We start from the raw sequence: 57,671 nt of genomic DNA, 5'->3' as shown, positions 1-57,671 counted from the left end.
GATTCCTGCTCGCTTCCAAAGGGAGCATCGACTATCCCCTGTTTCTCGCCACCCTGGTGGGTGTCTCGTTGGTGGTCGCGTCGGGCTGTGTGTTTAACAACTACATCGACCGCGACATCGACAAGAAAATGGAGAGAACGAAGAATCGGGTGCTGGTAAAAGGCCTGATCGCGCCGAGTGTCACCCTGGTTTATGCGACCGCTTTGGGTATTGTGGGCTTTGCGTTGCTGTATATCGCGGCCAACCCGCTGGCCATGTGGCTGGCGGTGATGGGCTTCGTGGTTTATGTCGGCGTTTACAGCCTGTACATGAAACGCCACTCGGTCTACGGCACGCTGATCGGCAGCCTGTCGGGCGCCGCGCCGCCGGTTATCGGCTATTGCGCGGTGACCAACGAGTTCGACGCCGGCGCGTTGATCCTGCTGGCTATCTTTAGCCTGTGGCAGATGCCGCATTCTTATGCGATCGCTATCTTCCGCTTTAAAGATTACCAGGCGGCCAACATTCCGGTCCTGCCGGTGGTGAAAGGCATTTCCGTCGCCAAGAACCACATCACGGTCTACATCCTGGCGTTTATGATCGCCACGCTGATGCTGACCCTGGTAGGTTATGCCGGCTACAAGTACCTGATCGTCGCTGCGGCGGTGAGCGTATGGTGGCTCGGCATGGCGCTGCGCGGTTACAAGACCGAAAACGACAGCGTCTGGGCGCGTAAACTGTTCGTGTTCTCCATCGTCGCCATCACCTCGCTGAGCGTGATGATGTCGATCGACTTCAGCGCCACGGCGGCGCCTGAAGCGCTGGTGACCTACGTTTGGTAAGCCAAATCATCTGTGAATGGGCCGCTTTTGCGGCCCATTTTATTTGTCACGCCGAAAAGCGGCCGAACTGTAATATCTGTTAAACAACATTCGATTTACCCCCCCTGCCCTGCACACTAAAATGACGCAGCTTTACAGAAGTCATGCCATCAGGCGCTGTTTCAACGTCTGATGGCATGGTTTTTACCGAGGTTTGATGTGAACGATAATTCAATGACCCCGCAGGAGCGCCGCGCCACCTGGGGATTGGGCACCGTATTCTCCCTGCGCATGCTCGGCATGTTTATGGTACTGCCGGTGCTGACCACCTACGGCATGGCGCTCAACGGCGCCAGCGAAGCGCTGATCGGCATCGCCATCGGCATCTACGGCCTGGCGCAGGCGGTGTTTCAAATCCCGTTCGGCCTGGTGTCCGATCGCATCGGCCGCAAGCCGCTGATCGTCGGCGGCCTGCTGATCTTTGCCCTCGGCAGCGTGATCGCCGCCGCGACCGATTCGATCTGGGGCGTGATCCTCGGCCGCGCGCTGCAAGGCTCCGGCGCGATCGCCGCCGCGGTCATGGCGCTGCTCTCCGATCTGACCCGCGAGCAGAACCGCACCAAGGCGATGGCGTTTATCGGCGTCAGCTTCGGCATCACCTTTGCCATCGCCATGGTATTGGGCCCTATCATCACCCACGCCTTCGGCCTGCATGCGCTGTTCTGGATGATCGCCGTACTGGCGCTGGCCGGCATTGTCATCACCCTGGCGGTAGTGCCTTCCGCCGACACTCACCTGCTGAACCGCGAGTCCAGCATCGTGCGCGGCAGCTTCCGCAAAGTGCTGAGCAACTCGCGCCTGCTGAAGCTCAACTTCGGCATCATGTGCCTGCATATCCTGCTGATGTCGAGCTTCGTGGCGCTGCCGCTGGCGATGGAAAAAGCCGGGCTGGCGGCCAGCGAGCACTGGATCGTCTACCTGGTCACCATGCTGGTGTCGTTCGCCGCCGTGGTGCCTTTCATCATCTATGCCGAAAAATATCGCCGCATGAAGCAGGTCTTTATGGGCTGCGTGGCGGTGCTGTTCTGCGCCGAAGTGCTGCTGTGGCTCTCCGGCGCACATCTGTGGGGCATTATCGCCGGCGTGCAGCTGTTCTTCATGGCCTTCAACGTGATGGAAGCCATTCTGCCTTCGCTGATCAGCAAAGAATCGCCTGCCGGCTACAAGGGCACCGCGATGGGGGTCTACTCCACCAGCCAGTTTATCGGCGTGGCGATCGGCGGCAGCCTCGGCGGCTGGCTTTACGGTTTGCAGGGGGCGGGCTTGGTGTTTATCGCCGGCGCCGTGCTGGCCGCAGTCTGGTTCCTGGTCAGCAGCACCATGAAAGAGCCGCCGTATGTCAGCAGCCTGCGCATTACACTGTCGGAACTGGCGGTGAAGGATTCGGCGCTGGAAAGCCGCCTGAAGGCGCAGCCCGGCGTGGCCGAGGCGATCGTGGTGCCGGAAGAGCGCAGCGCCTACGTCAAGGTGGATACCAAGCAGACCAATCGCGGTCAGCTGGAAGCGCTGGTCAATTCGCTGTAAATAAACGGGGCCGGCAATGCCGGCCCCGTAGAGATTAATCGCGGAAGTTCTTGAACTGGAACGGCTGCCCCAGATCGCCGCCGCGCACCAGCGCCATCACGCTCTGCAAATCGTCGCGTGACTTGCCGGTCACCCGCACTTCTTCGCCCTGGATCTGCGCCTGCACTTTCAGCTTGCTGTCTTTGATCAGCTTGACGATTTTCTTCGCCACAGAGGTTTCAATCCCCTGCTTCAGCTTGGCTTCCACGCTGTAGGTTTTACCGCTGTGGGTAAACTCTTCCGGGATCTCCAGCGCGGCGCCGTCGATGCTGCGCTTGCTCAGCTTTTCGCGCAGAATATCGAGCAGCTGCTGCACCTGGAAATCAGACTCGGTGGCAACCTTGATGCTTTGGTCTTTCTCGTTTAGCTCAAAGCTGGCCGGCACGTTGCGAAAATCCCAGCGGGTGCCGAGATCGCGGGTGGCGTTCTCAACGGCGTTACGCACTTCCTGCATATCAATTTCGGAAACGATGTCGAAAGATGGCATACTTCTTCCTCCTGAATGAGTGCCTAATAGCTTAGGCGATTTTGATGCCGAGCATGATAACCGCTTTGCCGCCTCAGACAAAATCTGCTGAACGCACGCAGGGATAGCGCTTCGGGCTGCCATAAAGCCTATAGTTAATTCACGGTAATTGAGCGGTATTCCCGTGTTTCCAAGGAGACTGAATGAAAATAACCATTCTTGGTTGCGGCGCGCTCGGACAACTGTGGCTCTCCCGGCTGTATCAGCAGGGCCACGATGTACAGGGATGGCTAAGAGTGCCGCAGCCTTTTTGCGCGGTGAACGTGATAGAGCCGGAAGGCGTCTCGTTTAATCGCAACTTGCCCACTAACGATCCGCAGCACCTTGCGCAAAGCGAGCTGCTGCTGGTGACGCTGAAAGCCTGGCAGGTGTCCAGCGCGGTCAGCGCGCTGCTGCCGAAGCTGAACCCCCAGTGCGCCATTTTGCTGCTGCACAACGGCATGGGCACCCAAGAGGAGCTGCCGCCGAACGGCCAGCCGATCCTGCAGGGCACCACCACCCACGCCGCGCGCCACGAAGGCAGCACCATTATCCACGTCGCCACCGGCATCACCCACATCGGCCCGACCTCGCCGGCCGCCCAGCACCTCAGCCACCTGGCGGAAGTGCTGCATCAGGCGCTGCCCGACGTTGCCTGGCACAACAACATCGCCTCGGCCAACTGGCGCAAGCTGGCGGTCAACTGCGTGATCAACCCGCTGACGGCGCTGTACGGCTGCCGTAACGGCGATCTGCAGCGTTACCCGGAACAGATCGAAACGCTGTGCCGTGAAGTCGCCAGCGTGATGGCGATGGAGGGCTACCACACCTCCTGCGAAGGCCTGATGCAATACGTGATGGACGTGATCCACAGCACCGCCGACAACGTTTCGTCGATGCTGCAGGACATCCGCAACCAGCGGCACACCGAGATCGACTACATCACCGGCTATCTGCTGCGCCGCGCGCGCAGCCACGGCCTCACGCTGCCGGAGAATGCGCGGCTGTTTGAACTGATTAAACGAAAGGAAAATGAATATGAGCGTATCGGCGCTGGTCTGCCTGGCACCTGGTAGCGAAGAAACCGAAGCCGTCACTGCCATCGATCTGCTGGTGCGGGCGGGCGTAAAAGTCACTACCGCCAGCGTTGCCGGCGACGGCGAGCTGACTATCGTCTGTTCGCGCGGCGTCAAACTGCTGGCCGACGCGCCGCTGGTGGCGATCGTCGATGAGCCGTTCGACGCCATCGTGCTGCCCGGCGGCCTGAAAGGCGCAGAATGCTTCCGCGACAGCCCGCTGCTGGTAGAAAAGGTGCGGCAGATGCATCTGCAGGGCAACATCGTCGCCGCCATCTGCGCGGCACCGGCGCTGGTGCTGCAGCACCACGATCTGTTCCCGGTCGGCAACATGACCGGCTTCCCTGGCCTGAAAGACCAGATCCCGGCGGATAAATGGATGGAGCGCCGCGTGGTGTACGACGCCCGCGTCAACCTGCTCACCAGCCAGGGGCCGGGCACCGCGATGGAGTTCGCGCTGAAGCTGATAGACCTGCTGCTCGGCAAGGCCAAAGCGGCGGAGATCGCCGCGCAGCTGGTGCTGATCCCGGGGATGTACGATTTTCGCGACTGAGCGGCTTGCCGATAAAAAAAGGGCTGAACACCGGTTCAGCCCTTGTCGTTTATGCCGCTCCGTGCGTTACGGGCGATAAACCTTCACGTTGCTGAAGCCTTGCTCCAGCAGGTACAGCGCCTGCAGGCGGCTCATCACGCCGCGCTCGCAATACAGCAGATAGGTTTTGCTCTGATCCAGATCGCCGAACTGGGTGCTCAGCTTGTAGAACGGTAGCGCTTTCACTTCAACCTGTTCCAGCTGCAGCGGCTTCTCTTCCTGCTCGTCGTTGGAGCGGATATCCAGGATCACCTCGTCGGCGCCGAAGGCCGCGACGGTTTCCACCTCGGTCACCTGCTCCTGTGCCTGCTCGGCGATAGAGCGAATATCGACGTTCTTCGCTTCGCTCACCACCCGGTCGAGAATGCTGAAATCGAAGTGGCTCTCTTCCTCTTCGATCTTGGCCTTGATCGCTTTCACCGTCGGGCTCTTCGAAATCACACCGCAGTATTCCGGCATGGTTTTGGCGAAGTCTTCGGTGCCGATTTCGCGCGCCAGTTTGATGATGTGCTCTTTATCGTGCGAGATCAGCGGACGCAGGATCAGGGTATCGGACGCATTGTCGATCAAACGCAGGTTGGTCAGCGTCTGGCTGGAGACCTGCCCCAGCGCCTCGCCGGTCACCAGCGCCTGCACGCCGTAGCGTTCGGCCACTTGCGAAGCGGCTCGCACCATCATGCGCTTGAGCACCACGCCCATCTGGCCGTCGTCGACCTTCTCCAGGATCTCACCCACCACCGGCTCGAAGTCGATGGCGACGAAGCGCACCTTATGCGAGCTGGCGAAGCGATTCCACAGGTAGTGCGCCACCTGCTTCACGCCGATCTCGTGCGCGGCGCCGCCCAGGTTGAAGAAGCAGAAGTGCACGCGGCAGCCGCGGCGCATCAGCATGTAGCTGGACACGCCCGAGTCGAAACCGCCGGAAATCAGCGACATTACGTCTTCCTGAGTGCCGACCGGGTAACCGCCGATGCCTTCGAGGCGGCGTTTGACCAGCATCAGCTTGTCGTCTTCGATCTCCAGGTTTACCGTGACCTGCGGGCGGGTCAGGTTAACGCGCGCGCTTTCGATGTGTTGGTTCAGGCCGCCGCCGACGTAGCGCTCCACGTCCTGCGAGTTGAACGCCTGCTTGCCGCGGCGCTTGACGCGCACGCAGAAGGTTTTGCCTTCCAGCTGGGCGCGGTAGGCTTCCAGCGTCTGCTCAAAGATGTGGTGGATATCGGTATAAGCGCGATCTTCCACTTCCAGAATATGGTGGATACCGGGAATACGCGTCAGGGCGTCGGCAATGATCGGCCGCTGGTTTTCATCTTTGGCGCGAACTTCGATATGATCCCAGTGACGGACGACCGCCAGCGTTTCATCATACTGCTTCAGGACGTTGCGAATATTGGTCGAGAGAATCTTGATAAAGCGCAAGCGCACAGATTGGCTCTTGATGGTGATTTCCGGGAACAATTTAATGATAAACTTCATGGCGGTCTTTGTTGTCAGATAAGAATTACGGCGCGGAGTATATCACCATATCGCCGTGCTCTGCGCACAAAACCACACATGAGCGCCATGATTTGCTAATCAAGATCCGCTAGGATAGGCTCTGGCGCCACGGTTCACATGATGACGTAAAAAGAAAATTATGCCGAAAAAACCAGCACAATCAGCCAGTACAGAGCAAACTGCCAGCTTTGAAAGCGCCCTCGGCGAGCTGGAAAGCATCGTGACGCGTCTGGAATCAGGCGAACTGCCGCTGGAAGACGCGCTGAACGAGTTCGAACGCGGCGTACAGCTGGCGCGTCAGGGCCAGCAGAAACTGCAACAGGCGGAACAGCGTGTGCAGATACTTCTTAACGACAGCGCTGACGATGCGGCGCTGGCGCCTTTCACACCGGATGCCGAGTAACCGACATGTCTGAGATCGCCCCATCGGCCGCTTTTGCCGATCAACTGCAGATTTTCCGCCAGCGCGCCGATCGCGCGCTGCTGGACTTCATCGCCCCGCTGCCGTTCAACGACGGCAACATGGTGGCGGCGATGCGTCACGGCGCCTTACTGGGCGGCAAGCGCCTGCGCCCGTTCCTGGTGTACACCACCGGCCAGATGTTCGGCGTGTCGCTGGCTAACCTGGACGCGCCGGCGGCGGCGGTGGAATGCATTCACGCCTACTCGCTGATCCACGACGATCTGCCGGCGATGGACGACGACGATCTGCGCCGCGGCCAGCCGACCTGCCACATTAAATTCGGCGAAGCCAACGCGATACTGGCCGGCGATGCGCTGCAAACGCTGGCGTTTTCGATCCTGGCCGATGCCGAAATGCCTGACGTGGCCCTGCGCGATCGGCTGGCGATGGTCTCTGAACTGGCGACCGCCAGCGGCGTAGCCGGCATGTGCGGCGGCCAATCGCTGGATCTGGAAGCCGAAGGCAAGCGCGTTGATCTGCAGGCGCTGGAGCAGATCCACCGCCATAAAACCGGCGCGCTGATCCGCGCGGCGGTGCGCCTGGGCGCGCTGAGCGCCGGCGAAGCCGGGCGCGCGGCGCTGCCGCAGCTGGATCGTTACGCCGCTGCGGTTGGCCTGGCGTTCCAGGTACAGGATGACATTTTGGACGTTGTCGGCGAGACTGAAAAAATCGGCAAGCGCCAGGGAGCGGACCAACAACACGGAAAGAGTACCTACCCGGCGTTACTCGGGCTTGACAGCGCGAAAGCAAAAGCGTGGGATCTCTATCAGGAAGCATTAGCTGCATTGGACACTTTGGCAGCGCAATCTTATAACACAGCGCCATTGCGAGCGTTAGCCAGCTTCATTATTGAACGCGACAATTAACGTATGACGTTAACTCCTCTGATATGAGTATCGAATGAGTCTTGATATAGCCAAATACCCAACCCTGGCGCTAGCGGAAAACCCCGAGGAACTCCGCTCACTGCCCAAAGAGAGCTTGCCGAAGCTGTGCGATGAGCTGCGGCAATACCTGCTGAACAGCGTCAGTCGCTCCAGCGGCCACTTTGCCTCCGGGCTGGGTACCGTCGAACTGACGGTGGCGTTGCATTTCGTCTACAACACGCCGTTCGATCACCTGGTGTGGGACGTCGGCCACCAGGCCTACCCGCACAAAATTCTGACCGGCCGCCGCGACCGTATCGCCACCATTCGGCAAAAAAACGGCCTGCATCCGTTCCCGTGGCGCGCCGAAAGCGAATACGACGTGCTGTCGGTCGGCCACTCGTCGACCTCGATCAGCGCCGGCCTAGGCATGGCGGTGGCGGCGGAGCGTGAAGGCAAAGGCCGCCGCACGGTGTGCGTGATCGGCGACGGCGCCATCACCGCCGGCATGGCGTTCGAAGCGATGAACCACGCCGGCGACATCAACCCGGACATGCTGGTAGTGCTGAACGACAATGAGATGTCGATCTCGGAAAACGTCGGCGCGCTGAACAATCACCTGGCGCAGCTGCTGTCCGGCAAGCTTTACTCCACCCTGCGCGAAGGCGGCAAGAAAGTGCTGGCCGGCGTGCCGCCGATCAAGGAGCTGGTGAAACGCACCGAAGAGCACCTGAAAGGCATGGTGGTGCCGGGCACGCTGTTCGAAGAGCTGGGTTTCAACTACATCGGCCCGGTAGACGGGCACGACGTGCAGGGGCTGGTTGCCACGTTGAAAAACATGCGCGATCTGAAAGGCCCGCAGCTGTTGCACATCATGACCAAGAAAGGCCGCGGTTACGCACCGGCGGAGAAGGATCCGATCAGCTTCCACGCCGTACCGAAGTTCGATCCTGCCAGCGGTACGCTGCCGAAAAGCGCCGGCGGTCTGCCGACCTATTCGAAAATCTTCGGCGACTGGCTGTGTGAAACCGCCGCCAAAGACAGCTCGCTGATGGCAATCACGCCGGCCATGCGCGAAGGTTCCGGCATGGTGCAGTTCTCCCGCGACTACCCGCAGCAATATTTCGACGTGGCGATCGCCGAGCAGCACGCGGTCACCTTCGCCGCCGGGCTGGCGATCGGCGGCTACAAGCCGGTGGTGGCGATCTATTCCACCTTCCTGCAGCGCGCCTACGACCAGCTGATCCATGACGTGGCAATCCAGAACCTGCCGGTGATGTTCGCCATCGATCGCGGCGGCATCGTCGGCGCCGACGGCCAGACTCACCAGGGGGCGTTCGATCTGTCGTTCATGCGCTGCATCCCGACCATGGTGATCATGACGCCGAGCGACGAGAACGAATGCCGCCAGATGCTGTATACCGGCTATCACTACAATGCCGGCCCGAGCGCCGTGCGCTATCCGCGCGGCACCGGCACCGGCGCGGCGCTGGAGCCGCTCAGCCTGCTGCCGATCGGCAAAGGCGTGGTACGCCGCCAGGGGGAGAAGATCGCCATTCTCAACTTCGGCACCCTGCTGCCGGAGGCCGCGCAAGCGGCGGAAGCGCTCAACGCCACGCTGGTCGACATGCGCTTCGTCAAACCGCTGGACGAGCAGCTGGTGCTCGAACTGGCCGCCAGCCATGAAACGCTGGTCACGCTGGAAGAGAACGCGATCATGGGCGGCGCCGGCAGCGGCGTTAACGAACTGCTAATGGCCAAACGCCGTCCGGTGCCGGTGCTGAACCTCGGCCTGCCGGACAGCTTCGTCTCGCAGGGCACCCAGGAAGAACTGCGCGCCGATCTGGGGTTGGATGCCGCCGGCATTCAGCGGCAAATCGAAACCTGGCTGGCACAGTAATCGCCACTCGCGCCTGACAAAACGCCTCCGCCTTCGGGGGCGTTTTCATTTCCGCCCTCCGGGATCCGCGCTACAGTTACTGTCTGAGCTGTGAATGGGAGGCAAGCATGAAGTACCTGAAACTGGGCAACACCGATCTGAACGTCTCGCGCATCTGCCTGGGTTGCATGACCTACGGCGAACCAAACCGCGGCAATCACGCCTGGACGCTGCCGGAAGAGAGCAGCCGTCCGCTGCTGAAACAGGCGCTGGAAGCCGGCATCAACTTTTTCGACACCGCCAACAGCTATTCCGACGGCAGCAGCGAGGAAATCCTCGGCCGGGCGCTGCGCGACTATGCGCGCCGCGAAGACGTGGTGATCGCCACCAAGGTGTATTTCCCGCTGAGCAACCTGAAGCGCGGTTTATCGCGCGTCAACATCATGCAGTCCATCGACGACAGCCTGCGGCGCCTGGGCACCGACTATGTCGATTTGCTGCAAATCCATCGCTGGGATTACGAAACGCCGCTGGAAGAGACGCTGGAAGCGCTGCACGACGTGGTGAAAGCCGGTAAGGCGCGTTACATCGGCGCCTCCTCGATGTACGCCTGGCAGTTCGCCAAGGCGCTGTATACCGCCGATCTGCACGGCTGGACGCGCTTCGTCAGCATGCAGGATCAATACAACCTGATTCAGCGCGAAGAAGAGCGCGAAATGCATCCGCTGTGCGCCGCCGAAGGCATCGCCGTGCTGCCGTGGAGCCCGCTGGCGCGCGGCCGCCTGACCCGCCCCTGGGGCGAAACCACCGCGCGGCTGGTTTCCGACCAGTTCGGCAAGAGCCTGTACGAAGACACTGAAGGCATCGACGCCATTATCGCCGAGCGGGTCGCCAGCCTCGCCGAGGAACGCGGCGTTTCACGCGCGCAGATCGCACTGGCCTGGCTGCTGAACAAACCGGCGGTCAGCGCGCCGATCGTCGGCGCTTCGCGCAGCGAACAGCTGGACGACGCCATCGCCGCGGTCGATTTGAGTTTGTCGCCGCAAGAGGTGGCGGAACTGGAGACGGCTTACGTGCCGCATCGGGTGACGGGATTTGAATAAAGAGAAGCGGGCGCGAAACAGCGCGCCCGTCTGTCAGAACAGCCCGATCGGCCAGTGGTGCCCAATCAGGTAGATGATGCCGGCGGACAGCACGCCGGCGATGATATCGTCGACCATGATGCCCATGCCGCCATGCACGTTGCGGTCGAACCAGCGGATCGGCCACGGTTTCCACATATCCAGAATGCGGAAGATGACGAAACCGGCGACAACCCAGCGCCAGTCGTTGACCGGCAGCGCCATCAGCGTGATCCACATGCCGACGAACTCGTCCCAGACGATGCTGCCGTGATCGTGCACCTTCATGTCTTTTGCCGTGCGGTGGCAAATATAGACGCCGATGCAGATGCTGAACATCACCGCCAGCGAGTAAAGCTGCCACGGTAGCTGGATCAGCAGCAGCCAGAACGGGATCGCCGCCAGCGATCCCATGGTGCCCGGCATCACCGGCGACAAACCGCTGCCAAACCCGGTGGCCAGCAGGTGCCACGGATTGCTCATCCGCAGCCGACGCTTGGCCTCATCCATGGGTGCCCGGCTCCGCGTTGAAATGATCGAACCCAATCCAATCCAGCTCTACCGCTTCGTCGTTGCGATAATAGCGGATGCCTTCAGACAGCGGGCCAATTTGGCCGATGCAGGTGTAGTCGGCCCCGAGGTGGCTCAGCGCCACTTCCAGCGCGCCGCGGTTGATCTCCGGCACGGTGAAGCACAGCTCATAATCTTCGCCGCCCGCCAGCGCCCAGCGCAGCGCCTGCTCGGCATCGGCGTGGCTGCTCAGCGCCTGCGACATCGGCAGCTCGTCCAGCACGATGCGCGCGCCACAGTCGCTGGCCTTCAGGATATGCTTCAGATCGGAAATCAGGCCGTCGGAGATGTCGATCGCCGAGCTGGCCAGATCCCGCAGCGCCTGCCCCTGCAGCACCCGCGGCTGCGGCCGCAGATGGCGGGCGACCAGATAATCGCGCGCCGCCGCATCCTTCACCGCCAGGCGATCCTGCAGGATCGCCAGACCGGCGGCGCTGTCGCCCAGCGTGCCGGTCACATAGATCCAGTCGCCGATGCGCGCACCGCTGCGGGTCAGCGCCCGGCCGGCCGGGATCAACCCCTGAATGGTCAACGTCATGCTCAGCGGCCCGCGCGTGGTATCGCCGCCGATCAGTTGCATGCCATAATAGTTGAGCTGATCGAACAGGCTGTCGCTGAAGGCCTTCAGCCAGGGCTCGTCCACCTCCGGCAGGGTCAGCGCCAGCGAAAGCCAGGCCGGATCGGCGCCCATCGCCGCCAGATCGCTCAGATTGACCGCCAGCGCCTTATAGCCGAGATCGGCCGGATCGATGTCCGGCAGGAAGTGAATGCCCGCGACCAACGTATCGGTACTGACGGCCACCAGCTGTTTTTCCGGCACTGCCAGCAGTGCGCAGTCATCTCCAATGCCCAACTGTACATCCCGGCGCACGCGCTTAAACCGGTCAAAATAGCGGGCAATGAGGTCAAATTCGCCGCATGCCATATCGATATTCCACTAGAAGAAATTAAGGCCGGGAATGCCGGCCTTAAAGTTTTACTTTTTCTTGCGAAGGGTTGGCGCCACTTTATCCAGCACCCCGTTCACAAACTTGTGGCTGTCTTCCGCGCCGAAGGTTTTCGCCAGTTCGATCGCTTCGTTGATTGCCACCTTGTAAGGGACATCCTCGCGCATTTTCAGTTCAAACAGCGCGACGCGCAGCACCGCGCGCTCCACCTGGCCCAGCTCTTCGAGCTGACGCGACAGGTAAGGCGCCATCAGTTCGTCCAGCATACCTGCATTCACTGCCGCGCCGGACAGCAACTCGCGAAAATAGGCGACGTCAACATCTTTGACATCCTGCTCCGTCAGGAACTGGTGTTCAACATCGGCAAGGTCGTTTTTAGACAACTGCCAAGAGTAAAGCGCTTGAACAGCGCACTCACGAGCGCGGCGACGAGCAGCAGGTTTCACGGAATTCCCCTTAACTAAATTCAGGCTTTAATAGCTTTGATAACATTAATCATTTCAAGTGCGGTCAGCGCGGCTTCAGCGCCCTTGTTGCCCGCTTTGGTGCCGGCGCGTTCGATCGCCTGCTCGATGCTTTCGGTGGTCAGCACGCCAAAAGCAACCGGGATTTCGGCATTCATCGCAACGTTGCCGATGCCGGAGCTGGCTTCGCCCGCCACATATTCGAAGTGCGCGGTGCCCCCACGGATAACGGTGCCCAGCGCGATAACCGCGTCGTATTTGCCGGTTTTGGCCAATACGCTCGCCGTCAGCGGCAGCTCGTAAGCGCCCGGGACCCAGACAACGGTGATGTTGTCGTCAGCAACCTGACCAATGCGTTTCAGCGCGTCGATGGCGCCTTCCAGCAGGCTGTCGTTGATGAAATTGTTAAAACGTGCAATTGCGATCGCCACACGGGCATTTGGAGTAGCAACAACACCTTCGATAACTTTCATGGGCTTTCCTTAAAAATGGGTTCAATACCCCGCAGGGGGGCGGATTCTATCATATTCTTTCATCGCCTGCGCGGCGCTTTTGTAAAACCGGCGCGCGGGCGCGAGATTCAGTGTTTCGCCCGCAGGCGCAAACGCAGATCGGGGCCGACCTGACGCACGTCGCTAAAGACGAATTCCGGCGCGTCAGCCAATCGCTCCAGGCCCGGCAGGTGGCACAGGCCACGGCCATTATCGCCCAACAGTTTCGGCGCGATGTACAAAATGAGCTCATCCACCAGGCCGGCCTGCAGCAGCGCGCCGGCCAGCGATGCGCCCGCCTCCACCCAGATTGAATTCACCTGGCGCTTGGCCAACAGCATCATCATCACCACCAGATCGACGCCGCCGCCGTGCGCCGGGCAGATAAACTGCTCAACGTCTTGCGGCCAGGTCTGTTCATCCGCCTGCAGGCGCGCCAGCCAGGTGGCGCCCGGCTGCTGCACCACGCGGTGCTGCGGGGTAATGCGGTTTTGGCTGTCGAGCAGGATGCGCAGCGGCTGGCGTAGATTGTCGCGCGGATAGAGGCGCTGCGTCTCGGCGTCCAATTCATCCCAACGCACCGTCAGCGACGGATCGTCCGCCAGCACGGTGGCGCTGGTGCTGAGAATGGCGGCGCTCTGCGCGCGCAGGCGCTGCACGTCCTGACGCGCTTCGGGTGAGGTGATCCACTGGCTCTCGCCGGAGGCCATCGCCGTGCGGCCGTCCAGCGACGCGCCCAGCTTCAGCTGCACGTAAGGGAAGCCGGTGCGCATGCGCTTGAGGAAGCCCAGATTGACCGCTTCGGCCTCGGCCAGCATCAGGCCGTGCCGCACCTCGAGGCCGGCCTGCTGCAGCTTGTACAGCCCGCGCCCCGCCACCTGCGGGTTAGGATCTTGCATCGCCGCGACCACCCGCGTCACGCCGGCGGCCACCAGCGCATCGGCACAGGGCGGCGTGCGGCCGTGATGGCTGCACGGCTCGAGCGTGACATAGGCGGTAGCGCCGCGCGCCTTGTCGCCCGCCATGCGCAGCGCGTGCACTTCCGCGTGCGGCTCGCCGGCGCGCAGATGATAGCCTTCACCGACAATTTCGCCGTCGCGCACGATAACGCAGCCGACGTTCGGATTGGGTGCGGTGGTAAAACGCCCCAGCCGCGCCAGTTCGAAGGCGCGCGCCATGTAAAATTCGTCGTGATGCATGAAAGATCCTTTAGTCTTGCAGGCGGGCAATCTCTTCGCCGAACTCGCGCACGTCTTCGAAGCTGCGGTACACCGACGCGAAGCGAATATAGGCGACCTTATCCAGCTTTTTCAGCGCGTCCATCACCAGATTGCCCACCAGTTTGGTCGGCACTTCGCGTTCGCCGGTGGCGCGCAGTTGGGATTTGATATGGTTAAGGGCGTTTTCCACGTCGTCCGAGCTGACCGGGCGCTTTTCCAGCGCTTTCAGCATGCCGCGGCGCAGTTTGTCTTCGTTGAACGGCTCGCGCACCTCATCGCTTTTAATCACTCGCGGCATCACCAGCTCGGCCACCTCAAAGGTGGTGAAGCGTTCATTGCACACCAGACACTGGCGGCGACGGCGCACTTGCGAACCGTCCCCCACCAGGCGGGAATCAATGACTTTGGTATCAACGGCGGCGCAGAAAGGGCAATGCATAACACGTCCTGATAAACGTTTTTTATAGATAAATGCAGTTTACCCCGAAGTGCAGCCACAACAAAGGGCGGCGGCCATTTGTTGCGACACGCGGCCAGGAAGCGGCGCCGATATGACTTTCCCCTCCGGGCGGACTAAGCTGATAACAGGAGATTCAGCATAGGAAATCGCCGTCATGACAACCTGTTACCCCAAAATCGCCCTGCTCGCCGCCGCCGTGTTGCTGGCGGGCTGCGCGCACAACGCCGCCGTGCCTCAGCTGCGCCATCAGGTCGCCGCGCTGAACCAGAAAGTGAGCGTGCTGACCGATCAAACCACCGCGCTGGAGCGGCAGAATCAGCTCAATCAGCACTCCGACAACGGCGTCTACCTGCTGCCGGCAGCCCGGAGCGCCGCCTGTTTGCAGAGCAGCCTCGGCGAACTGAGCGTTTCGCTGAGCCACATCAAGAGCGAAGCCAACGGCACGCAGGCGCAGCTGCATGTGCGCATCCTCTCGCAGGCCACGCTGCCGCCGTTCAACGCGGTGGTGGAATGGGGCCCACTGGATGAAGCCACCGGCCGGCCGTTGACCGCCGAGGCGCTGTCGCAACCGATCGCCAGCGCCGATTCACTGCTGCCAAAACCCGGCCAGGACTTCGAACTGCGCTTCAGCGGCCTGACGCCGGAACAGCTGGGCTATATCCGCCTGCACAGTCTGGTTTCGACCGCCCAACCGGCGGTGGTGCAGCCGCACTGAAACCCTAAGCAAAAAAAAGGAGCGCCATCGGCGCTCCTTCTCATTTCGCTGAATACTGCTGCGGTTAAGGCAGAATCGAAGGCTGATCTGCGCCCTCTTTTTCCACTTTTTGCTGCAGCATGTGTTCGCGTTTCATCCCCAGCTTCAACGCCAGCGCGGACGCGACGTAGATGGAGGAAACGGTACCGATCGACACGCCGATCAGCATCGCCAGCGAGAAGCCTTGCAGCATCGCGCCACCGAAGATGTACAGCATCAGCACCACCATCAGGGTGGTCCCGGAAGTCATCAGCGTACGGCTCAGCGTCTGGGTCAACGACACGTTCATGATTTCGTAAGGCGTGCCGCGGCGGATCTTGCGGAAGTTCTCACGAATACGGTCGGAAACCACGATGCTGTCGTTCAGCGAGTAACCGATAACCGACATCAGGGACGCGACGATGGTCAGGTCAATCTCGATGTGGAACAGCGACAGCACGCCCAGCGTGATGATCACGTCGTGCGCCAGCGCGATAACCGCCCCCAGCGCCAGGCGCCATTCGAAGCGGAAACCGACGTAGATCAGGATACAGATCAACGCCACCAGCAGCGCCATGCCGCCGGTTTGCGCCAGCTCGCTGCCCACGCTCGGGCCGACGAACTCAATGCGCTTCACGGTGGCGTTTTTGTCCACCGAGTCGTTGATCACGCCGATCACCTTGTTGCCCAGTTCCTGGCCTGCGGTGCCGGTCGCCGGTGGCATACGCACCATCACGTCGCGGCTGCTGCCGAAGTTCTGGATGATCGGATCCTGGAACCCGGCCTTCTCCAGCGTATCGCGCATCAGGTCGAGATTGGCCGGTTTCTCCAGGTTGATTTCAATCACCGTACCGCCGGTGAAATCCAGACCCCAGTTAAACCCGCGCACCGACATGGTGGCGATCGACGCGACCAACAGCACCAACGAGATGCCGAAGGCCACGTAGTCCCAGCGCATAAAGTCGTAGACTTTACGGCCGTAGTTGAGTTGCTCAACAGTATAATCCTGTGCCACAACGCACTCCTCAGATAGACAGCTTGTTAATGCGTTTGCCGCCGTAAAGCAGGTTGACGATGGCACGGGTACCGACAATCGCGGTGAACATGGACGTCGCCACACCGATAGCGGTGGTGATCGCAAAGCCTTTGATCGAACCGGTGCCCACTGCGTACAGGATGACCGCGGTGATCAGCGTGGTGATGTTGGCGTCGACGATACTGGAGAACGCGCCTTTATAGCCCTCATGGATCGCCTGCTGAACGGACCTGCCGTTCTTCAGCTCTTCCTTGATACGTTCGTTAATCAGTACGTTGGCGTCAACCGCCACCGCCAGCGTCAACACGATCCCGGCAATGCCCGGCATGGTCAGCGTCGCCCCCGGCAACAGGGACATCACGCCGACGATCAGCACCAGGTTGGCGACCAGCGCCGTGGTGGCGATCACGCCGAACTTACGGTACCAGACCACCATGAAGACGATGGACGCCACCAGGCCCCACAGACAGGCTTCCAGACCTTGGGTGATGTTCTGCTGACCCAGGGTTGGACCGATGGTGCGCTCTTCGACGATCTGAATCGGCGCGATCAGCGCGCCCGCACGCAGCAGCAGCGAAAGCTGACGCGCTTCGTTCGGGTTGCCAATACCGGTGATGCGGAAGCTGTTGCCCAGACGCGACTGAATGTTCGCCACGTTGATCACTTCTTCCTGTTTCACCAGCACCGCACGGCCGTTGGCGTCTTTCTTGCCGCTGTCCTTATACTCCACGAACAGGGTCGCCATCGGCTTGCCGATGTTGTCCTTGGTGAAGTTGGACATGGACGTGCCGCCGGCGCTGTCCAGCGAGATGTTAACCTGCGGCTGGTTGTATTCGTCGCTGCTCGAGGTAGAGTCGGTGATGTGGTCACCGGTCAGGATCACGCGCTTGTACAGCACGATCGGCTGGCCGTCACGGGTGTATTTCACCTCGGAGTCGCCCGGCACGCGGCCGTTGGCCGCCGCAGTGGCGTCCGCATTGGTGTTCACCAGACGGAATTCCAGGGTCGCGGTGGCGCCCAGAATTTCTTTGGCGCGCGCGGTGTCCTGAATGCCCGGCAGCTCGACCACGATGCGGTCGGCGCCCTGGCGCTGCACCAGCGGTTCGGCGACGCCGAGCTGGTTGACGCGGTTACGCAGGATAGTGATGTTCTGCTGGACGGCGTATTCGCGCGCTTCGCTCAGACGGGCGTCCGTCAGGCTGGCTTTCATGGTGTTGGCGCCGTTGGCGGACAGCACCAGATCGCGCTGACGCGGGCCGATGTAGCTGATGGCCTGATCGCGGGCCGCATCGTCACGGAAGCGAACTTCCACGCCGTTGTTGTCCAGCTTGCGGATAGACGCATAAGGAATGCCCTTCTCGCGCAGCTCGCTGCGCAGGGTATCCATGGTCTGTTCCTGCAGCTTGCTCAGCGCGGTGTCCATGTCCACTTCCATCAGGAAGTGCACGCCGCCGCGCAGGTCCAGGCCGAGTTTCATCGGCTCTGCGCCCAGCATGGCCAGCCAGGTCGGCGTGGCCGGCGCCAGGTTCAGCGCCACGACGAATTTGTCACCCAGCTCGGTCACCAGCGCTTCGCGGGCGCGCAGCTGAACGTCAGGATCTTTAAAGCGAGCCAGGATGGCGCCATTTTCCAGCGCAATCGACTTGCTCGCAATGTTGTCTTTTTCTAATACGGTACGGACCTGGTCCAGCGTAGTTTCACTGGCGGCGACGCCGCGCGCGCCAGTGATTTGTACGGCCGGATCCTCACCGTAGATGTTGGGAAGCGCATAAAGCAGACCGACGAGGATCACGACGATCAACATCAGATACTTCCACAAAGGATAACGGTTTAGCACGGCAATTCCCTTCGGGAAAAAAGATTACAGGGCCTTCATGGTACCTTTCGGCAGAACGGCCGCCACGAAGTCACGCTTGATCATCACTTCCGTGGTGTCGTTCAGCGCGATGGCGATGATGCCGGTGTCGGCCACTTTGGTCACGCGACCGATCAGGCCGCCGGTGGTCAGCACTTCGTCGCCTTTACCGATGGAGTCCATCAGCTTCTTGTGATCTTTCGCGCGCTTCTGCTGTGGGCGCAGGATCATGAAGTAGAAGATCAGGCCGAACACCACCAGCATAATGATCAGAGAGTACGGGCTTCCCTGAGCCGGGGCCCCTGCGGATGCGACGGCGTCAGAAATGAAAAAGCTCATTGAAATTCCCTCATTAAGTTATCAATTATTAGATCAAGCGTTTAAAGGCGGAATCGGCTTGCCGATCCGACCATAGAAATCCGCAACAAACTGCTCTAATTTACCCTCTTCGATAGCCTGGCGTAAACCCGCCATGAGGCGCTGGTAGTGACGCAGGTTATGAATCGTGTTCAGTCGAGCACCCAATATTTCGTTGCAACGGTCGAGATGGTGCAAGTAGGCGCGGCTGTAATGGCGACACGTGTAGCAATCACAGTCCTTATCCAGCGGAGAAGTATCATCCTTGTGCTTGGCATTACGGATTTTTACCACACCGTCAGTCACGAACAGATGGCCGTTGCGGGCGTTGCGGGTCGGCATGACGCAGTCGAACATGTCGATACCGCGACGCACGCCTTCCACCAAATCTTCCGGCTTGCCGACGCCCATCAAATAGCGTGGCTTATCTTCCGGAATTTGCGGGCAAACGTGTTCAAGAATGCGATGCATATCCTCTTTCGGCTCGCCTACAGCCAAGCCGCCCACAGCGTACCCGTCAAAGCCGATATCCACCAGCCCTTTGACGGAAACATCACGTAAATCTTCGTAAACACCGCCCTGAATGATGCCGAACAGCGCATTTTTATTTTCCAGCTCGTCGAAACGCTTGCGGCTGCGCTCCGCCCAGCGCAGCGACATTTCCATCGAACGCTTGGCGTAGTCCCAGTCGGCCGGATACGGCGTACATTCGTCGAAGATCATCACGATGTCGGAACCCAGGTCATACTGGATTTCCATCGATTTTTCCGGGCTCAGGAACACCTTGTCGCCGTTGATCGGGTTGCGGAAGTACACGCCTTCCTCTTTGATCTTGCGCATCGCCCCCAGGCTGAATACCTGGAAACCGCCGGAATCGGTAAGGATCGGCCCATGCCACTGCATGAAGTCGTGCAGATCGCCGTGCAGTTTCATGATCTCCTGGCCCGGGCGCAGCCACAGGTGGAAGGTGTTGCCCAGCAGGATCTGCGCGCCGGTCTCTTTCACTTCTTCCGGCGTCATGCCCTTGACCGTACCGTAGGTACCGACCGGCATAAAGGCCGGGGTTTCCACCACGCCGCGGTCGAAGATCAGGCGGCCGCGACGCGCGCGGCCATCGGTAGTTTGTAGTTCGTACTTCACAAAGCCTCCAGCATCAGAGAAACAGTCTGATGTCGTTGAAACGGGGCCGCGCCGTGGGCGCAGCCCGGGAAATTAACCGCCGACGGACTCGTTTTCCGCCTGCGGGTTACGGCTGATGAACATCGCATCGCCGTAGCTGAAAAAGCGATACTGCTCGGCCACCGCCTGCTGATAGGCGTTCATGGTATTTTTATAGCCGGCGAAGGCCGACACCAGCATGATCAAGGTCGATTCCGGCAGGTGGAAATTGGTCACCAGCGCGTCGATCACCTGGTAGTGATAGCCCGGATAGATAAAGATGCTGGTGTCGCCGAAGAACGGCGCAATCAGCGCCTCTTTGCTGGCCGCCGCGGCGCTTTCCAGCGAACGCACCGAGGTGGTGCCCACCGCCACGACGCGTTTGCCGCGCGCCTTGCAGGCCAGCACCGCATCGACCACGTCCTGCGGCACTTCGGCGTATTCGGCGTGCATCACGTGATCTTCGATGGTTTCCACGCGCACCGGCTGGAAGGTGCCGGCGCCGACGTGCAGCGTCACGAACGCCATTTCCACGCCCTTGGCGCGCAGCGCCGCCAGCAGCGGTTCGTCGAAGTGCAGGCCGGCGGTCGGCGCGGCGACCGCGCCGGGTTTCTCGCTGTAGACCGTCTGATACAGCTCGCGGTCCGCGTCTTCATCCGGGCGGGCGATATAAGGCGGCAGCGGCATGTGGCCGGCGGCGTTGAGGATAGTGAACACGTCGCGTTCGTCGTTGAAGCGCAGCTCGAACAGCGTCTCGTGGCGCGCCACCATGGTGGCGGCGATGCTCTCGTCATCCCCCAACAGCAGCTCGGCGCCCGGCTTCGGCGCTTTCGACGCACGCACGTGCGCCAGCACGCGATGGTCGTCCAGTACGCGCTCCACCAGCACTTCAATCTTGCCGCCGCTGACCTTGCGGCCGAACATGCGCGCCGGGATCACGCGGGTATTGTTGAACACCAGCAGGTCGCCGGCTTCCAGCTTATCCAGCAGATCGGTGAATACGCCGTGCGTCAGCGCCCCGCTCGGCCCGTCCAGCTGCAGCAGGCGGCATGCGCTGCGTTCGGCCTGGGGATAGTGGGCAATCAGGGATTCGGGAAGTTCAAACGAAAAATCAGCGACGCGCATGGGTATTCACTTCTTCAATTTAGGGCTGGTTGGTAAAAAACAGGCGGCCTAGTCTAAAGCCGGGGGCGGTCAGCGGCAAGAAATAAGGAGGATTTGCCTGACTTCGGGTATAGTTGAGGGATGAATTTTCTCGCTCATCTTCACCTGGCCATGCTGGCGGACAGCTCGCTGCTGGGCAACCTGCTGGCCGATTTCGTGCGCGGCAACCCCGCCGCCGACTACCAGCCCGACGTGGTGGCCGGCATCATGATGCACCGCCGCGTCGACGTGCTGACCGACAGCCTGCCGCAGGTCAAAGCCAGCCGCGACTATTTCAGCGCCCCCTACCGCCGCGTGGCGCCGATCACCCTCGACGTGGTGTGGGACCATTTTCTGGCGCGCCACTGGCAGCAGCTGGAGCCTTCGCGCGACCTGCACCAGTTTACCCAGGAAGCCCGCAGCCAGATCGAACCTTTTCTGCCACTCACGCCGCCGCGCTTTCAAAACCTGAACGGCTACCTGTGGCCGGAACGCTGGCTGGAGCGCTACGCCGAATTGCCGTTCATCGCCCGGGTGCTGCAGGGCATAGCCAGCCGCCGCCCGCGCCTCGATGCGCTGGCCGGCTCGTTCGCCGACGTCGAGCAACATTATCATCAGCTTGAAACACAGTTCTGGCAGTTTTACCCGCAAATGATGCGGCAGGCGAAGGACAAAGCGCTCTGAGGTCAAGCCCAAGCCATTGAAATTGCAACGCCTTGCAAGAATTTACGTTTTGCCGCTTGCCCTTTTGTGGGAAAAGGTTATTTTTAAAGCTCGCTAAATTATATCAACGACTTTGATAGGTGAAAGCTATCTCATCGATTGGTCTTTTACCCTTTATTCACCAAGTCGCGGCCCCTATACTGGCCCTTGTTTTTACATCCACCCTTTAACACCTATTACAGGAGTAATTATGGTCCTGGTAACTCGTCAAGCCCCTGACTTCACTGCAGCTGCCGTACTGGGTAGCGGCGAAATCGTTGAAAACTTCAACCTGAAGAAGCACCTGAACGGCAAACCGGCCGTCCTGTTCTTCTGGCCAATGGACTTCACCTTCGTATGCCCTTCCGAGCTGATCGCTTTCGATCACCGCTATGAAGAGTTCCAGAAGCGTGGCGTTGAAGTGGTTGGCGTTTCCTTCGACTCAGAGTTCGTCCACAACGCATGGCGTAAAACCCCTGTCGACAAAGGCGGCATCGGTGAAGTGAAATACGCAATGGTTGCTGACATCAAGCGTGAAATCCAGAAAGCTTACGGCATCGAACACCCGGAAGCCGGCGTTGCGCTGCGCGGCTCCTTCCTGATCGACAAAGACGGCATCGTGCGTGCTCAGGTTGTTAACGACCTGCCAATCGGCCGTAACATCGACGAAATGATCCGTACCGTTGACGCGCTGCAATTCCACGAAGAGCACGGTGAAGTGTGCCCGGCTCAGTGGGAAAAAGGCAAAGCAGGTATGGGCGCTTCCCCAGACGGCGTTGCAAAATACCTGTCTGAAAACGCTGCCAAGCTGTAATTTCAGCCTGATAGTGAATCAACCGGCCCACGCGGCCGGTTTTTTTATGCCCCTTTATGGGGCAGACCGCCCACCTTCAGTGCTTTATTTCCCTGTTTCCGCTCACATTTCCCACCCTGCTCGCCGCGCGCACGCCCATCTGCGGCTACTATCAATAACGCTGGCTCGCGCTTTGCAAGTGAACAGCGGCAAGCAAACACAACACAATAAAAAACTGACAGGGTAGGAATAACTATGTTTTTACAGAAATGGAGCAAACCCCTGACCATGGCGGCGCTGCTGGTCAGCGGCAGCCTGTATGCGGCATCCAACCCGGCGGTGGAAGCCAAAAACGGCATGGTGGTCACCTCGCAACACCTGGCCTCGCAGGTCGGCGTGGATATCCTGAAGATGGGCGGCAACGCCATCGACGCCGCCGTGGCGGTGGGCTATGCGCAGGCGGTGGTTAACCCCTGCTGCGGCAACATCGGCGGCGGCGGCTTTATGACCGTCCACCTGGCGGACGGCACCGACACCTTCATCAACTTCCGTGAAACCGCGCCGGCGGCGGCCAGCGCCAACATGTATCTGGATGCCGACGGCAAGGTAAAGAAAGACGCCAGCCTGTACGGCTATCTGGCGGCGGGCGTGCCGGGCACCGTGCTGGGGATGGAAACCGCGCGTGAGAAGTACGGCAAGCTGAGCCGCGAACAGGTGCTGGCGCCGGCTATCAGGCTGGCGCGCGAAGGCTTTGTGCTGACCCGCGCCGATACCGATATCCTCGACACCACCGTCGCACGCTTCAAACAGGATCCCGAGTCGGCCAAAATCTTCCTGCGCCCGGACGGCAGCCCGCTGCAGCCGGGGGACAAGCTGGTGCAAACCGATCTGGCCAATACGCTGGAAGCCATCGCCAAAGGGGGAACCGACGCCTTCTATAAAGGCAAGATCCCGCAGGCGGTGGAGGCGGCGGCCAAACAGGGCGGCGGCATCTTGACTGCGGCCGACTTCGCCAATTACAAGGTCACCGAAACCCCGCCGATTACCTGCAGCTATCGCGGCTACAAGTTCGTGTCGGCACCGCCTCCCAGCTCCGGCGGCGTGACGCTGTGCGAAATCCTCAACGTGGTGGAAGGCTACGACCTGAAAAGCATGGGCTTCAACTCGGCGGCGGCCATTCACACCATGACCGAAGCGATGCGCCATGCCTATATGGACCGCAACACCTACCTCGGCGACCCGGAATTCATCAAGAACCCGATCGACCGGCTGGTGAGCAAGAGCTACGCCGAGCAGATCCGCAAGAAAATCGTCGCAGACAAGGCCACGCCGTCGGAAAACGTGCAGCCCGGCATGGAACCGCATGAGAAACCGGAAACCACCCACTATTCGATCGTCGATCACGACGGCAACGCGGTCTCCACCACCTATACCGTCAACGGCCGCTTCGGCGCCGTGGTGATCGCACCGGGCACCGGCTTCTTCCTCAACGACGAGATGGACGACTTTACGGTCAAAGTGGGCGAGAAAAACCTGTACGGACTGGTGCAGGGCACCGCCAACAGCATTGCCCCCGGTAAGCGCCCACTATCGTCGATGAGCCCGACGCTGGTGACCAAGGACAACAAGATCTTTATGGTACTGGGCTCGCCGGGCGGTTCGCGCATCATCACCATCACCCTGCAGACCGCGTTGAACGTGATCGACCACGCCATGGCGCCGCAGGAAGCGGTGGACGCACCGCGCATCCATCACCAATGGTTGCCGGATGAGGTGTACTACGAACAGCGCGGCGTTTCCGCCGATACGCTGAAGCTGCTGAGCGGCATGGGCTATAAGATGGTCGAGCAAACGCCGTGGGGCGCCGCCGAACTGATTCTGGTCGGTTTGCCGGGCGCGGCGGGCGTCAGCCCGGCCAACTCCGGCAACGACTCGGCGGTTTCCGGCAAGGTGCGCGAAGGCTATCTGTACGGCGCCAACGACGTACGTCGCCCGGCAGGTTCTGCGGTCGGTTACTGATGTAAACGCCTACTCACTTTTATCGCGGGGGCCCTTTGGCCCCCGCAGTTGCTTTAGCCTTCGCAGCGCCACACGCTGGCCGACTCTTCCGCCAGCTGCAGGCGCAGCCCGCCTGCCGTTTCGCTCAACTCTCCCCGCCCTTCCACACGCCGCCACGGGCCGCGCGCCAACAGTGGGTTGTGCGGCAGCTGCGCCTGGCCGCTGCCGTCGCGCTGCAGCGCCACCAGCACCTGCTCCTGCTGATACAGGCGCACGAACACCAGCGTTTCTCCGCTGGCATACAGCACCTGACAGCCGCCGCGACGCAATGCCACGCTCTGTTTACGCAGCGCCGCCATGCGCTGGAACAGCGCCAACAGCGGCCGGTCCCAGTCGCCGACGTCCCACGGGAACGGCTTGCGGCAGAACGGATCGTTGCCGCCGTCCAGACCGATCTCATCGCCGTAGTAGAGACAAGGCACGCCAATCCAGCTCAGCAACCACACCGCCGCCATTTGCATGCGCGCCGCGTTCCCCTGCAACAGCGTGAGAAAACGCGCGGTATCGTGGCTGTCCAGCTGGTTGAACTGGATCAGCTGGCGGCCGTGCGGCAGCCCGGCGCGGTAACCGTCCATCCACTGCGCGCACCCGACGGCGTCCAGCCGCACCGGGTGATAGGCCACGTCCAGCCCCGCCAAAAATGCCCGCACCGGCAGCGCGAACCCCATGTAGTTCATCGCCGCATCCTCCACGCCGGCGTGCAACCAGCGGCGCGCGTCGCCGAAATGCTCGCCCAAGACGTAGGCCTGAGGGTTCTCCTGCTTCACCGCCTGATAGATGCCAGCCAGGTGGTGCAGGTTGCCGGTGGCGCCGCCGTTCTCCCCCAGCATGTGCACCACGTCCAGCCGCCAACCGTCGATGCTGTACGGCGGGCGCAGCCAGTGGCGCACCACGCTGCCTTCTCCGCGATAGATCGCTTCCGCCACTTGCGGCTCGGCGAAATTGAGCTTCGGCAGGCTGGCGTTGCCCTTCCAGTCGAGCGCGCGGCCGTCCGGGTAAAAGTTGAACCAGCCGCGATACGGTGAATCGGGGTGGTGACAGGCGCCGTTTTCGCCCTGGTGATGGCGGTCGAACCACGGATGCGAGTCGCCGGTGTGGTTGAATACCCCGTCCAGCACCAGTTTCATGCCCACCTTGTGAGTGCTCACTCGCAAACGCTGCAGCGCCGCGTTGCCGCCAAAGTGCGGATCGACCTGGTAATAGTCCTCGGTATCGTACTTATGCACGCTCGGCGCGGTAAAAATCGGGTTCAGATACAGCGCCGTCACGCCCAGCTGCTGCAAATACGGCAGTTTGGCGCTGATGCCGTCCAGATCGCCGCCGTAAAAGGTCGAGGCCGCGTGGCGATCCTCCAACGGGTGCTGCCAGTCACGCCGAATCACCTCGGCGCCGGCCGCGTGATGGCGGTAGCTGCCGCTTTGGATGCCGTGCTCGCCGCCGCTGCTGGCGAAGCGATCGGGGAAAATCTGGTAGAACAGCTGATCCGCCACCCACTCGGGGCCATGGTCGGGCTCGTCGACGGCGAACTGCGCCAGCTGGCCCGGCGGCGTTGGCGACCAGCCCTGCGGGCCGAACCACTGCTGGCGATCGGCCCACAGCAGCTTGAAGCAGTAACGCCGCGTCGGCTCGCCCTCATTCAGCGTCAGGCTGGCCTGGTAGCGCCGCATTCCCTCGTGGCGCTGCGCTTTCATCACCAGCAGCCACTCTTCGTTGTCCGGTTCGGCGCGCAAAAACACCCGTTCCGGCAGTTCATCCCCCTGTAACCACAGCGTGATATCCAAACGTGGCCCTTGCTTCACCACAAAAGGCGGGACCGGTTGATGCCAGGCGTTAAGCATACTGTTTCTCCTGCTGTACCAAACGAAATCGACGGCGTTCTTCAAGAAGCGAACAATGCCACGTTAAGTGCAACTCCCCCTCCTCTCTGGCCGCAAAACCCGGGGATGAGCCGGGGGGCGGAGACCGAAAAATAACGCTAACCCGATGTAAAAAAAGGTAAACAGGCACAAATCCTGCACGTTACCCCTTAGGCTAACGCGTTTTAAGTTTACAGGATATTTTTTGCGCATTTTTTAAGGAGCGGTAATGCAACAACAGATAACGCGCTGGCTGGAACAGTTTGGTTTGGAATTCGGCGGAGTGATGTCGCTGTTGATGGTATTGGGGTTGATTGTCCTGATCTCGGTCGCGATCCACCTGGTGCTGCACCGGGTGGTGCTGGCCGCCCTTCAGCGCCGTGGCCAGCAATCGCAGCGCGTCTGGCAACAGGCCATCACCCAATACAAACTGTTCCAGCGCGTGGCGCTGCTGCTGCAAGGGGTGATCATCAGCATCCAGGCGACGCTGTGGTTGCAGAGCGGCAGCCAGACCCAGGCGGTGATCGTCACCGCCGCGCAGGTGTGGATCCTCGCCTTCACCCTGCTGTCGCTGTTCTCGCTGCTGGATACGCTGCTGGCGCTGCTGCGCCAAAGCCCGATCTCCAATCAGCTGCCGCTGCGCGGCATTTTCCAGGGCCTGAAACTGGTGGCGGCGATCCTGATCGGCATCATGATCGTTTCGTTGCTGATGGGCAAATCGCCGCTGCTGCTGCTCAGCGGCCTGGGCGCCATGACCGCGGTCTTGATGTTGGTGTTCAAGGATCCGATCCTCGGGCTGGTGGCCGGCATTCAGCTCTCCGCCAACGATATGCTGAAGATCGGCGACTGGCTGGAAATGCCGAAATATGGCGCCGACGGCGCGGTCACCGACATCGGCCTGACCACGGTCAAAGTGCGTAACTGGGACAACACCGTCACCACCATTCCCACCTACGCGCTGATCTCCGACTCGTTCAAAAACTGGCGGTCGATGTCGGAATCCGGCGGGCGGCGCATCAAGCGCAGCCTGAATATCGACACCGGCAGCGTGCACTTCCTGTCGGAAGAGGAACAGCGCCGCCTGCAGCGCAACCCGCTGCTGCACAGCTACCTGAACGTCAAGACCCAGGAGCTAAGCCAGCACAACCAGGAGATCGCCGTCGATCTGGCCTCGCCGCTCAACGGCCGCCGCCTGACCAACCTCGGCACGCTGCGCGCCTATCTGGAAGCCTATCTGCGCGCTCACCCGCGCATTCACCAGAACATGACGCTGATGGTGCGCCAGCTGGCGCCGACGCCGGAAGGCCTGCCGCTGGAAATCTACGCCTTCACCAACACCACGGTCTGGGCGGAGTACGAAAGCATTCAGGCGGATATTTTCGACCATATTCTGGCGGTGATCGACGAGTTCGGCCTGCGCGTGCACCAGACGCCAACCGGCAATGACCTGCGCGGCATGCTGCTACAAAACGCGAACGCTTCCTGACGTCGGCTGACGTAACTGTGTCTGCTGGTAATGATGTTCTTTCAATTGCCAGCAGATATCTCCATCCCCTTCTTTTCCCCGGCGAAAACGGCGTTAATGCGCCATCACCTTCACCACCGAGAGGGAAAGCCCTTGCTGAAACGGTTACGTCATCGGCTGTTTACCCTGATGGCCACCCTGCTGTTTATCGGCTGCCTGCACAGCGCTTCGCTGGACGAAAGCCGCATGCCCCGCAATCTGCAACCTTCGCTGAGCGCCCTCAGCAGCAATATGCAGGATATTCGCGAAGTGCTGGCGCGCTGCGCCGGCGAGGAAGAGGAAGAACGCCTTAACGGCGGCGACATGCGTATCGAAGCGCGCGCCGCCGGGGAGGATGAAGTGGAAGACAAACGCCTGGCATAATAGGTTAAAAAACGCCCCATTTTGTTGCGCCATACGCAACACCTGGCTATGATGCGTATAGCGCAACACTCATGGAGCCGTCAGGATGATAAGAAGCTTCAAGCATAAGGGACTCAAAAAGTTTTTCGAAACCGGTTCAACGGCGGGTATCGACGCCAAGCAGGCGAAGAAAATCGCGCTGCGGCTGAGCGTGCTGGATCTGGCGAAAGTGATTGATGACGTAGATCTACCCGGCTTCTTCTTGCACCCGCTAACGGGCGCTCGCAGCGGACAATGGTCCGTCACCGTAACCGGCAACTGGCGTATCACGTTTGAACTGGTCGAGGGTGATGTTTATATCGTGAATTATGAGGACTATCACTAATGAACCGCATGCATAACCCCCCTCATCCTGGCGAGTTGATCAAAGAAACCATGGAAACGCTGAATCTCAGCGCGCGCGCGCTGGCTAAAGCGCTGGACGTTGCGCCCTCCACGGTTCAACGCCTGATCAGCGGAAAGTCCGATATCTCGCCGGAAATGGCCATCCGCCTGTCCATCGTGATAGGCAGTTCCGAACAGGTTTGGATGGGCATGCAGGATGCTTACGATCTGTGGCAGGCCAGGCAGTCCATCGACGTTTCGAAACTGCGCAAGCTGGACTTCGCTTGACGCCAGCCCCTAAAAAAACACCGGCCTTAGCCGGTGTTTTTCCATTTAGTCTTGCTGCGTCGCCAGCGGCGCGCGTTTTTTCTGATGGTTGACCTTGAACCAGTATCCCGCCAGCAGCAATACCACCCAGACCAGGCCGGCGTACAGCGAGACGCGCGTGGTCGGGAAGTAGCCGATCAGGCCGATGATGAACACCAGGAACACGATCGCCACCACCGAGGTGAACACCCCACCGCGCAGCGGGAACGCCAGCTGCTTCACCTGCTCTTTGCTCAGGCTGCGGCGGAAGGCGATTTGGGAGAACAGGATCATGATCCACACCCACACGGTGGCGAAGGTCGCCAGGGACGCGATCACCAGGAACACGCTCTCCGGCATGATGTAGTTGAGGTATACCGCCAGCAGCAGCGCCAGCATCATCACCACCACCGTCACCCAGGGAATGCCGCGTTTCGACACCTTGCTGAACATCTTCGGCGCGTGGCCCTGCTCGGCCATGCCGTGCAGCATGCGGCCAACGCCGAACACGTCGCTGTTGATCGCCGACAGCGAAGCGGTGATCACCACGAAGTTGAGAATGCCCGCCGCCACGGTGATGCCCATATGCTGGAAGGTCAGCACGAACGGGCTGCCGTTGGTGCCCACCTGGTTCCACGGGTAGATAGACATAATGACGAACAGCGTGCCGACGTAGAACACCAGAATGCGCCACGGCACCGAGTTGATGGCTTTGGGAATCGATTTTTTCGGATCTTTGGCTTCGCCGGCGGTGATGCCGATGATTTCAATGCCGCCGTAAGCGAACATCACCAGCTGCAGCGACAGGATCATGCCGATAAAGCCGTTGCTGAAGAAACCGCCGTTCGACCACAGGTTATGAATGCCGGTCGGTTGCCCGCCATTGCCGATGCCCCAGATGATGATGCCGATGCCGGCCGCGATCATGATGATGATGGTGGCGACCTTGAAGAACGAGAACCAGAACTCCAGCTCACCGAATACCTTGACGCTCATCAGGTTGATGGCGCCGATGATCAGCACCACGCTCAGCACCCAGATCCAGTGCGGCACTTCCGGGAACCAGACACCCATATAGATGCCGAAAGCGGTCACGTCGGCGATGGCGACGATCAGGATTTCAAAGCAGTAGGTCCAGCCGGTGATGTAACCCGCCATCGGGCCGAGGTAGTCCTGCGCGTAGCGGGAAAACGAGCTGGCCTGCGGGTTGTTGACCGACATCTCCCCCAGGGCGCGCATGATGATAAAGGCCACGATGCCGCCGATCAGGTAAGCCAGCAGCACGCTCGGGCCGGCCATTTTGATGGCGTCCGCCGAGCCGTAGAACAACCCGGTGCCGATGGCCGATCCCAGCGCCATAAAGCGGATATGACGCGTACTGAGGCCGCGTTTCAGCTTATTGTCGGGGGCCGTGGTGGGTGACTGTTGTTGCATGAAGATGACCCATAGTTTTAAACGTAAAAAAGCCACGGACATGTCCGTGGCCCTGGATTAAGCCGGGGAATTATCAGTGCGCGGTCACTTGGGAACGCGTGCACACCCGATCATAAATCGCGACCAGCACCAGCATCAGCAGCGAAGGCGGCAACCATGCCAACCCCTGCTCCGCCAGCGGCAGGTGAGTGGTCCAGGCCGGCAGCAGCTGCTGGAAACTGGAGGCTTTCACCGCGTCAAGGATACCAAACAACAGGCTGACAAGCATCACCGGCGCGATGATGCGCGGCGCGCTGTGCCACCAACGCAGGGTGAAGCTCAGCACCACCAGCACGATGCACGGCGGATAAATCGCGGTCAGCACCGGAATGGAGATCTGGATCAGGTGGCTCAGGCCGAGGTTGGACACCACCATCGAGAACAGGCCCAGGATAAATACCAGCGTCTTGTACGAGAACGGCAGGTATTGCGCGAAGAACTCGGCGCAGGCGCAGGTCAGGCCGACTGCGGTCACCATGCAGGCGATGAAGATCAGCGCCGCCAGGAAGAAGCTGCCCAGGCCGCCGAAGGTGTTCTGAACGTAAGCGTGCAGGATCACCGCACCGTTGGTGGCGTCAGGCACCAGCGCGCCGCTGCCGGAGCCCAGCTTGAACAGGCTCAGGTAAACCAGCGTCAGGCCCACGCCGGCGATCAAACCGGCCAGAATGGTGTAACGGGTCAACAGACCGGCGTCTTTCACGCCGCGCGAGCGCGCCGCGTTGACGATAACGATGCCGAATACCAGCGCACCCAGCGTATCCATGGTCAGATAGCCGTTAACGAAGCCGGAGGAGAAAGGCACGCTCTGGTAAGCCGCCGTCGCCGGAATCGGCGCGCCGGCAGGCCACAGCAGCGCGGCGATGCCCAATACGGCCAGCGCCACAATCTTCAGCGGTGCCAGCACGTGGCCGACGGTGTCGAGCAAGCGGCCCGGATACAGGGAGATGCCGATCACCAGCGCGAAGTACACCAGGCTGTAGATGAACAGCGGCATGGCGCCGTCGCCGGTCAGCGGGGCGATACCCACTTCAAAGGACACGGTGGCGGTACGCGGCGTGGCGAACAGCGGGCCGACGGCCAGGTAGCAGACGGTCGCCAGCAGCAGGCCGGCGCCACGGCCGATCGGTGAGCTGAGGGCGTCGATGCCGCCGCCGACGCGCGCCAGCGCGATGACGGTGATGACCGGCAGACCGACGGCGGTGATCAGGAAGCCCAGCGCCGCGGTCCAGACGTGTTCACCGGACTGCAAGCCGACCATCGGCGGGAAGATGATGTTCCCGGCCCCGACGAATAAGGCAAAGGTCATAAAGCCCAGTGCCAGGATATCTTTTGACGTTAAACGATGACTCATACGATGTCGTGTTGCCTGTTCAAATGAAAAATAGTGTCCGATAGCGTGGTGGCGTGACGCCCCACCCGGTTGCCGGCATGCCCGATCGTTGCAGCGCCAAATAAGCACCCTAAACGCAATAGATCCGGCGTTTATGTCCCTATTCGAAAGTGGCCGCTCATGAAGATGGGCAAAATTTTAGGAGTTATAAAAATGGAGGTTTAATCCGACAACGAAGGCTAAGGTAAACGTTTATAGCGCTTCAAGGCAAGGCGCACGGCGAAAAGCAGAGCTATCGACCATATAAACTTTTGCCACCAGTCGATCATATTGGCTATCAATAAATATACACTACATGATTTGTATCATTTTTGAACAACAGATTCACGAAACGTGAAGCATATATCACTTTACCGCGCGAAAACGCCAATAAATGCCCGGTTTTCGCGTGGCATAAGCTCCGTTTGGCCGTGAAAAAAGGCGAAAATTACGCCGCTTTTTGCCGCTTATTGCACCGTAGCCGACGCGAGCGGCTGCAAGCCGAGCGCCTGGCGGGTCTTCTGCAGGGCGGCCGGCGGCAGCGGCAGATAGCCGTCGTGATTGACCAGGCTCTGCCCTGCGGTCGACAGCACGCGGTCGAGGAACGCGGCGGTCAGCGGCTCGAGCGGTTGATTGGGGGCTTTGTTGATATAGATATAGAGATAGCGCGACAGCGGGTAGCGATCGTTGCGCACGTTGGCGGCGGTAGGTGCGACATAGTCCTCTCCCGACTCCGCCAACGGCAGCAGCCGCACGCCGCTGGCGCGAAAGCCGATGCTGGCATAGCCGATGCCGTTGAGCGAACCGGCCACCGCCTGCACCACCGAAGCTGAGCCGGGCAGCTCATTGACGCGCGGCATAAAATCGCCGCCGCACAGCGCGCGCAGTTTGAAATAGCCGTAGGTGCCGGAAGCCGAATTGCGGCCGAAGCGCTGCAGCGAGCGCGTCGCCCAGTCGCCGCTGAGCCCCAGCTCGCCCCAGCGCGCCAGCGGTTTGCTCTCACCGCAGCGCCGGGTGGCGGAGAAAATGCGATCGAGCTGCTGCAGATTGAGGCCGCGCAGCGGGTTGTCCTGATGCACCAACACCACCAGCGCATCCACCGCCACCGGCACCGCCAGCGGCGCATAGCCGTAACGGTGTTCGAACGCCGAAACCTCAGCCGCCTTCATCGGCCGGCTCATCGGGCCCAGCTGCGCGGCGCCCGCCGCCAACGCGGTCGGCGCGGTCGACGAGCCGGCGGCCTGGATCTGCAGGTTAACGTTGGGGTAATGCCGGCTGAAATCCTGCGCCCACAACGCCATCAGATTCGCCAGGGTGTCGGAGCCGACGCTGGACAGGTTGCCCGCCAACATGCCATCGGGCTGCGCCAGCGCGCCGCGTCCGGCCAGCAGCGCCAGGCAAAGCAACAGCCCTCGGGTTATTCGGGTCATACCGGTGTCTCGCGTTAATTTTTCACCGCATTCTCTGATAAAGCGGCGGGAACAATCAACCGGTTGGGTAAGGTAAAGATAAAGCGCGTGCCGATCCCCGGCTCGCTGAGGATCTCCAGCCGCGCGTCGTGATGGCTGAGCGCGTGTTTGACGATCGCCAGCCCCAGCCCGCTGCCGCCGGTTTGGCGCGAACGTGCCTTGTCGACGCGGTAAAAACGCTCGGTCAGGCGCGGAAGGTGTTCGGCGGCGATGCCCGGCCCGTTATCGCTGACCTGGAACTGCGCGCCGTGCGCCGTCTGCTGCCAGCTCACTTCGATATGGGTGCCCTTAGGCGTGTGGTTGACCGCGTTGTACACCAGGTTAGACACCGCGCTGCGCAACTGGTCTTCATTACCGAACACGTTGAGCTGTTCGTTAACCCGGAAGGTGATCTCGTGATTGCCACCGCTCAGCGACTGCGCCTCGCGCTGCAACACCCGCAGCATCAGCGGGATATCCACCCGCTCGTTCATGTCGACATTGGGCGCCGCCTCAATGCGCGACAGCGTCAGCAGCTGCTTAACCAACCCGTCCATCCGACGGGTCTGCTCTTGCATGGTGCTGAGTGCCTTGCTGCGCAGCGAGCCGTCCTGCTCTTCATCGCCCATCATCTCCAGGTAGCCCTGCAGCACCGTCAGCGGCGTGCGCAGCTCATGGCTGACGTTGGCGAAGAAGTTGCGCCGCGCGCCCTCCAGCTGGCGCATCTGGGTGACGTCGCGCGCCACCATCAGCAGCTGCCCTTCGGAGTAAGGCATTACGCGGAATTCGACGTAGTGTTCGTTGTTCAGCTGCAGCGTCAGCGGGCGCGAGAACTCCTGCTGTTGCAGGTAGTGGCTGAATTCCGGATAGCGCAGCAGGTTGAGGATGTGCTGGCCGTTGTCTTCCGGCCAGCGGAAGCCGAGCAGATGCTGCGCAAGCCCATTACACCAGAAGATATTGCCTTCGACGGTGGTCATCACCACCGCATCAGGCAGCGATTCGGCCCCGCTGCGAAAGCGCTTGATCAGCAGCGCCAGCTCGCGCCGGCGGCGGCGATTGCGTTGCTGCATCTGATACAGGCCATAGAACAGCGGCTCCCAGCTCCAGCGGCCGGGTGGCGGCGTCATGCTGCGGTCGATCCACAGCCAATGGGAAAGTTTGAGCTGGTTGTAGAAATTCCACACCAGCGCAGCCAGCGCGGAGGCCAGCAGGAACCAGGGCAGATAACCGAAAATCAGCCCCAGCAGTAAGGCGGGCAGACAAAAAAGAGCCAGCTCCAGAGCCAGCCTCTTCCACGACAGACGTTCTAACACGGCATATTCTCCAGCGCGGCGCGATCAGTAGCGCGTTGAGAACCGGTAGCCGGTGCCCCGAACGGTTTGAACCATTTTATCATGCCCACTGGTTTCTAACGCCTTGCGGAGCCGACGGATATGCACGTCAACGGTACGGTCTTCCACATAAACGTTAGTGCCCCAGACGTGATTAAGCAACTGCTCGCGGCTATAAACGCGCTCCGGGTGGGTCATAAAGAAGTGCAGCAGCTTGAACTCGGTCGGCCCCATGTCCAACGCCTGATCGTTCGCCATCACGCGGTGGGAGGAGGGGTCCAGGCTCAGCCCTTGCATTTCAATCACTTCTTCCACCGCCATCGGTGAAATGCGGCGCATGACCGCCTTGATGCGCGCCACCAGCTCCTTGGGCGAGAACGGCTTGGTGATGTAATCATCCGCCCCCACTTCCAGACCGCGCACCCGGTCTTCCTCTTCGCCGCGTGCGGTTAACATCATCACCGGGATATCGCGGGTCAGCGCTTCGCGCTTCATATGTTTGATAAACTGAATGCCGGATCCCCCGGGCAACATCCAGTCAAGCAACACCAAATCAGGGAACGGCTCAGACAGGCGCGTCACGGCGCTGTCATAATCCTCGGCTTCCAACGGTTGGTAACCATTTTGTTCCAACACAAAGCACACCATCTCACGGATCGGCGCTTCGTCTTCCACCACCAGTATGCGTCTTGCCATCGTCAATCCTGCCAATGTGTTAGCGACTTTGCGGGCGCCATTATGCGTCAGTTTTGTGACACTTTTATGAAAAAAAGCGGCTGTTATAGGCAGTAAGCATAGCGATTATTTCCCGCCGCAAAGAAAAATCATCCGGTTGTCATCATCATTGCGCCGGGACAGCCGCCGCCGCCGCCTTTATAATCATCGCCATTATCTTTGCATCCGGGAGTGTCATGCGCCTGATCCACACCTCTGACTGGCACCTTGGCCAGTACTTCTTCACCAAAAGCCGCGCCGCCGAGCACCAGGCTTTTCTGAACTGGCTGATCGAACAGATCGAACAGCAACAGGTGGATGCGCTGATCGTCGCCGGGGATCTGTTCGATACCGGCTCGCCGCCCAGCTACGCCCGCGAACTGTACAACCGTTTCGTGGTGGAACTGCAGCGCACCGGCTGCCAGCTGGTGGTGCTGGGCGGCAATCACGACTCGGTAGCGACGCTGAACGAATCGCGGGAACTGCTCTCCTGCCTGAACACCACGGTGATCGCGAGTGCGCAAAGCGCCCTTGAGCAGCAGATCGTGGTGCTGAACCGGCGCGACGGCCAGCCGGGCGCGGTGCTGTGCGCCATTCCTTTTCTGCGGCCGCGCGATCTGCTCACCAGCCGCGCCGGCGAATCCGGCGCGCAGAAACAGCAGGCGCTGCAGGAAGCCATCGCCGAACATTACCAAGCGCTGTATCAGGCGGCCTGCGAGCGCCGCGAGCAGCTGGGCTTGCCGCTGCCGATCGTCGCCACCGGCCATCTGACCACCGTCGGCGTCACCACCTCCGACTCGGTGCGCGACATCTATATCGGCACCCTGGACGCCTTCCCGGCGCAGGCCTTCCCCCCTGCCGATTACATCGCGCTGGGCCACATCCACCGCGCGCAGAACGTCGCCAAATCGGAACATATTCGCTATAGCGGCTCACCGATCCCGCTCAGCTTCGATGAACTGGGCAAAGCCAAAAGCGTCTTCCTGGTGGATTTCGCCGACGGCGCCCTGCAGCGGGTAGAAGCGTTAACGATCCCGCAGTTCCAGCCCATGCAGCTGATCAAAGGCGATCTGGCGGAGATTGAACGGCAGCTGCGACAATTTGCCGACTATGCCGGCGAGCTGCCGGTGTGGCTGGATATCGAAGTGGCGACGCAGGACTACCTCAGCGACATCCAGCGCCGCATCCAGCAGCTGGCGGATGCGCTGCCGGTGGAAGTGGTGCTGCTGCGGCGCAGCAAAGAGCAGCGCCGCCAGGCAATCGCGCAGCAGGATAAGGAAACGCTTAACGAGCTGAGCGTCAACGAGGTGTTCGAACGCAGGTTGGCGCAGGAGGCTGAGATGCCCGAAACGCGACAACAGCGGATGCGCCAGATGTTCCGCCAGGTGGTCGATGCGGTGCAGCACAACGCCGAGGAGACGAATTCATGAAGATCCTCAGCCTGCGGTTAAAAAACCTCAACTCGCTGCAGGGCGAATGGAAAATTGACTTCACCGCCGAGCCGTTCGCCAGCAACGGTCTGTTCGCCATTACCGGCCCGACCGGCGCGGGCAAAACCACCCTGCTGGACGCCATTTGCCTGGCGCTGTACCACCAGACGCCGCGCCTCAACGTCACGCCGAGCCAGAATGAACTGATGACCCGCCACACCGCCGAATCGCTGGCGGAGGTCGAGTTCGAGGTCAAGGGCGTCGGCTATCGCGCCTTCTGGAGCCAGCGCCGCGCCAAAAACGCGCCGGACGGCAACCTGCAGGCGCCGAAGGTCGAACTGGCGCGCCGCGAGGATGGCAAGATCCTGGCGGATAAAGTGCGCGACAAGCTGGAGCTCACCGCCGCCATCACCGGACTGGACTTCGGCCGCTTCACCAAATCGATGATGCTGTCCCAGGGGCAGTTCGCCGCGTTCCTCAACGCCGACGCCAACGATCGCGCCGAGCTGTTGGAAGAGCTGACCGGCACCGAAATCTATGGGCGGCTGTCCGAGCAGGTATTCGAGTCGCACAAGCTGGCCAAAACCGAGCTGGATGCGTTGCACCAACGCGCCAGCGGCATCGAACTGCTGAACGACGAGCAGCGCCAGTCTCTGACCGAACAGCTGACGGCGCTGAGCGTGCAGGAAAGCGCCCTCGGCGAGCACACCCAGCGGCAGCAACAGGCGCTGAGCTGGCTGCAGCAATGGCAGCACCTCCAGCAACAGCAAAACGAGGGGCAACGGCGGCTGGACACCGTCCAGCGCGAGCGGGCCGAGGCTGCCCCACAGCTGCAGCGGCTGGCGCTCAGCGAACCGGCCGAGAAATTGCGGCCGCTGCGCGGCGAACGCGATCGCTGCCGCGCCGAGCTGCAGACGATACAGCAGCAGGCAGCCCAGTTGACGCAGCAACAGGCGCAGCACTCGGCGCAGCTGGCGCCGCTGCAGCTGGCGGTGGAAAAGGCTCGTCTGGCGCAGCAAGCTCATGCCGAGCATATGCGGCAACAGCAACAGCTGATCGATGAACAGGTCGCCCCGCTCGACCATCAGATCGCCCAACTGCAGTCGACGCAGGCCGAGCGGCGACAGGCCGGCGATGCCGCCGCGCAGCAGTGCGCCCAACAGCAGGCGGCGCTGGAGCAGCTCACCGCCCAGCGCCGCCAACTGACGGCGCAGGCCGCACAGCATCAGCAGCAGCTGAACGCGCTGACCGAAGCGCTGGCCGTTCAACGGCAGCAGCAACAGGCGCTGGAGGCGCAAACGCCGCTGGCCCCGCTGCGCCAACGCCTGAGCGCCCTGGCGGATCTGCGCCCAACGCGTCAGCAGTTATTCACGCTCGCTTCCCTTTACCGTCAGACCCGCGAGCGTCTGGCCCGGCAACAGGCGGAGCACGCCGAGCGGCAAACGCAGCTCGCCGGGCTGCAACACCAGCTGGAGAACGCGCGTCAGCAATTCAAACAGCACAAGGCGCAGCTGCAGGAAGTGGAGCGGATCCACGAGCTGGAAAAACGCATCGTCAGCCTGGAAGCGGAGCGCGCCCTGTTGCAGAGCGGCGCACCCTGCCCGCTGTGCGGCTCCACCAGCCATCCGGCGGTGGAGCAATATCAGGCGGTGCAGCCTTCGGCGACGGAACAACGCTTGGTTGAGATGCGCACCCTCGCCGAGAAACTGCAAACCCAGGGCACCGAGCTGCGCACCCGCTGTGAAGGCCTGCAAGAGCAGCAGCAACGCCAGCAGCAGGCTATCGCGCAGGATGAGCAGCAGCTGGCTGCCCAACAGCAGCAATGGCAGCAGCTCAGCGCGCCGCTGGCATTCGACTTTACCCTGGCGGAGGGCGAGCAACTCAGCGCCTGGCTGAGCGGCTGCGACGACGAAGAGCGGCGCGGGCAGCACGCGCTGCAGCAGCATGAACAGGCGGCGCAGGCGGTACAACAGGCAAAAGACGCGCTCGCCGCTCTGCAAACGCAGCAGCAGCAGGCGCAGCAACAGCTGGCGCTGCTCGAAGAGCGCTTTACGCTGCTGCAGAAAACCCACGCCGACAGCCTGCAACAGCAGCAAGACCTGCTTCAACGCTGGCAGGAAGGCGAGAAGACCCTCGCCGAGCGGCGCGCGCAGCGGCTGGCGCTGTTCGGCGAACAGCGAGTCGCCGAGGTGCGGGAACAGCTGCGCGCCAAACAAACCGCCGGTGAACAGGCCAGCTTGCAGGCCGCCGAGCAGTGGCAAAAGGCGCAGGAACTGCGCGAGCGCCTGGCCGGCCAGCAGGCCGGGTTGCAACAACAGCACACCCAAATGCAGGAACGGCTGCAGCAGGCGGAGCAGCAATGGCAGCAGGCGCTGGCCGACAGCGAATTCGCCGATGAAACTGCCTTCGCCGCCGCGCTGCTGGACGACGCCCTGCGCCGCGAATTGCAGCAGCGCAAAGAGCAGCTGCAGCAGCGGCAGGTAGAGGCTGCGGCCCTGCTGGCTCAGGCAACGCAAACGCTGGAGCAGCATCGGCAGAACCGCCCGGAAGGGGTGGATGAAGCCAACGCGGATCTCGACGTACTCACCCAATCGTTGGCCGAGCTGGCACAGCAGTTGAAGGCGCTGCAGCTGAGCCAGGGCGAGCTGCGCAACCAGCTGGAAAGCGACGCCGCCCGCCGTCTCAATCAACAGGCGCTGTTCGAGCAAATCGCCCGCAGCCAGCAAGACTACGACGACTGGAGCTACCTCAACCAGCTGATCGGCTCGAAAGAAGGCGACAAGTTCCGCCGCTTCGCGCAGGGGCTGACGCTCGATCATCTGGTTTATCTGGCCAACCTTCAGCTCGGCCGGCTGCACGGGCGCTACCTGCTGCAGCGCAAAACCAGCGACGCGCTGGAGCTGCAGGTGGTGGACACCTGGCAGGCCGACGCGCTGCGCGATACCCGTACCTTGTCCGGCGGCGAGAGCTTCTTGGTCAGCCTGGCGCTGGCGCTGGCGTTGTCCGATCTGGTCAGCCACAAAACCAGCATCGACTCGCTGTTCCTCGACGAAGGCTTCGGCACGCTGGACGCCGAAACCCTCGATACTGCGCTGGACGCGCTGGACAGCCTGAATGCTTCCGGTAAAACCATTGGCGTGATCAGCCACGTCGAGGCGATGAAAGAGCGCATTCCGGTGCAGATCAAAGTGAAAAAGGTCAACGGGCTCGGCGTCAGCCGGCTGGAGGCGCACTTCAGGCTGGAATGATCCCGCCGTGCGCGGTACAGAAGTGTGACCGCGGCGGCACTCCGCAGTGAAAAGCGTTGAGCCGCGGCGAGCACGGGTTATTATGCAGGCATAACAGGATTGTTACTGTATCCCCTCCGCCGCTCAGGCCACAGGACAGAAACATAAAATACAGGCAAAACCTGACGCCCGGGATCGCTTCCGGGCGTCAGGTTTTTTCGTTTTCAGGATGCTGAAACACCGGGAAAGACCATGAAAATCGCTAAAATACTCAATAATAACGTGGTGATTACGCTGGACGACCGTCAGGAAGAGACGGTGGTAATGGGAAAAGGAATCGGCTTTAAAAAGAAGCCCGGCGACACGCTGGACGAAAGCCTGATCGAAAAGGTGTTCACCCATAACGGCGGCGAAATCGCCGAGCGTTATAAAGAGCTGCTCTCCGAGATCCCGCTGGCCTGCGTCACCACCGCCGACAAGATTATTACCCTCGCCCGCGAACGGCTGCCGGGCAAGTTGCATAACATCGTCTACATCACGTTGACCGACCACATCCATTTCGCTCTGCAGCGCCATGCGGAAGGGTTGGATATCAAAAATGCGTTGCTGTGGGAGATTAAAAAGCTCTATCCGGCCGAGTTCGCCGTCGGCCTGGAGGCGCTGGCCCTGATCGCCCAACGGCTGGATACCGCGTTGCCGGAAGACGAAGCCGGATTTATCGCCCTGCACCTGGTCAACGCCCAGCTTAACGACGAGATGCACAATACGCTGCACATCACCCGCGTGATGCAAGAGATCCTCAACCTGGTCAAATACCACTTCCGCTTTGATTACAACGAGGAAGCCCTGAGCTACCACCGTTTCGTCACCCATTTGAAATTCTTCGCCCAGCGCCTGCTGGGGAAAAACTACGTCGACAGCGACGACGACTCGCTGTATCAGGTGGTGAAAGAGAAATACCGTGAGTCATTCGCCTGCGCCGGCAAGATCAACCGCCACATCGAAAAGCACTATCAGCATCAGCTCACCACGGAAGAGATGATGTTCCTGACCATTCATATCGAACGGGTGCGCAGCGAAAGCGAGGAAAAACCGGCTTAACGGCGGGCGTCCGCCACCCGCACGCCGTACTGCGGAAACACCGCGTCGGCGGAGATCAGCGTCAGCCCTTCGGCCTGCGCCTGTGCGATCAGCATGCGATCGAAAGGATCCTGATGATAGGGCGGCAGTTGCCCGGCCTGTTGGCAGTGAAAGGCGTCCATCGGCAGCGCCAGAAAATCTTCGGCCTCGATGATCGCAAAGATGTCTTCCGGCAGCGCCAGCTTGCCCAGCGCCTGTTTGATCGAGATCTCCCAAATGCTGGCCGCGCTGACGTACACCGCATTGCCCGGATCGGCGATCTGCCTTTTGGCGTTCGCGCCCAAGCAGGCGTCATCAATCAGCCACCACAGCAATGTGTGGGTATCCAGCAGCAGACGCTTCATTCATCGCCCTCAAACAGCGCCGCAATGGCCGCATCCCCCGCGTTGAAATCCGCCGGCACGGTGAACTTGCCCTTGGCGGCGCCGGGGCGGCGCGCTTCGCCCTGGATGGCGACCAGCTGTACGTACGGCTTCCCTGCTTTTGCAATAATCACGGTTTCTCCCTCCGCGGCTCTGTCCGCCAGCTGGCTCAGATTGGATTTGGCTTCGTGCATATTGGCCTGAATTGCCATACGCGTCCTCCTTAGCTAAGTTAGCTAAAGCATAAAGCGCCGTCCAGTTTTTGTACAGGGAGTCGTTTAAAGCGCGAGCAGTCTCGCGCTTTGTTGCAACGCTTAGCGCTGCTGTTGCGGCCACAGCCAGGCCGCACCGCGTACGCCGCTGGAGTCGCCGTGCACCGCCTTGCGGATCGGCGTTTCACACTCGCCGCCAAATACCCAACCTTTCACCCTTTCAGGCACCGTGCGGTACAGGCGATCCACGTTGCTCATGCCGCCGCCGAGCACCACCACGTCCGGATCCAGAATGTTGATCACGTGCGCCAACGCTTTCGCCAGCCGCATTTCGTAGCGAACGATCGCCTGCTCCGCCAGCGCATCGCCCCGCTCGCTCAGCGCCATGATCTCGTGCCCTTGCAGCGCGTTGCCGCTCAGGCGCGCATAGTCGGTGGCGAAACCGGTGCCGGAAATAAAGGTTTCGATGCAGCCCGGCTTGCCGCAGTAGCACGGCACTTCGCGGGCGTAACGCAGCTCATCGTCATCCTGCCACGGCAGCGGATTGTGGCCCCATTCGCCGGCGATGCCGTTGCCGCCGGAATGCGCCTGGCCGTTCAGCGCCACGCCGGCGCCGCAGCCGGTGCCGATAATGACCGCAAACACGGTTTGCGCGCCGGCGCCTGCGCCGTCGGTAGCTTCCGACACCGCCAGGCAGTTGGCGTCGTTAGCGATACGCACCTCGCGCGCCAACAGCGCCGACAGATCCTTGTCCAACGGTTGGCCGTTGAGCCATACCGAGTTGGCGTTTTTCACCCGCCCGGTAAACGGCGACAGCGTGCCGGGAATGCCGATCCCGACCGATCCCTGTTCGCCGGTATGATCTTCCGCCAGTTTCACCAGCCCGGCGATCGCCGCCAGGGTTTGCCCGTAGTCATGACGCGGCGTGGCGATACGATGGCGAAACAACTCCCGCCCGTCGTCCGCCAACGCAATCACTTCAATTTTTGTCCCGCCCAAATCGATGCCAATGCGCACGTTTTTTTCTCCTCGATGCAGCGCAGCGTTGCCACAGCCTAATGTAAGCGCGCGGATGAATCACCTGTTTCCCTCTCCCCGGCCAGGCCTTTTCCGCTGCGTACGGCGACGCAATTCGGAGAGAATGGGGCGATTTTTCAGCGTCAATTCGTTATCATGCCGCCCTGCTTTTGACGAATCAGCGTGCCGAACGCACGCCCAGCCAGGGATAACATTATGCTGTGGTTTAAGAATTTGATGGTTTACCGTTTGAGCCGCGAAGTGGCGTTAAACGCGGATGAAATGGAAAAACAACTCAGCGCGTTCGCCTTCACGCCGTGCGGCAGCCAGGACATGGCGAAGACCGGCTGGGTCTCCCCGATGGGCTCGCACAGCGATGCGCTGACGCACGCGGTCAACGGCCAGATCGTCATCTGCGCGCGCAAGGAAGAGAAAATCCTGCCGTCGCCGGTCATCAAGCAAGAGCTGCAGGCCAAGATTGAGCGCCTGGAGGCGGAACAACACCGCAAACTGAAGAAAACCGAGAAAGACGCGCTGAAGGACGAAGTGCTGCACAGCCTGCTGCCGCGCGCGTTCAGCCGCTTCAATCAGACCTTCATGTGGATAGACACCGTCAACGATCTGATCATGGTCGATGCCGCCAGCGCCAAACGCGCCGAAGATACGCTGGCGCTGCTGCGCAAGAGCCTCGGCTCGCTGCCGGTGGTGCCGTTGACCATGGAAAGCCCGATCGAACTGACGCTGACCGAATGGGTGCGTTCCGGCGAGATGCCGGCCGGCTTCGCCATTCAGGATGAAGCGGAACTGAAAGCGATTCTGGAAGAAGGCGGCGTGATCCGCTGCAAGAAACAGAATCTGATCAGCGACGAAATCGCGGTGCATATCGAAGCCGGCAAGCTGGTGACCAAACTGGCGGTGGACTGGCAGGAGCGCATTCAGCTGATGCTGTCGGACGACGGCTCGCTCAAGCGCCTGAAGTTCGCCGACACGCTGCGCGAACAGAACGACGATATCGATCGCGATGACTTCGCTCAGCGCTTTGACGCCGACTTTATCCTGATGACCAGCGAGCTGGCGGCGTTGATCAAAAACACCATCGAAGCGCTCGGCGGCGAAGCCCAGCGTTAATCCCGCCGCAGAAACGACCAGGGCCCAGCATCCGCTGAGCCCTGCGTTCCCCTAACGAACAAAATTTATTTGCTCAGGTAGCGGCACAGATAGGCGGTCGCATCGGCCACCTGCAGGTTGAACTCGCTGTGCCCCGGCACGAAGAACTTCTCGCCCGGCGTAAACACCTGCCAGTCCGGCGCCCCCGGCAGCAGCACTTTCAGCGCCCCGGTGATCACCGTCATTTCTTCCGGTTGCGCGGTGGAGAAGGTGTATTCCCCCTCTTCCATCACGCCCACGCTGGTAAGACCGATGCTGCTACTGTCAAAACCGATAGACTTCACTTTTCCGGCAAAATACTCATTCACTTTCAGCATAGACTGGCACCCGCGTAATCATCTTGATGGAAAATCCATATTGGGGGATTGCGGTTGATCTGTCACTGGTTTTTCGCGCGAAATGCGATCGCGGCGCAGAGGAAAACGCTGCCGGGCCTCTCATCGGCAGCCAGGGCTGCTGAAGCCCTGGGCGATCCCTGGGCGCAAAGCGCCTGAGGCCGCGTCGAGTGCCTGACTTATCGCTATTTGAATCAGTCGATTAACTCTGCGGCCAGCTTGGCGACCAGTACGTTCGACAGCAGCACCGGCACCGACAGACGCGCCTGCAAAAAGGCGCGATGGCGCTGGTGATAACCGATGCAGTCGAGCACCACCACCTCCGCCCCCTGCCGCAGCAGTGCGCAAGCCGCCTGCTCCAGCGCGGCCTCATCTGCCAGATAGGGGCTGGCGACGGCATAGCTCGGCGGCGTCGCCAGCTGCCGCCATTTACCCGCCTGCTGCCCAACCTGTTCCGCCATCGGCACCACGATGCCGACGCGGTGTGCGCCGACGATCGCGGAGATCAACGGCGGAATAATGCGATCCGGCTCCAGCAACAGCGCCTGTTCCGCCTGCAAGCGGCCGAATTCGCCGGTGCACAGCAACAGGATCACCTGGCACCCCGCCGCCTCCAGCTCGCGGATCTTCTGCTGCAACCCACTTTCGACGCGAGCGGCACCGAGCGTCACCTGCGTGCCGTCCAACAGGCGCGACACCAGCAGCTTATCGCCCTGTTGCGGCGCATAACGCTCGGCGATCTGCCCGGCATCCAGGCCGTCCAGCAAACCGACGTGCCTCACCCGCTCCGCCGGCAGATAAGCAGACAGCAGCGGCATGATATCGCTGCGCGGCGCCTGACCGAGGGTCAGCGTGGCGAATGAAGCCGTCATGGATCTATCTCCTTTTTTGCAGGTGGCTCAGGCTGCCGTACAGCGCCAGCAGCTGGCCGTATTCGGCGGCATCGTAGAACCGGCAGGTGCCGCGGCCGAATTCTTTGGCGACTTCCACCGCGAATTTGGCCGCCAGCGCGATGTCCGTTTCGTGGCTGGCGCCGGTGCCGCAGCCCGGCACCACCGATTCGCTGCAAATCGCCACGCCAACCACCGGCGCCGCAGTAGCGGTCGAGGGCTGCAGGATGCTGTTGAGGTGATGCACGCCGTTGCCGTAAGGGGTGATGTCCTGCGTGGTGATCGGGAAGGTCACCGCCGGGCGGCCGCTGGTCATCTCCATGATGCGCAACAGATCTTCCGCCACCCGCAGGATGTAGCCCTCTTTCACCGTCGGCGACAGCGCATAGCCTTTGTGGTTGATGATACGGTTGCCTTTGGTGGTATCGATCGACAGGATGGCGTCCGCCTCCGGCACCACTTCATTATCGTTCATCGTCACGTCATCGATCGGCGAATCCATAAAATCGACCGGATCGTGCGGGCGGGTCGGCGCGTTCGAGCAAATATGGGTGGTGACGATCACATCGCCCGGCAGCGTATCGCCCTTACGCTGCATCTCCGCCAGCTTCAGCGCGGCGGCAATGGCAGCGATCGCGCCGTCGCCGTCGGACACCAGCCCGATACGCGTCGGCCGCGCGCCGATGCCGCCCAGGCGGCCGATAATGCCCAGCGTCGGCGCCGCACCGCCAGCGAATTTGCCTGCGCTACCGGGGATCTCGATGCGCACGAAATCGGTGCCACCCTTCGGCCCGTCGGCGCGCAAGGTGCTGGCCCGGATCGCCGGGTAAGGCGCAAACAGATCGACGACGTCCTGGCCGCTGACGAATGCGCTATCCATCAATTCAAAAACCTGCAGCGTTTGTTGCAAACTCATGGTCGTTTTACCTCACCAATGTCATCGGCAGGGGCTATTTGCCCTTGCTGGAAAAAATCGAGCTGAAGAAGTTGTAGAGCGCGTCGCCGGCGATAAACCCGGCCGCCATGATCTCCATCGGCGTGCGGCCGCGATCGCCCCAACGGCGCAGGATCGCCACGCGCAGCGCGATGCCCACCAGCACCGCCCACCCGGCCAAGGCGTTGTTGATCAGCAGGCCGGTCGCCAGCAGCACGCCGAGCTGGCGCTTAGGGCCGCCGATCAGCTGTACCACGGCGCCGGGGATCGCCCAGATCAAAAGGCTCCAGGCGATGCCCGGCTGCGCACCGGCTTCGATGGTCTTCGCGTAAACGCGCGCGACCGGCGGGATCAGGTCCTGCAGGAAATAGCTGTGATAAGAGAGGTAAACCACCGGAATGGCGATGAGGAAGGCGATCAGCGCCGCAAACAGCTGAATGCGGCGCCCCAGCAGCTCCTGCCGCAGATCCTCGCCGTAGCCGCGCAGGATGAAGCCGGCTTTCAAATCAAAGCCCATGTCGGCGAAAGCCGGCCCGGTGGCGGCGGTAAAACCGGTCAGGATGCACAGCGCCAGCGGTGGGAAACCGATCAGGATACCGACGATCAGGGTGATCAACGCCACCGCGAACGCCGGAAACCAGCCGGAGTGCATGGCGGCGATACCGACGATCAGCTCATGAACGAAAGCGGCGAACGCCGCGTAAATCACGAACAGCGCCAACATCGGCAGCGACATCTCGCTAAACAGCCCGCCGACCAGAGCCAAAAACGCGGCGATGGCGATGTAGCCGACTGCGCCCAGGCCGAGCGCTTTGCTTACCGCACTGTCCGGCTGGGTATAACCGGCGCTATCGGCGCGGCGGCTACGGATCACCTGCGCAACCTGGATCAGCGCCACCAGGCCGGCGCCGACCATCACGCCGTGCGGAATAAAATGGGCGTTGATATCAAAACCGGCTACCGGCTCGGCGTAGGCCCGCAGCAATAGCCCGACGCCGAACATGCTCAGCGCCCAGATATTGCCGATAAAGGCGGTGCCGAAGGCCGCCATGGGGATCTTGAGCATTGATCCGGCGATGCCCACCCCTACGCCCACCACCAAAAGCCAGGCCTGCTTGCCGCCGCGATCGCCGGCTTTAATCGCCTCCGCGGCGGCGACGCCGGGCGGCCAGGCATTGGCGGCGGGGAACACTTTGGTATCGAACAGGCGATAAAGCAGATAGGCGTCGAGCAGCATCGCCGCCGCCACGCCGCAGAACATCGGTAAAATAAGCTGCGGTTGCCCCATCACGTAAGGCACCGCAATCGGCATCAGCAGGCAATTGGCCGCGCCGAAGGTGGCGGAGGAGATCACCGTCTGCGCCAGGTTCTGGGTGTGCACCGAGCGGTAGCGTTGGAACATTTGCAGCGGAATACGTGCCAACAGCATGGCGATCAGCGCACCGATGATCGAGGTGTTGGGCGTCACGCCCAGCGTGGTGATCAGCTGAACGCCGATGATCGCTCCCACCACCGAAAGCAGCGCCATGACCAACAGCGTGCCGGCCTCTTTTAGCGGATTATTTGATTTCATGCTTGGTTTCCCTGAATATTCCCTGCCGCGTGGCGGAAATAACGCCAGGCGATAGCTCGCCGCGGCAGTTCCATTATTTGGAACTGCCGGCGTCATAACGTGGTTATTTTCTTATTTACCCTATCTATTTATCACCAGTAAAATACGGTGAAATATAATTAATGAGTTCCCTGGTGTCGGCGCTCGTTAATTATGATGCAACACGATAGCTCAGGCGCGTTATTTGATCTGCTGCCAATAATCATCGCCATATTTTTCCGCCAGTTGGCGGCTGACTGCGATTAATTCAGCCAGGACTTCCGGTACAAACGGCTGCACCTCGCCCTGCGAGGGGAAGGACAGGCACAGCCCCACCGTCTCGCTGCCGTGCTTGTTCACCAGCGCGGTCGCCAGCGAACTGATGCTGTTCAGGGTTTCATTGCGCGCCAGCGACCATCCCTCACGCCTCACCTGCTGCAACTTCTGCAACAGCGTATCCAACGTTTGCGGCGCATTGGGCGAAGTCGCCCGGTAACCGCCGGCGTAACGCGCCCGAACCTGCTCGTCGCTTTCACGCGCCAGTATCGCCCGGCCGACCGAGGTTTCCGCCGCCGGTGAGCGGTAACCCGCCGGAGTCACCACCTGCAAAAAGTGACGGCCGGGGAACATGCGCATCACCATGATTTCCTGCCCTTCCAATATCGAAAGGTAGCCGGTACAGGCCGTCTGGCGGCACAGCTGCGCCATACTGGCCGCCAGGCTGTCCACCAGCGGCATCGACAGGTAGTGGCTGGATGCCGCCAGCAACAGCGCGCCGATGCGGTAACGCCGGCTATCAGGATCGCGCTCCAGCATGCCCTGATTTTCCATGGTCTGCAGCAGGCGCGATACCGTGCTTTTCGGCAACGCCAGTTGGCCCACCACGTCGCTGAATGCAATGCCCGGCTGGCCATGCATCACGCGTTGTTGAGAAAAGAGTTTTAATACCGCAGCGGCATTTTCCAGCGTTGTCATGATCCGCCTTGTTCCACTATATGGAACTCAGTTCCTGTTTTATAATTAAAAACTAGAACCCGAACTCCTCAGCGTCAAGCTGTTTATTTTTTGTCAGCCGCAAAATAAAAGGCATTCGTGCTTTTTAAATGAAAATATCGCGCAGAACGCCAACTTATCCGCGCCAAATAAAATAACGATACGCTTCAAAAATAATGAATGGCAGGACAAGCTGCTGAAAAATGAGTTTATCAGGAGGAGATATTGTCGCGGCTCAAAAACCCGCGCCGCGCAAACTGAAATCGATCGGCAACGTCAATTCCACCGTGCCGTTGACGTAAGCATCAGCCGGCGGCGTAGGCAACGGCGAAGCGCGCTTGACCAGCGCCTGGATTTCGCGATCCAGCGACGGCAGCCCGGCGCTGCTGACCAGCGTCACCGCCAGCACATGGCCCTGCCTGTCCAACGTGAAACGCACCTGCCCGACGCCCTGGCGCTTCAGCCGCAATGCGTCTTTGGGGTAACGCTTAAAGCGATTAAGGCGGCTGTTGATCCGGCTGCGCCAGCTATCCTCCCCCGCCTGCGCATAGGGCGTCAGGCGGGTTTGCGGCGCGGCCGTTTTATCCGCCCGGCCCGGCGGCGGCGCGCCGACGCTTTGCTCCTGAACCTTCGGCGGCGCGATCGTTTTCTCCTGCGGCGGCGTGCGTGGCGGGAGGGTTTTCTTCACCGGCTTGGGCGGTTTTTTCTGCTTCGGCGCTACGGCGATGTTCGGCCGTACGGCTTCAGGCACCTTCACCGTCGGCAAGGGTTCCGGCGGCGCCGGCGGTTCAACCTGAGGCGGCGGCGTCCTTTCTCCCGGCGGTTGTTTTACCTCGGCCGGGGCCTGCGGTGCGGCGGCCATCACCACCATGACCGCCGGCGGCGGCACCCACGGCGGCGCGGCCTTGTCTCGCCAGGGCCAGAGCAGCGCCGCGGCCAGCAGGTGCAGCGCCAGCACCAGCACCAGGCAACGGCGCCAGGGCATGGCGGCGCCGGGCGCGGCGAAAGGCAGTGGAGAAACCGACATGCTCACTCTTCCGTCAGCGCCAGGTGAAGGCGATCGGTCAGCGGTTTGAACAGGTAGTTCATCATCGAACGCTCGCCGGTGCGGATGAACCCTTCGACCGGCATCCCCGGGCGGATCTCCAACCCGTTCAAGCGCTGCAGGCCCGCTTCGCTGACCTTGGCGCGCACGCTGTAATAGGGCGCACCGCTTTTCTCGTCGGTCAGGCGATCGGCCCCGACCAGCGTCACTTCGCCCTCAACGCGCGGCGTGGTGCTTTGGTTAAACGCCGAGAACAACAGCTCGACCGGCAAGCCCACCTGCACCTTGTCGATCAGCTCGACCGGGATACGCGCCTCCACCTGCAGCCCCCGATCGCTGGGCACGATCTCCATCAGCTGCTGACCGGCGCCGATCACGCCGCCTTCGGTGAACACGCTCAGCCCCACCACGGTGCCTGCCACCGGCGCTTTCACCTGCGTATGGCCCAGATCGGCCTCCGCCTTGGCCAGGCGGTTATCCAGTTCGTCCAGCTTCATCCGTACCTCGGCCAGCTGGCTGCTGACCTCTTTCTGATACTCTTCCCGCCGCTGGATCGCCCGCAGCTTCAGCTCCAGGATCTGGCGCCCCAGGCGGCCGATATTGCCCGTGTCCTCGGACGCCTGGCCGTCGATCTGCGCATACTGCCCTTCCAGATCCAGCAGCCGGTTGCGCGCCACATACCCCTGTGCCGCCAGCTTGCGCATGCCGCCCAGCTGTTCCTGCAACATGGCCTTTTGCCGCTGTTTGCTGGCGTAAGACTGCCGGATCCCCTCCAGCATCGCCTGCGATCCGGCGATGCTCTCCGCGATCGCCGCCAGCTCGCTCTGCAACGCCGCACGGCGGCTGGTGAACAGCTGCTGTTGCAACAGCATCAACGACATCACCTCCGGTTCCTCCCGCCGCGCTTGCAACAACGCGGGGAAAACGATCGCCTGCAGGCCGTCGCGCTCGGCCTGCAGCCGCGCCCGCTGCGCGGCGTTGCTCAACTGCTGGCTGCGCAGCGCATCGCGCTGGGTGCGGCTGTCGACGGTATCCATCAGCAACAGCACCTGCCCGGCGCGGACCCGGTCCCCCTCATGCACCTGAATTTGCGACACCACGCCGCCGCTCGGGTGCTGTACCGCCTTGCGGTTACCGGCCACCACCACGCTGCCGGAAACCGGCACGCCCTTATCCAACGGCGCCAACAGCCCCCACAGCAGGAAGCCGCCAAATCCCAGCAGCACCAGCCAGCCACCGAGCCGCAAATGACGCCCTTCGTCGAACTGTCGGGAAAGGGCGTCGATATCGCCGGGGATCACACTCTGATTGCTCATACTTTTCGTTCACCGCTGGCCGTTTTGGCAAAGTTGGCGTAGTTGACGTTGAAGCCGCCGCTGCTGCGCCCGACGTTGGCCGGTACGGCAGCGGGCGCAAAACCAGGCAGTTTCTTCAGGATGGCGTCGCTGGGGCCGAAGTGCTGCACCTGGCCGGCGGCCAGCACCAGCAGTTTGTCGGTCGTCGCCAGGATCGCCGGTTTGTGGGTCACCAACACGATGGTGGTGCCGCGCGCCTTCAGCGCTTCGATCGCCCGTTGCAGCGCCTCTTCCCCTTCACGATCGAGGTTGGCATTCGGTTCATCCAGCACCACCAACGCCGGAGAGCCATACAGCGCGCGCGCCAGCGCCACCCGCTGACGCTGGCCGCCGGACAGGCCGCTGCCGCCCTCGCCCAGCTCGGTTTCATACCCTTTGGGCAAATGCAGGATCAATTGGTGTACGCCGGCCAGCGCGGCGGCGGCCACCACCTTCTCGGCGTCAACCTGGCCAAAGCGGGCGATGTTTTCCGTCAGCGTACCGGCGAACAGCTGGATATCCTGCGGCAGATAGCCGATATGCGGCCCCAGCTGCTGTTTGTCCCACTGCCGGAGATCCGCGCCGTCCAGCCGCACGTCGCCGCTGAGCGGCGTCAGCGCGCCGACCAGTTGGCGCATCAGCAGCGTTTTGCCGGAGCCGGACGCACCAATGACGCCCAGCACCTCGCCGGCCTCCAGACGAAAACTGACGCCGTGCAACACCGGTACGCTCCCCCCGGGCGCAGCGGCGGTCAGCTGATTCACGGCCAATGCGCCGCTGGGCGCCGGCAGCGGCAGGCTCGCCGCCTGCGGCGGGTTGGCGGCCAGCATCACCTCCAGCCGCTGCAGGGACTGGCGCGCCGACGACCACTGCTTCCAGGCGCCGATCAGCTGATCGATCGGCCCCAGCACCCTGCCAATCAGGATCGATCCGGCGATCATCATGCCCGGCGTAATGTCGCCGTTGACCGCCAGCAGCGCGCCGCAGCCCAACATCAGCGACTGCAGCGCCAGCCGCACGGTTTTCGACCAGGCGGTGACGGCGGCGATTTTCTCACTGGCGCGGTTCTGCAACAGCAGGAACTGCTGATGCTGCCGCAGCCAGCGCAGGCGCAAATCGGTCAGCATCCCCATGGCGGCGATGGCCTCCGCATTGCGCAGGTTACCGTTGGCCTGCTGCGTGGCGCTCAGCGCGACCCGGCCGGCCTCCGCGAGCGGCACCTGCGACACCCGCTGGTTGAGCCAGGCCAGCAGCACCAGCACGATCACTCCGGCGCTGGCCAACGCGCCAAGCCAGGGGTGGAGCAGAAAAACCACCAGCAGATAAACCGGGAACCAGGGGGCATCGAAAAAGGCGAACAGCGCATTGCCGGTGGCGAACTGGCGCAGGTTGGTCAGATCGTTCAGCGCCTGCCCTGCCAGCGGGTTGCCGGTTTTCAGATTGGTTTCAAAGGCGGCGTCGTAGACCCGCTGATTCAGGCGCATATCCATCTGGGCGCCGAGGCGGATCACCACCTGGCTGCGCACCCACTCCAGCAGCCCCATAAACAGGTAAAGGCCGACCACCATCAGGGTCAGCATCGCCAGCGTCATGCGGTTGCCCGACGGCAACACGCGATCGTAGACCTGCAGCATGTACAGCGCCGGGGCCAGCATCAGCAGGTTGATCACCGCGGTAAACAGCGCGATGCCCCAAAATCCGCGCCGGTATGCGGCCAGCACGCTCATCACTTCTCCGCGCCTGACGGCGTTTTTCATGGCGTTTTCCATCGGCTAAAAACGAGAAAATGCCCGCCGGGGCGCGCGGCACCGGCGGGCAAACGGCCGCGATCAGGCCGCCAGCAGTTCCGGGCTGTCGGCATGCTGCACGCCCACCGCCGTCGCCGCCGCCACCTGATCGAAGGTGGAATTGACGCTCAGGCCGTAGTCGTCGAGGATGCCGTTCAGCGCGGTTTCCAGCGCGCCGGTATCGCCGGACATCAGGCCGTACACCACCTGATGCACCACGCCATCGTGGCCCTGCGCCTGCAGGCTGCTGAGGTTCAGGCCGCCGAAGCTGACGTCAGGCACCTGGATGTTGTACGGCGTGGAGCCGCCGCCGTTCAGGCCGTCGCCGAACGACAGCGAATCCAGCTGGCCGTACAGGGTGTGCGCCGGGGCATTGAACAAGGTGTAGGTCAGGTTGCCGCCCGCCACGAACGAGGTAACGTTGTTGGCGGTGCTGGTCACGGCGTATTGGCTGCCGGACAGGCTGCCGCCATAGAAGCCGCCGCTGTTGGAGTCGGTGACGTTACCGTTGGTGTGGTTGATATCGCCAAATGACGACGCCCACTCGTTCAGATAGTTATGGATGCTGTAGCTGCCGAAGCTGCTGTCATAGTTGACTGAAAATGCCATTTCTCTATCTCCATTGATGAATGGCGCCCCTTGCGAGGCCGCCCTTGTGCTCAAGAATGAGCAACGCCCTTTTACTGCTTAAAAACGGTATTCCACCCCGCCCTGCACGGTACGGCCGCGCCCCAGCGTGTTGGCCAGCGTCTCGCCGTAGCTGACGACGTAGGCGCGGTTGGTCAGGTTCTCCACCGAGCCGCGCAGCGTCAGGCTGTCGGTCAGCTTGTAGCTGGCGTACAGATCGAACAGGGTGTACTTCGGCCAGTCGGCCAGGTACGGGTAGTTGGACGGCACCGAGCTGTCCTGATAGCCCGGCGCGAAGCGCACGGTCACCCCGGCGTCCAGCTTGCGATCGAAAGCGCGGCCGCCCAGCGTCACCGAGCCGCGATCGCCCGGCAGATAGGCGGCCGTGCCGAACTGCGAGCCCCCGTCGCACGTGACGGCATCATTGGACGCGGCATCCGGTTCAACATAGAAGTTGCCGCGGCGCGAACCGTCGCCGTAGCGCAGACGCCCTCCCAGCCAGGCTTTGTTCGAGCAGAACTCGTTTTTGCCGATCATATGGGTGTAGGTCAGGTCGGCGTAGAACACCCCGGCGTCATAGTTGAGCTGATACTCCAGCCCGCGGAAGCGGGTTTTCGACAGGTTGTTGACGTAAGCGGCATTGCCGATGCTCGGCTGCACCAGCCCCGGTTTATTGCGGTCTATCGCCAGGTTGATGTAGTTGTCCACTTTGGTGTCGAAGTAGGCCACCTTGGCCACCAGCCGATCGCCCTCAAACCACAGATCCGGCTGCTGCACGTTGAACCCGACTTCCCAGGCGCGCGAGCGTTCGGCCTGCAGGAACGGGTTGGGGTATTGCGTGGAGGTACTGTGCGCGCTGCCGTTGGTCAGCGTTTCGGTGATCGCCGGCGGCCGCCAGGATTTGCCGTAGGTGGAATACAGCTCCAGCCACTCCACGCCGGGGCGCACCGCCACCGCCAGCGTCGGCGACAGTTTGCCCTGATCGCGGTCAACCGCCCAATCCTCGCGGGTGGTGGTTGAACAGCCGGTCAGACGCAGCGCTTTGCAAGGATTGTCAATCGTGTAGCGTTGCCCATCCTTAGCCAAATCCGGATAGCTCAGGCCGGTCTGGCCGCGCAGGCGATAGCGGTCGTAACGTAGCCCGCCCTCCAGCGTCAGCCAGCCGTCGTAGTCGTAGGTCAGGTTGGCGAACAGGCTGGCTACCGAACGGTTGCCGGCCGGCGTCACCCCTTCCATGCCTTGGCGGGAAGAGTCGCTGGTCGCTTTGTCGTAATAGAACTCCAGCCCGTAGTTGGCGCGGAAGTCGTGCCCCGGCGCCAGGCTGAAGCGCGAGGTGTTTTGCGCCTGCGCGCCATAGGTACGCAGACGAGTGCGCGTCGCGTAGCCGTTGTCCAGCAGCGTACTGGTGCTGTAGGTGTCGCTGTCGTCCTGAGTATCGACGTAATACAGCTTGGCCTGAAAATCGAGCCAGTTGACGCCTTCCGGCGCCAGGCTGTAGTCGAACGCCGCATTGCGCGCCATCACGTCGCTGTAACCGGTGCGCTTCCAGCCCAGTTCATAGGGCGGGCGGGTGCCCAGGTTGGTCAGCGTGCCGGCGATCGGCGACGCGGCCTGGGTCTGCAGATAGCTCAGCTGCAGGCGCTGATTGGCGGGCAGGTTCCAGCCCACCTTGGCCAGCCGCGAGTGCATGCGGTAGTTTGTGTCGGGGATTTTGTTGTTCTTGATGCTCTCGGCGTAGCGATCGTAATTGCCGGTGTCATTATTGATACGAATGTTGCCGATATCGCCCTTGTTGCCGGGCCAATAGTCGCCGAGGTGGCGTTCGCTGGCGGCCAGCAGGATATCGCCGGTTTCGTTGCCCAATGCCAATATGCCGCTGCCGATGAAGTGGGTGCCGTTATCGCCGGTGCTGGCGTGCAGCTTGCCGCCCAGCTCTTTGCCCGGCGCCAGGAAATCGCTCGCGCTGACGGTATTGAAGGTGGCGATACCGCCGAGCGTACCGGCGCTGCCCATGCCGCCGGAGGTGCCCTTGTCGATGGTCACGCCGGACAGCAGCTCGGAATCGATGTACATGGTGCCGTTACGCTGGCCATGGCCGCTCTTTTGAAAATTCTGCCGCATGCCGTCGATGTTCATGTTCACCCGGCCATAGTCTTGTATGCCGCGGATGTTGACCGACAGCGCCGGATCTTGCTGGCTGACGCTGGAATAGGCCCCCGTCGTCTGCTCCAGAATATCGGCCGCGTGTCGCGCCGGGCGGTTATCCATCTGTTCGCGGCTGATGACGCTGACCGAGCGCGGTTCGTCGTAAACCCAATCGTTGGCGTTGATGCCGCCGGCGCCCAGCACCGTCAGGCTATCCAGCGCCAGCGCACCGCCGTCGCCGTTTGCCGTCGGCAGCCGGCTCAATACGATCTGCCCCTGCGGCTGCAGGCGGAAAGCCACCGGATTGTCGCCAATCAAGCGCCGCAGGCCCTGTTCGACGCTCATGCTGCCGTTCAGCGCTGCCGCCTGCATGCCGTCGAGCTTCACCTCGTCGAAAAATACCTGCATATCGGCCTGCTCGGCGAAGCGCAACATGGCGCTCTGCAGCGGCTGCGCCGCAATGTTGAAATGCTTTTGCTGTGCGGCCTGCGCGCTGCTCGCGTCAGCCTGGGCGGCGAGCGCCACCGCCGGCTGAGTCAGCATCATCGCCGCCAGCGCGGCGCGTACCGCCGTGGCCAATCGGCCGGCCGGCGTGGTTCCCTTGTGAATAAACATGCGTGTGTGTTCCACCCGAAAGAATGCCAAACCAAGTGATAATGGAAATCAATCTCGTTTAAACATAAGGACGTTCCGGGAGGCAAAAACCCGTAAAGATTTTTTACAGAAAGTGAAAATAGCGGCGAAACGGGCATCCCGGCCCGCCTTTGCCGCTCAGTACAGCAGCGTGATGCCGGGGAGATTCAGCTGACGGGCGGAGAGTTCCTGACGAATGGCGCCGACGCCGTCATCGAGTTTATTGAGCGCGAACACGCCGCTCACCGTGCGTGCTCTTAGCGCGGGGTTGACCGCCACGATGCGGATTTCGCGATAGCGATTGAGCTGCGCGAGCGCCTGCGCCAGCGGTTGGCGGTCGATCACTAGCCAGCCGCGCCGCCAGGCGTCATCACCAGCCGCTTGCCGCGTCAGCCACAGCAGGCCGCTGCGGTAATGCGCCGCCTGACGTTGCGCGACCACCAGCGAGCGCTCGCCGCGCTCGAGCGTCACCCGCACGCTGTGCTGATGCACGCTGACGTCCACGCCCTGCTCGGTGCGCGCTACGCTGAATTCGGTGCCCAGCGCCTGCGTGACGCCGTTTTCCGCCTCCACCCTGAACGGGCGACGTTCCGCCCCGCCCAGCGGCGCGACGATAAAATAGGCGGTGCCGCGCAGCAATCGCACCTTGCGCTCGTCTGCAGAATACGCCAGCGCGATCGCGCTGCCGCTGTCCAGCGCCACCCGGCTGCCGTCCGGCAACGCAACTTCGCGCACCTCGCCGCGAACGGTTTGATAATCCGCCTGCATGCCGATCCACAGATCCGGCCCGCGATAAACGCCGAAGGAAACGGCGATCGCCACCGCCGCCGCCACCGCCCAGCGGGGCCATCGATGGTGAGAGGGCGTTTTCAGCGCCGCCACCTGCGGCTGTAACGCCTGCCGCTGCTCTGGCGGCAGCTGCCCCAGCGTCGTCCAAAGCTGGCGAGCCTGACGCAGCGCCGCCGGATGCTGCGGATCATCGGCCAGCCAGGCGTCCAGCGCTTGCCGCCGTTCGGCGGGCAGCGCCCCTTCGGCCAGGCGTACGGCCCAGGCGGCCGCCTGCTGTCGCGCCTGCGCGGTTAGCGGTTTCATGATGACGTAGACCCCTGTTTTTTCTGGTTATAGGTTAAGACGTCTGAGGGCGGATAAACCCGTAAAAAAATTGCCATTATTGTTCTTCCATACGCGCCATCAGCCGCTCGAGCGCGCTGGCCAGGTGTTTTTCTACCGTGCTGAGCGACACGCCCAGCTGCGCCGCCACCTGCGCCTGGGTCAGGCCATCGAGCCGGTTAAGGCGGAAAATCTGCTGCGTGCGCGACGGCATGCCCGCCAACGCCTGTTGCAACAGCTGCAGCAGTTGGCTATCGATCGCCAGTTGTTCAAGCGCCGGTTCGCCGGAGGGATACTGCGCCAGAATGTCGTCTTCTACCGCTTCGGTCTGCCGCCGCTGCTGCTGGCGCAGATGGTCGAGCATCAGGTTTTTGGCGGTTTTATACAGGTAGGCCTCAATATCGAGAATGTTACCCTGCGGGTATTGCTCGGTAAGGCGGGTAAAACTTTCCTGCGCCAAATCCGCGGCCAGCTGAGGGTCGCGCAGTTTGGCGTTCAAATAAGTCTGCAGCGGCCGCATGTGGCGCAGAAACAG

Annotated in this window: 54 protein-coding genes (2 of these 54 cut by a window edge); 20 read left to right on the top strand and 34 right to left on the bottom strand. The window is 61.6% G+C overall.

Annotation, left to right across the window (positions count from 1 at the left end; all coding sequences use genetic code 11):
• Both cyoE and WCL58_RS14755 read left to right on the top strand, forming a co-directional pair.
• A protein-coding gene (gene cyoE / locus WCL58_RS14760) for a heme o synthase (RefSeq protein ID WP_025301761.1) crosses the window boundary here: on the top strand, positions 1-821 show its 3' portion. The gene continues 70 nt to the left of window position 1, outside the view; only the last 821 of its 891 coding nucleotides appear in the window; its start codon lies beyond the left edge, outside the window; its stop codon occupies positions 819-821.
• 198 nt (positions 822-1,019) lie between these two features.
• A complete protein-coding gene (locus tag WCL58_RS14755) occupies positions 1,020-2,384 on the top strand; it encodes an MFS transporter (RefSeq protein ID WP_048232836.1) in 1,365 nt (454 codons plus the stop codon).
• Positions 2,385-2,418: 34 nt separating this feature from the next.
• Here WCL58_RS14755 and WCL58_RS14750 read toward each other — a convergent pair whose 3' ends face one another.
• Complete coding sequence (locus WCL58_RS14750; protein ID WP_025301759.1) at positions 2,419-2,910, bottom strand: YajQ family cyclic di-GMP-binding protein; 492 nt, start codon at positions 2,908-2,910, stop codon at positions 2,419-2,421.
• A gap of 182 nt (positions 2,911-3,092) precedes the next feature.
• On the opposite strand from WCL58_RS14750, the gene panE reads away from it, so the two are divergent.
• Entirely contained in the window at positions 3,093-4,004 is a 912-nt protein-coding gene (gene panE, locus WCL58_RS14745) for a 2-dehydropantoate 2-reductase (RefSeq protein WP_147839390.1), read from the top strand.
• On the top strand, positions 3,967-4,557 hold the full coding sequence (gene yajL, locus WCL58_RS14740) for a protein deglycase YajL (RefSeq protein WP_063918839.1): 591 nt from the start codon (positions 3,967-3,969) through the stop codon (positions 4,555-4,557). Before panE ends, yajL begins: the two co-directional genes overlap by 38 nt.
• Before the next feature lie 66 nt (positions 4,558-4,623).
• On the opposite strand, the gene thiI is transcribed toward yajL, so the two are convergent.
• On the bottom strand, positions 4,624-6,072 hold the full coding sequence (thiI, locus tag WCL58_RS14735) for a tRNA uracil 4-sulfurtransferase ThiI (protein ID WP_047728729.1): 1,449 nt from the start codon (positions 6,070-6,072) through the stop codon (positions 4,624-4,626).
• A gap of 160 nt (positions 6,073-6,232) precedes the next feature.
• On the opposite strand from thiI, the gene xseB reads away from it, so the two are divergent.
• From xseB to WCL58_RS14715, 4 genes are all read left to right on the top strand, one after another.
• Complete coding sequence (xseB, locus tag WCL58_RS14730; protein WP_015376838.1) at positions 6,233-6,496, top strand: exodeoxyribonuclease VII small subunit; 264 nt, start codon at positions 6,233-6,235, stop codon at positions 6,494-6,496.
• A gap of 5 nt (positions 6,497-6,501) precedes the next feature.
• Positions 6,502-7,422: a (2E,6E)-farnesyl diphosphate synthase gene (gene ispA, locus WCL58_RS14725; protein WP_047728733.1), complete on the top strand. Its 921-nt coding sequence runs from the start codon at positions 6,502-6,504 to the stop codon at positions 7,420-7,422.
• Between the two features lie 34 nt (positions 7,423-7,456).
• Positions 7,457-9,322, top strand: a complete 1,866-nt coding sequence (dxs, locus tag WCL58_RS14720) for a 1-deoxy-D-xylulose-5-phosphate synthase (RefSeq protein WP_055316790.1) — start codon at positions 7,457-7,459, stop codon at positions 9,320-9,322.
• A 107-nt stretch (positions 9,323-9,429) separates the two neighbouring features.
• Complete coding sequence (locus WCL58_RS14715) at positions 9,430-10,404, top strand: aldo/keto reductase (RefSeq protein WP_336851325.1); 975 nt, start codon at positions 9,430-9,432, stop codon at positions 10,402-10,404.
• Positions 10,405-10,437: 33 nt separating this feature from the next.
• Here WCL58_RS14715 and pgpA read toward each other — a convergent pair whose 3' ends face one another.
• From pgpA to nrdR, 6 genes are all read right to left on the bottom strand, one after another.
• Positions 10,438-10,932: a phosphatidylglycerophosphatase A gene (gene pgpA / locus WCL58_RS14710; RefSeq protein ID WP_100396224.1), complete on the bottom strand. Its 495-nt coding sequence runs from the start codon at positions 10,930-10,932 to the stop codon at positions 10,438-10,440.
• On the bottom strand, positions 10,925-11,917 hold the full coding sequence (gene thiL / locus WCL58_RS14705; protein ID WP_070915536.1) for a thiamine-phosphate kinase: 993 nt from the start codon (positions 11,915-11,917) through the stop codon (positions 10,925-10,927). Before thiL ends, pgpA begins: the two co-directional genes overlap by 8 nt.
• Positions 11,918-11,968: 51 nt before the next feature.
• Complete coding sequence (nusB, locus tag WCL58_RS14700) at positions 11,969-12,385, bottom strand: transcription antitermination factor NusB (RefSeq protein ID WP_004940384.1); 417 nt, start codon at positions 12,383-12,385, stop codon at positions 11,969-11,971.
• Between the two features lie 20 nt (positions 12,386-12,405).
• A complete protein-coding gene (gene ribH / locus WCL58_RS14695; protein ID WP_004940385.1) occupies positions 12,406-12,876 on the bottom strand; it encodes a 6,7-dimethyl-8-ribityllumazine synthase in 471 nt (156 codons plus the stop codon).
• 107 nt (positions 12,877-12,983) lie between these two features.
• On the bottom strand, positions 12,984-14,093 hold the full coding sequence (gene ribD, locus WCL58_RS14690) for a bifunctional diaminohydroxyphosphoribosylaminopyrimidine deaminase/5-amino-6-(5-phosphoribosylamino)uracil reductase RibD (protein ID WP_070915534.1): 1,110 nt from the start codon (positions 14,091-14,093) through the stop codon (positions 12,984-12,986).
• Positions 14,094-14,103: 10 nt separating this feature from the next.
• Positions 14,104-14,553 (bottom strand): transcriptional regulator NrdR, encoded by a 450-nt coding sequence (nrdR, locus tag WCL58_RS14685; RefSeq protein ID WP_004940387.1) that lies wholly within the window; start codon positions 14,551-14,553, stop codon positions 14,104-14,106.
• 175 nt (positions 14,554-14,728) lie between these two features.
• Here nrdR and WCL58_RS14680 point away from each other — a divergent pair, with 175 nt between their 5' ends.
• Positions 14,729-15,289, top strand: a complete 561-nt coding sequence (locus WCL58_RS14680; protein WP_336851324.1) for a DUF3251 domain-containing protein — start codon at positions 14,729-14,731, stop codon at positions 15,287-15,289.
• A 64-nt stretch (positions 15,290-15,353) separates the two neighbouring features.
• On the opposite strand, the gene secF is transcribed toward WCL58_RS14680, so the two are convergent.
• From secF to queA, 5 genes are all read right to left on the bottom strand, one after another.
• Positions 15,354-16,322, bottom strand: coding sequence for a protein translocase subunit SecF (gene secF, locus WCL58_RS14675; RefSeq protein WP_019454209.1), 969 nt, complete (start codon positions 16,320-16,322; stop codon positions 15,354-15,356).
• Positions 16,323-16,332: 10 nt separating this feature from the next.
• A complete protein-coding gene (gene secD, locus WCL58_RS14670; RefSeq protein ID WP_180548168.1) occupies positions 16,333-18,180 on the bottom strand; it encodes a protein translocase subunit SecD in 1,848 nt (615 codons plus the stop codon).
• Positions 18,181-18,204: 24 nt separating this feature from the next.
• Positions 18,205-18,537, bottom strand: a complete 333-nt coding sequence (yajC, locus tag WCL58_RS14665) for a preprotein translocase subunit YajC (protein ID WP_004940391.1) — start codon at positions 18,535-18,537, stop codon at positions 18,205-18,207.
• A gap of 33 nt (positions 18,538-18,570) precedes the next feature.
• The gene (gene tgt / locus WCL58_RS14660) at positions 18,571-19,695 is read right to left on the bottom strand and encodes a tRNA guanosine(34) transglycosylase Tgt (RefSeq protein WP_033647322.1); all 1,125 of its coding nucleotides are present in this window, start codon (positions 19,693-19,695) and stop codon (positions 18,571-18,573) included.
• 72 nt (positions 19,696-19,767) lie between these two features.
• The gene (gene queA, locus WCL58_RS14655; RefSeq protein ID WP_016928878.1) at positions 19,768-20,838 is read right to left on the bottom strand and encodes a tRNA preQ1(34) S-adenosylmethionine ribosyltransferase-isomerase QueA; all 1,071 of its coding nucleotides are present in this window, start codon (positions 20,836-20,838) and stop codon (positions 19,768-19,770) included.
• A gap of 120 nt (positions 20,839-20,958) precedes the next feature.
• Between queA and WCL58_RS14650 the strand changes: the two genes are divergently transcribed.
• The 3 genes from WCL58_RS14650 (at position 20,959) to ggt (ending at position 24,370) form a co-directional block, all read left to right on the top strand.
• Complete coding sequence (locus WCL58_RS14650; RefSeq protein ID WP_336851323.1) at positions 20,959-21,540, top strand: ACP phosphodiesterase; 582 nt, start codon at positions 20,959-20,961, stop codon at positions 21,538-21,540.
• Positions 21,541-21,769: 229 nt separating this feature from the next.
• On the top strand, positions 21,770-22,372 hold the full coding sequence (locus WCL58_RS14645; protein WP_019454212.1) for a peroxiredoxin C: 603 nt from the start codon (positions 21,770-21,772) through the stop codon (positions 22,370-22,372).
• Positions 22,373-22,606: 234 nt separating this feature from the next.
• On the top strand, positions 22,607-24,370 hold the full coding sequence (gene ggt / locus WCL58_RS14640) for a gamma-glutamyltransferase (protein WP_159317697.1): 1,764 nt from the start codon (positions 22,607-22,609) through the stop codon (positions 24,368-24,370).
• Positions 24,371-24,423: 53 nt separating this feature from the next.
• On the opposite strand, the gene malZ is transcribed toward ggt, so the two are convergent.
• A complete protein-coding gene (gene malZ, locus WCL58_RS14635; RefSeq protein WP_336851322.1) occupies positions 24,424-26,247 on the bottom strand; it encodes a maltodextrin glucosidase in 1,824 nt (607 codons plus the stop codon).
• Between the two features lie 247 nt (positions 26,248-26,494).
• Between malZ and WCL58_RS14630 the strand changes: the two genes are divergently transcribed.
• The 4 genes from WCL58_RS14630 (at position 26,495) to WCL58_RS14615 (ending at position 28,804) form a co-directional block, all read left to right on the top strand.
• Positions 26,495-27,751 (top strand): mechanosensitive ion channel family protein, encoded by a 1,257-nt coding sequence (locus WCL58_RS14630; RefSeq protein WP_049270771.1) that lies wholly within the window; start codon positions 26,495-26,497, stop codon positions 27,749-27,751.
• 132 nt (positions 27,752-27,883) lie between these two features.
• Positions 27,884-28,153 (top strand): hypothetical protein, encoded by a 270-nt coding sequence (locus tag WCL58_RS14625; protein WP_049199847.1) that lies wholly within the window; start codon positions 27,884-27,886, stop codon positions 28,151-28,153.
• 85 nt (positions 28,154-28,238) lie between these two features.
• Positions 28,239-28,517 (top strand): type II toxin-antitoxin system RelE/ParE family toxin, encoded by a 279-nt coding sequence (locus WCL58_RS14620; protein WP_019454217.1) that lies wholly within the window; start codon positions 28,239-28,241, stop codon positions 28,515-28,517.
• Positions 28,517-28,804 carry a HigA family addiction module antitoxin gene (locus WCL58_RS14615; protein ID WP_025160069.1) on the top strand — a complete coding sequence of 96 codons (288 nt, stop codon included), beginning with the start codon at positions 28,517-28,519 and terminating at the stop codon, positions 28,802-28,804. Before WCL58_RS14620 ends, WCL58_RS14615 begins: the two co-directional genes overlap by 1 nt.
• 45 nt (positions 28,805-28,849) lie before the next feature.
• Here WCL58_RS14615 and proY read toward each other — a convergent pair whose 3' ends face one another.
• The 5 genes from proY to phoB form a co-directional block, all read right to left on the bottom strand.
• Complete coding sequence (gene proY / locus WCL58_RS14610) at positions 28,850-30,256, bottom strand: proline-specific permease ProY (protein ID WP_019454218.1); 1,407 nt, start codon at positions 30,254-30,256, stop codon at positions 28,850-28,852.
• Between the two features lie 73 nt (positions 30,257-30,329).
• The gene (brnQ, locus tag WCL58_RS14605) at positions 30,330-31,646 is read right to left on the bottom strand and encodes a branched-chain amino acid transport system II carrier protein (protein WP_038873241.1); all 1,317 of its coding nucleotides are present in this window, start codon (positions 31,644-31,646) and stop codon (positions 30,330-30,332) included.
• A gap of 485 nt (positions 31,647-32,131) precedes the next feature.
• Positions 32,132-33,094 (bottom strand): PstS family phosphate ABC transporter substrate-binding protein, encoded by a 963-nt coding sequence (locus tag WCL58_RS14600; RefSeq protein ID WP_336851321.1) that lies wholly within the window; start codon positions 33,092-33,094, stop codon positions 32,132-32,134.
• A gap of 14 nt (positions 33,095-33,108) precedes the next feature.
• Positions 33,109-34,425, bottom strand: coding sequence for a phosphate regulon sensor histidine kinase PhoR (gene phoR / locus WCL58_RS14595; RefSeq protein ID WP_004940434.1), 1,317 nt, complete (start codon positions 34,423-34,425; stop codon positions 33,109-33,111).
• 24 nt (positions 34,426-34,449) lie between these two features.
• Positions 34,450-35,139, bottom strand: coding sequence for a phosphate response regulator transcription factor PhoB (gene phoB, locus WCL58_RS14590; protein WP_004940438.1), 690 nt, complete (start codon positions 35,137-35,139; stop codon positions 34,450-34,452).
• A gap of 215 nt (positions 35,140-35,354) precedes the next feature.
• Here phoB and sbcD point away from each other — a divergent pair, with 215 nt between their 5' ends.
• The 3 genes from sbcD to licT all read left to right on the top strand — a co-directional run bounded on the left by sbcD (position 35,355) and on the right by licT (position 40,915).
• Positions 35,355-36,587 (top strand): exonuclease subunit SbcD, encoded by a 1,233-nt coding sequence (gene sbcD / locus WCL58_RS14585; protein WP_148876353.1) that lies wholly within the window; start codon positions 35,355-35,357, stop codon positions 36,585-36,587.
• Positions 36,584-39,835, top strand: a complete 3,252-nt coding sequence (sbcC, locus tag WCL58_RS14580; protein WP_336851320.1) for an exonuclease subunit SbcC — start codon at positions 36,584-36,586, stop codon at positions 39,833-39,835. Before sbcD ends, sbcC begins: the two co-directional genes overlap by 4 nt.
• 231 nt (positions 39,836-40,066) lie before the next feature.
• A complete protein-coding gene (gene licT, locus WCL58_RS14575) occupies positions 40,067-40,915 on the top strand; it encodes a BglG family transcription antiterminator LicT (RefSeq protein ID WP_100396230.1) in 849 nt (282 codons plus the stop codon).
• Here the strand turns inward: licT and WCL58_RS14570 are convergent.
• The 3 genes from WCL58_RS14570 to mak form a co-directional block, all read right to left on the bottom strand.
• Positions 40,912-41,298, bottom strand: coding sequence for a type II toxin-antitoxin system VapC family toxin (locus WCL58_RS14570; protein ID WP_038873221.1), 387 nt, complete (start codon positions 41,296-41,298; stop codon positions 40,912-40,914). The genes licT and WCL58_RS14570 overlap by 4 nt on opposite strands.
• Positions 41,295-41,528 carry a type II toxin-antitoxin system Phd/YefM family antitoxin gene (locus WCL58_RS14565; protein WP_049199831.1) on the bottom strand — a complete coding sequence of 78 codons (234 nt, stop codon included), beginning with the start codon at positions 41,526-41,528 and terminating at the stop codon, positions 41,295-41,297. Before WCL58_RS14565 ends, WCL58_RS14570 begins: the two co-directional genes overlap by 4 nt.
• Positions 41,529-41,630: 102 nt before the next feature.
• Positions 41,631-42,545 (bottom strand): fructokinase, encoded by a 915-nt coding sequence (gene mak / locus WCL58_RS14560; RefSeq protein WP_049199829.1) that lies wholly within the window; start codon positions 42,543-42,545, stop codon positions 41,631-41,633.
• Positions 42,546-42,761: 216 nt separating this feature from the next.
• Between mak and rdgC the strand changes: the two genes are divergently transcribed.
• Positions 42,762-43,673 (top strand): recombination-associated protein RdgC, encoded by a 912-nt coding sequence (gene rdgC, locus WCL58_RS14555; protein ID WP_004940461.1) that lies wholly within the window; start codon positions 42,762-42,764, stop codon positions 43,671-43,673.
• A 65-nt stretch (positions 43,674-43,738) separates the two neighbouring features.
• Here the strand turns inward: rdgC and ppnP are convergent, their stop codons facing one another.
• The 12 genes from ppnP to WCL58_RS14495 form a co-directional block, all read right to left on the bottom strand.
• Positions 43,739-44,029, bottom strand: a complete 291-nt coding sequence (ppnP, locus tag WCL58_RS14550; protein ID WP_004940463.1) for a pyrimidine/purine nucleoside phosphorylase — start codon at positions 44,027-44,029, stop codon at positions 43,739-43,741.
• 212 nt (positions 44,030-44,241) lie between these two features.
• Complete coding sequence (locus WCL58_RS14545; RefSeq protein ID WP_060423313.1) at positions 44,242-44,919, bottom strand: AroM family protein; 678 nt, start codon at positions 44,917-44,919, stop codon at positions 44,242-44,244.
• 4 nt (positions 44,920-44,923) lie between these two features.
• The gene (locus WCL58_RS14540) at positions 44,924-45,853 is read right to left on the bottom strand and encodes a DUF1177 domain-containing protein (RefSeq protein WP_336851319.1); all 930 of its coding nucleotides are present in this window, start codon (positions 45,851-45,853) and stop codon (positions 44,924-44,926) included.
• 34 nt (positions 45,854-45,887) lie between these two features.
• Positions 45,888-47,444, bottom strand: a complete 1,557-nt coding sequence (locus WCL58_RS14535; protein ID WP_060420419.1) for an OPT/YSL family transporter — start codon at positions 47,442-47,444, stop codon at positions 45,888-45,890.
• Positions 47,445-47,663: 219 nt separating this feature from the next.
• Complete coding sequence (locus WCL58_RS14530; protein ID WP_197783870.1) at positions 47,664-48,437, bottom strand: IclR family transcriptional regulator; 774 nt, start codon at positions 48,435-48,437, stop codon at positions 47,664-47,666.
• A 253-nt stretch (positions 48,438-48,690) separates the two neighbouring features.
• A complete protein-coding gene (locus tag WCL58_RS14525) occupies positions 48,691-49,482 on the bottom strand; it encodes an energy transducer TonB (protein ID WP_060440590.1) in 792 nt (263 codons plus the stop codon).
• Positions 49,483-49,484: 2 nt separating this feature from the next.
• Complete coding sequence (locus WCL58_RS14520) at positions 49,485-50,816, bottom strand: HlyD family type I secretion periplasmic adaptor subunit (protein ID WP_064290409.1); 1,332 nt, start codon at positions 50,814-50,816, stop codon at positions 49,485-49,487.
• Entirely contained in the window at positions 50,813-52,591 is a 1,779-nt protein-coding gene (locus WCL58_RS14515; RefSeq protein ID WP_164268442.1) for a type I secretion system permease/ATPase, read from the bottom strand. Before WCL58_RS14515 ends, WCL58_RS14520 begins: the two co-directional genes overlap by 4 nt.
• Positions 52,592-52,663: 72 nt before the next feature.
• On the bottom strand, positions 52,664-53,230 hold the full coding sequence (locus tag WCL58_RS14510; protein ID WP_033642038.1) for a heme acquisition protein HasA: 567 nt from the start codon (positions 53,228-53,230) through the stop codon (positions 52,664-52,666).
• 78 nt (positions 53,231-53,308) lie between these two features.
• The gene (locus tag WCL58_RS14505) at positions 53,309-56,008 is read right to left on the bottom strand and encodes a TonB-dependent receptor (RefSeq protein WP_336851318.1); all 2,700 of its coding nucleotides are present in this window, start codon (positions 56,006-56,008) and stop codon (positions 53,309-53,311) included.
• 156 nt (positions 56,009-56,164) lie between these two features.
• Positions 56,165-57,118, bottom strand: coding sequence for a FecR family protein (locus tag WCL58_RS14500; protein WP_336851317.1), 954 nt, complete (start codon positions 57,116-57,118; stop codon positions 56,165-56,167).
• 76 nt (positions 57,119-57,194) lie between these two features.
• Positions 57,195-57,671 carry the 3' portion of an RNA polymerase sigma factor gene (locus WCL58_RS14495; protein WP_060423284.1) on the bottom strand. It continues 24 nt past the right edge of the window, so the window shows 477 of its 501 coding nt (coding positions 25-501); its start codon lies beyond the right edge, outside the window; it ends in the stop codon at positions 57,195-57,197.

Source organism: Serratia sp. TMDUHS_CL, assembly GCF_037137105.1.
Classification (GTDB): Bacteria; Pseudomonadota; Gammaproteobacteria; order Enterobacterales; family Enterobacteriaceae; genus Serratia; species Serratia nevei.
The sequence above is the reverse complement of the archived record's forward strand: the minus strand, read 5'-3'. Positions and strand labels throughout refer to the sequence as shown.

Coding starts and splice junctions, on each gene's coding strand:
- WCL58_RS14750 (WP_025301759.1), bottom strand. CDS start 2,910: ATGCCATCTTTCGACATCGTTTCCGAAATTGATATGCAGGAAGTGCGT.
- panE (WP_147839390.1), top strand. CDS start 3,093: ATGAAAATAACCATTCTTGGTTGCGGCGCGCTCGGACAACTGTGGCTC.
- yajL (WP_063918839.1), top strand. CDS start 3,967: ATGAGCGTATCGGCGCTGGTCTGCCTGGCACCTGGTAGCGAAGAAACC.
- thiI (WP_047728729.1), bottom strand. CDS start 6,072: ATGAAGTTTATCATTAAATTGTTCCCGGAAATCACCATCAAGAGCCAA.
- xseB (WP_015376838.1), top strand. CDS start 6,233: ATGCCGAAAAAACCAGCACAATCAGCCAGTACAGAGCAAACTGCCAGC.
- ispA (WP_047728733.1), top strand. CDS start 6,502: ATGTCTGAGATCGCCCCATCGGCCGCTTTTGCCGATCAACTGCAGATT.
- dxs (WP_055316790.1), top strand. CDS start 7,457: ATGAGTCTTGATATAGCCAAATACCCAACCCTGGCGCTAGCGGAAAAC.
- WCL58_RS14715 (WP_336851325.1), top strand. CDS start 9,430: ATGAAGTACCTGAAACTGGGCAACACCGATCTGAACGTCTCGCGCATC.
- pgpA (WP_100396224.1), bottom strand. CDS start 10,932: ATGGATGAGGCCAAGCGTCGGCTGCGGATGAGCAATCCGTGGCACCTG.
- thiL (WP_070915536.1), bottom strand. CDS start 11,917: ATGGCATGCGGCGAATTTGACCTCATTGCCCGCTATTTTGACCGGTTT.
- ribH (WP_004940385.1), bottom strand. CDS start 12,876: ATGAAAGTTATCGAAGGTGTTGTTGCTACTCCAAATGCCCGTGTGGCG.
- ribD (WP_070915534.1), bottom strand. CDS start 14,093: ATGCATCACGACGAATTTTACATGGCGCGCGCCTTCGAACTGGCGCGG.
- nrdR (WP_004940387.1), bottom strand. CDS start 14,553: ATGCATTGCCCTTTCTGCGCCGCCGTTGATACCAAAGTCATTGATTCC.
- WCL58_RS14680 (WP_336851324.1), top strand. CDS start 14,729: ATGACAACCTGTTACCCCAAAATCGCCCTGCTCGCCGCCGCCGTGTTG.
- yajC (WP_004940391.1), bottom strand. CDS start 18,537: ATGAGCTTTTTCATTTCTGACGCCGTCGCATCCGCAGGGGCCCCGGCT.
- queA (WP_016928878.1), bottom strand. CDS start 20,838: ATGCGCGTCGCTGATTTTTCGTTTGAACTTCCCGAATCCCTGATTGCC.
- WCL58_RS14650 (WP_336851323.1), top strand. CDS start 20,959: ATGAATTTTCTCGCTCATCTTCACCTGGCCATGCTGGCGGACAGCTCG.
- WCL58_RS14645 (WP_019454212.1), top strand. CDS start 21,770: ATGGTCCTGGTAACTCGTCAAGCCCCTGACTTCACTGCAGCTGCCGTA.
- ggt (WP_159317697.1), top strand. CDS start 22,607: ATGTTTTTACAGAAATGGAGCAAACCCCTGACCATGGCGGCGCTGCTG.
- malZ (WP_336851322.1), bottom strand. CDS start 26,247: ATGCTTAACGCCTGGCATCAACCGGTCCCGCCTTTTGTGGTGAAGCAA.
- WCL58_RS14630 (WP_049270771.1), top strand. CDS start 26,495: ATGCAACAACAGATAACGCGCTGGCTGGAACAGTTTGGTTTGGAATTC.
- WCL58_RS14620 (WP_019454217.1), top strand. CDS start 28,239: ATGATAAGAAGCTTCAAGCATAAGGGACTCAAAAAGTTTTTCGAAACC.
- WCL58_RS14615 (WP_025160069.1), top strand. CDS start 28,517: ATGAACCGCATGCATAACCCCCCTCATCCTGGCGAGTTGATCAAAGAA.
- proY (WP_019454218.1), bottom strand. CDS start 30,256: ATGCAACAACAGTCACCCACCACGGCCCCCGACAATAAGCTGAAACGC.
- brnQ (WP_038873241.1), bottom strand. CDS start 31,646: ATGAGTCATCGTTTAACGTCAAAAGATATCCTGGCACTGGGCTTTATG.
- WCL58_RS14600 (WP_336851321.1), bottom strand. CDS start 33,094: ATGACCCGAATAACCCGAGGGCTGTTGCTTTGCCTGGCGCTGCTGGCC.
- phoB (WP_004940438.1), bottom strand. CDS start 35,139: ATGGCAAGACGCATACTGGTGGTGGAAGACGAAGCGCCGATCCGTGAG.
- sbcD (WP_148876353.1), top strand. CDS start 35,355: ATGCGCCTGATCCACACCTCTGACTGGCACCTTGGCCAGTACTTCTTC.
- sbcC (WP_336851320.1), top strand. CDS start 36,584: ATGAAGATCCTCAGCCTGCGGTTAAAAAACCTCAACTCGCTGCAGGGC.
- licT (WP_100396230.1), top strand. CDS start 40,067: ATGAAAATCGCTAAAATACTCAATAATAACGTGGTGATTACGCTGGAC.
- WCL58_RS14570 (WP_038873221.1), bottom strand. CDS start 41,298: ATGAAGCGTCTGCTGCTGGATACCCACACATTGCTGTGGTGGCTGATT.
- WCL58_RS14565 (WP_049199831.1), bottom strand. CDS start 41,528: ATGGCAATTCAGGCCAATATGCACGAAGCCAAATCCAATCTGAGCCAG.
- rdgC (WP_004940461.1), top strand. CDS start 42,762: ATGCTGTGGTTTAAGAATTTGATGGTTTACCGTTTGAGCCGCGAAGTG.
- ppnP (WP_004940463.1), bottom strand. CDS start 44,029: ATGCTGAAAGTGAATGAGTATTTTGCCGGAAAAGTGAAGTCTATCGGT.
- WCL58_RS14545 (WP_060423313.1), bottom strand. CDS start 44,919: ATGACGGCTTCATTCGCCACGCTGACCCTCGGTCAGGCGCCGCGCAGC.
- WCL58_RS14540 (WP_336851319.1), bottom strand. CDS start 45,853: ATGAGTTTGCAACAAACGCTGCAGGTTTTTGAATTGATGGATAGCGCA.
- WCL58_RS14535 (WP_060420419.1), bottom strand. CDS start 47,444: ATGAAATCAAATAATCCGCTAAAAGAGGCCGGCACGCTGTTGGTCATG.
- WCL58_RS14530 (WP_197783870.1), bottom strand. CDS start 48,437: ATGACAACGCTGGAAAATGCCGCTGCGGTATTAAAACTCTTTTCTCAA.
- WCL58_RS14525 (WP_060440590.1), bottom strand. CDS start 49,482: ATGTCGGTTTCTCCACTGCCTTTCGCCGCGCCCGGCGCCGCCATGCCC.
- WCL58_RS14520 (WP_064290409.1), bottom strand. CDS start 50,816: ATGAGCAATCAGAGTGTGATCCCCGGCGATATCGACGCCCTTTCCCGA.
- WCL58_RS14515 (WP_164268442.1), bottom strand. CDS start 52,591: ATGAAAAACGCCGTCAGGCGCGGAGAAGTGATGAGCGTGCTGGCCGCA.
- WCL58_RS14510 (WP_033642038.1), bottom strand. CDS start 53,230: ATGGCATTTTCAGTCAACTATGACAGCAGCTTCGGCAGCTACAGCATC.
- WCL58_RS14505 (WP_336851318.1), bottom strand. CDS start 56,008: ATGTTTATTCACAAGGGAACCACGCCGGCCGGCCGATTGGCCACGGCG.
- WCL58_RS14500 (WP_336851317.1), bottom strand. CDS start 57,118: ATGAAACCGCTAACCGCGCAGGCGCGACAGCAGGCGGCCGCCTGGGCC.